The following is a 56,902-nucleotide window of genomic DNA, read 5'->3' on the forward strand; positions in this document are numbered from 1 at the left end:
ATGCAGCATTCCGCCATTGACTGAAGCCACTCAGCATGCGAACACCGGACGTTCAGCAACTCGGATTGTTCTCCTACGTATCGGTCGAGGCACGCGTTCCGCCGGATCATCCCATTCGTCAGTTGCGGGAATTGGTTGACGGAATCTTGGCAAATATGGACGAACTATTCGAGTCGCGTTATGCCAGGATCGGGCGGCCGTCCATTCCGCCGGAACGGTTGCTTCGTGCATCGCTGTTGCAGGTCGTGTACAGCGTACGCAGCGAGCGACTGCTGATGGAACAGCTGGACTACAACCTTCTGTTTCGCTGGTTTGTTGGCCTGAATATCGACGATCGAGTATGGGACCATTCCACCTTCTCGTTCAATCGAGATCGGTTGTTCGATGAAGAGATCGCCCAACGATTTTTCGATCACACCGTGTTGGTGGCGCAGCTCAAACAGCTGGTGAGTAACGAGCACTTTTCGGTGGACGGAACACTGTTGGAGGCTTGGGCCTCTCACAAAAGCTTTCGCCCGAAGGACGGCGACGGTAGCGATGACAGCGGAAACTTTCACGGTCAAAAGCGCAGTAACGAAACACACGAATCTACGACGGATCCCGACGCACGCTTGATGCGCAAAGGTGCTGGCAAGGAAGCCAAGCTGTGCTACCAAGCCAGCACATTGATGGAGAACCGGAACGGTCTGCTGGTGGGAGTTGATGTACGCCATGCGACTGGGACATCCGAGCGAGAAAGCGGCCTGTTGCTGGTCGACGAAATGCTCCTGGGCGCCGGATGCACATTGGGTGCAGACAAAGCCTATGACACTCATGCTTTCGTAGCCGCGTTGAAGGAGCGTGGTATCAAGCCTCACGTTGCCCAGAACAATAGCCACCGTCGAAGTGCAGTTGACGGACGCACCGCATCAAGCAAGGGATACGCGATCAGCCAGCGGGTTCGAAAGAAGATCGAGCAAGGATTTGGTTGGGTCAAGACCATCGGTGAACTTCGAAAGCTGACTCGCGTGGGACTTCCGGCTGTGCGCGCATGGGTTACTTGGACATTCGCCGCCTACAACTTGATCCGCATCGGTGGCATCCAAGGATGGTGGAATCCTTCGCCGACGTAGCTCGCAAGTCCCACACTATCGATCAGCTACTGCACCACGAACGAACACTTGGCCAGCTTGATCTGGGCGGAAATTGGGTTTTCTCAACGGCCTGCTAGTGCTTCGCCTGGCGTTGTCGAGCGACGGCTGGAGGAACCGCCAATGGCCAGGTTGAGGCCACTGGCGGCGGCGCGAGGGCCGGCGTCAGCCGATCTCTTCCACACCCGTGCGCTTGGCCCGGCGGATCAGCCACGCCACGCCGCGCAGGTCGGCGACGCCGACAAGGGCGCGATTGAGATTGGTGTACTTGGATACACCCGCGCCGCGGGCGCGGTGATTGACCGGCACGCTGACCGTCTTCCAGCCCGCGCGCTGCATCAGGGCCGGCAGGTAGCGGTGCATGTGGTTGAAGTAGGGCAGGTCCAGGAAGGCTTCGCGTTCGAACAGTTTGATGCCACAGCCGGTATCAGGCGTGGCATCCCGCAGCATGCGCGAGCGGATCGCATTGGCGAAGCGCGAGGCCCAGCGCTTGCTGCCGGTGTCCTGGCGATTGACGCGCCAGCCGGCGTAGAGCTTGACGTCCGGGCTGCCGGCGTCGCGCTGCGCCATCATTTTCGGAATGTCGGCCGGATCATTCTGGCCGTCGCCGTCGAGCGTGGCGATCCAGGTTCCGCGGGCCGCCTTGACGCCCGTGCGGATGGCCGTGCTCTGTCCACTTTGAGACAAATGGCGCAGCACGCGCAGCTCCGGCACCTGGGCCTTCAGCGCCTGCAGGACGCTCAGCGTGTCGTCCTTGCTGGCGTCATCGACGTAGACGATCTCGAAATCGGCCTTGCCACGCAGCGCCTGGGTGATTTCGTCGATCAGCGGTTTGACATTGTCGCGCTCGTTGAACACCGGCACGACCACGGAAAGCTGGGGCATCGCGGAAACATCCGTCAAAGGCAAGCGCGGATTATCGCGCGATCGGCCCCCGAGTAACTATTGGGCATAAGGTCGAAGGGGCAGCCGTGGCGGCAGGCGTCGTTACGGTGCGCCGGTGGCCAGGGCCGGGCCTCCTTCCATGGTGGTGCGCCAGGATTTCTCGATCTGATCGAATGCGCGGTTGTCCGCCGCCATCATCACCAGGGTGCCGTCGCCGAGGGGCAGCTTGCGGCCGTGCATGCCCGCGCGCTGGAACTCGCCCCGGCCTTCCCGGTGATTGGTCACGTAGAACACGGTGACCTTGGCATCGCCCTCGCGCTGGACCATGTGGACCGTCTTGTAGTCGCCCACCGGGCACGCCGCGACATAGCTGACCGTGGCCGGCAGCGGCCCGGGCACGCTGACGCCGCGGGAACGGAAGCGTTCCATGACAGCGCCGTCCGGCAAGGGCGGGCGCTCGGCGAAGGCCAGGGGCTCGTGCGCGATATGTTCGACCAGGGCATCAGCCAGGGCGGTTCGCGGCGGCAGGGCCAGCCACCCGACCGTTACCGTGGCGAGAAGGCCCGCGGCGGCAACCCCCCAGCCGACCAGCCGACGCTTCCAGGGCTGGTTGTGGCGCGCCTGGGTCGCCTGGGCGAGCAGGATGCGTTCGGACAAACCGGCGGGTATCGGCACATTGAGCGTGCGTCGCAGCTGCAGTTCAAAACCGAGCGTGCGGGCGTGGTGTCCGGCGCAACCGCTGCATTCGCGGCGATGCGCGACCATCTCCAGTGATTCGCGGCGCGGTTCGGCACCGAGCAGGCGGCGGTATTCGAGGCAGTTCATGCGCTGGCCTCGCTCGCATCGCCCGCCAGCAGCGACTTCAGTTTCTGCCGCGCGCGGAAAAGCTGGGTCATCACCGCGGCGGTTCCAAGGCCCAGCTCGCCGGCGATCTCCTCGCAGGAGAACCCGCCCAGGACCTGCAGCAGCAGGGGTTCGCGGTACTTTGGTTCGAGCTTGAGCATGGCCGCGCGTACCACCGAATCCTCGCCGACCTGCTCGGGCCCCAGCAGATCCGGGTCGTCCAGCTCCAGCTCGGTGATATCGGTGGTTTCCAGTTGCTTGCGTTCGTACAGCCGCGCGTGTTCGCGGCGGAGGATCGTGATCAGCCAGGCCTTGGCCGAACCGGTATCGCGCAACGCATCCAGGGAACGCCAGGCGCGCATGAAGGTTTCCTGCGCGAGGTCCTGGGCCAGGGCGGAGTCGCCGCACAGCCAGTGCGCATACCGGTAGAGATCACCGGTATGGGCGCGGACCAGGGCATCGAATTGGCGTTGTCGGCTGCTCACGGCGCTATAGACCCGGGATCCGTCCAGTGTCTTTCACGAAGTGTCGCCGATCCTTCCGGTGGCGGCGACAGGGGATGCGGCAGCCCGCCGGGATTACTTGATCCGGCCCAGAATGCCGTCGAGCTCTTCCAGGCTGTGGTAGCGGATTACCAGCTTGCCGCGCCCGCCGCGGCCGTGGGCGATGGCCACGCGCGCCCCGATGCGCTCGGACAGGTCGCGCTCGAGCGACTCGATGTTCGGATCGCGCGGGGGGCCGGCCAGTTTCGGCTTGAACTTCGGCTCCGTCTGGGCAACACGGGCGGCTTCTTCCAGCTCGCGCACGGACCAGCCGTGCTCGGCTGCCTGTCGCGCCAAGCCGATGGCCAGGGCTTCGGGCAGGGTCAGCAGCGCGCGGGCGTGTCCCATGTCGAGCTTGCGCTGTTCCAGGAACCCCTTGATCTCGGCCGGCAGCTCCATCAGGCGCAGCAGGTTGGAAACGGCGGCGCGCGAGCGGCCGACGGCGTCGGCCACCTGCTGGTGGGTGAGGTCGAACTCGTCAATCAGGCGCTTGAGCGACTGGGCTTCTTCCAGCGGCGTCAGTTCTTCGCGCTGGATGTTCTCGATCAGGGCGATGGCCACGACCGTGCGGTCGTCGACTTCCCGCACCAGGGCGGGAATCTCGGCCAGGCCCGCCAGCTGCGTGGCACGCCAGCGGCGCTCACCGGCGATCAGCTCGAACCGGTCGCCCTCGGCGCGGACCACGATGGGCTCGATTACACCCTGGGCCTTGATCGATGCGGCCAGTTCTTCCAGGCGCTCCGGGTCCATTGCCTGGCGCGGCTGGTACTTGCCGGGAAAAATCCTGCCGACCGGGATCTGGCGCAGTTCGCCCTGGGCTTCCACCGGTTCCGATGACTCGGGTTCCAGGCTGCCCAGCAGCGCATCCAGTCCGCGGCCCAGGCCTCGTTTCTTCGCAGCCGACATCGACGTTCCCTCAGTTCGGATGGGCGGCGGCCGCAGCCCCGCGTTCCAGGCGCAGCATTTCGCCGGCGAGACCCAGGTAGGCGATCGCGCCGCGCGATTCGCGGTCGTAGAGATTGATCGGCTTGCCGTGGCTGGGGGCCTCGGCCAGGCGGATATTGCGCGGGATGATCGAACGCAACACCTTGTCGCCGAAATGCTTGTTCAGCTGCGCCGACACCTCGTTGGCGAGGTTGTTGCGCACGTCGTACATGGTGCGCAGGAGACCGTCGATCTCCAGCCGGGGATTGAGCCGGCGCCGCACGGCGTCGATCGTGTCGCGCAGGCTGGCCAGGCCTTCCAGCGCGAAGTACTCGCATTGCACCGGAATCAGCACGCCATGGGCGGCCGTCAGCGCATTGATGGTGAGCAGATGCAGGGTCGGCGGGCAGTCGATCAGGATGGTGTGGTACTTGTCGCCCAGCTTGGCCAGCTGTTCCTTCAGGCGCGATTCGCGCGCCAGCGCTTCCATCAGCTTGAGCTCGGCGGCGGTCAGGTCAGAGCTTCCGGGCAGGAGGTCGAAACCGGCTTCGGTGGGGACGATGGCGCGTTCGATGGGAACTTCGTCCAGCAGCACTTCGTAGCCATTGGGCTTGGCATGGCGCTTGTCCACGCCGGAGCCCATGGTGGCATTGCCCTGCGGATCGAGGTCGATCAGGAGGATCTTGCGCCGGGTCTCGGCCAGCGCCGCGGCAAGATTGACCGCGGTGGTGGTCTTGCCGACTCCGCCTTTCTGGTTCGTGATGGCAATGATGCGCGTCATGTCAAAACCGGTTGTTGTCACAGTTGTCGAGCACTTCCCTATCCGCAAAACCAATGCCGGCACCGGGCACGTCGGGAGCGACGTCGCCATGCCGGCTTCCCCTGTGGGCGGATCCGGGCGTGCACCGCACCGAACACGACCCCGCGGCGCGGGCCATGCCCACAGCCGGGATGCAGCCGGATCGATCGCCGGGGCGATCCATCCTACCAGCCGGGCGCCTCCGCGCCTCGGCCACCGTTCTCACGAACGGGTTCAGCCCGCGGCCGCCGTGCGGCGCCGCAGTTCCACCAGATGGCGCTCGGCGTCCAGGCCGGGCACCTGCAGTGCATGGATCGTGCGGACCTCGAACGCTGCCGGGATACCGGCCAGTTCTTCCGGATCGACCTTTCCCTTCATCGCCAACCAGGTGCCGTCCGCGGCCAGCAGATGGCCGCCCCAGGTCAGCATGTCCGCCAGCGTCGCGAAGGCCCGCGCCGTGATGCAGTCAAACGTCCCGGGCACCGCTTCGACGCGTGACTCCAGCACGCGTACGTTTTCCAGCTTCAGCGACCGCGCCGCCTCGCGCAGGAAGCGGGTCTTCTTGCCGTTGGAATCCACTACCGTCACCGCACGCTCCGGCGCGACGATCGCCAGGGGAATTCCCGGAAGGCCCGCTCCGCTGCCCAGGTCTGCCAGCGTTGCCCCGCGGACGTGCGGCACGATCGCCAGGGAATCGAGCAGGTGACGCGTCACCATTTCGCCCGGATCGCGCACGGCGGTCAGGTTGTAGGTGGCATTCCAGCGGGACAGTAGCGTCACGTACTCGAGCAAGCGATCCACCACCGCCACCTCGAAAACGAGGCCGAGCGCGGACAGACCGCTGTCGAGCCTGGCGCGCAGGCGGTCGCGTTCGCTCATGGGTAAGGGTCAATCCGCACTTGCAGGGCCGGCAAGTATCCGGGCGGCGCTGCGCAAAATCCAGTCACAGAACGAAAAAGCCCGCCGGAGCGGGCTCTGGAACAGGGGCGGGGCGGCTGTCAGACCAGATGCAGCTGCACCCGGGTCACGACGACACCGCGATCGCGCAGGTTGTCGTTGAGGGCGCGCTTGAGCCGGGCGTTGCGCAGGTCGAAGGACTCGTGGGCCGGTGCATCGACGTCACGCATCGCATTGAGGGCCCGGATGCGGATCAGTTCGTCGGCGCGGTCGATCATCGTGTCGGCGCGCTCGGGGTCGAGCACCTGCCAGTACAGCTGGCCCTTGAGCTGGCGCGGCGTGCCGTCGAGCACGATCTGTTCATTCACCGCCAGCTCGCAACCGGTCAGGGGAATCCGGTGGACCACGCGCTCGACCAGCGGAACGACGACATGGGTACCGGGCTTGAGCGTCCGGGCGTGTCCGTCGAAACGGCGCAAGGTGTAGACCGTGCCTTCCGGAATGCGCTTGACCGAGAGAAAGGCCAGGAGGGCGAGGACACAGAAGAGAGCGAAGATCGTATTCGGCGACATAATTACCTCTTTTTTCAAGAGGTTGAGTGCGATTGCTGAGGTGGGATCCCGGATTTTCGGCCAGTCAAATGATTTGGCCGAGGTTAATTATTCCTTAACGTTCTGAAACTTTCACTGAACGATTTCGCAAACGTCACGGAACCACGTCACATTTCTTGCGAATCCAGGCGTTTGCGGCGCGTTTGAGCAGTGTCTGGCGGCAGAAGCCACGGTGTCGTGACGCGTTCCGCCAATTTCACGCGGTGCTAACCGGCGAACGTAAAAAAGCGCTACATCCGTCTCAGGATGGTGCGGATCAGGCCGTCAGACGGAAGCGCGCGGCCAGCAGGGCTTTCGTCTGCGCGTGCCGGGGCGATGTCAGTACCTCGGCGGCCGGACCACATTCGACCAGTTCGCCCTGGTGCAGCACGCCGACACGGTCGGCGAAACGTGCCGCCAGGTGCAGGTCGTGCGTGATCATCAGCAGGGCCAGCCCGCGCTCGCGCTGCAAGGACTGGAACACCGCAAGGATCTGCTTCTGCACGCTCATATCCAGCGCGCTGGTGGCTTCGTCCAGGACCAGGCAGTGCGGTCGGCAGGCCAGCGCGCGGGCGATGGCCACTCGCTGGCGCTGGCCCCCGGACAAGGCGTGCGGGTGCCGCGTCGCGAGGGCCGGGTCCATCCCCACCGCCTGCAGCAAGGCAGCGACGGTGTCGCTTTCGCCGGACCGCCCGTGCTGCATCATGCGTAGCGGCTCGGCGACGATCGCGCCCACCCGCCAGCGCGGATCGAGCGAGGCGTAGGGGTCCTGGAACACCATCTGGACCTGCTGCCGCATTGCCGTCCAGCCGGGCCGGCCGCCCAGGTCCAGCCGCTGTCCCTGTACCTCGATCACGCCGCGGTCGGCGCGCGTCAACCCGAGCAGGCAGCGCGCGAGCGTCGACTTGCCCGAACCGGATTCGCCCACGATGGCGAGTGTTTCGCCCGCGGCGACGTGGAGGGCGACATCGCGCAGCACCGCGCGCCGCCGGCGCGACAGCAGGCCACCCTCCGGATAGGAGGCACTCAGCTGCTGGATGCGTAGCACGATGGCAGAAGTGGCGGTGACGTGCGATTCCCGCTCCGGTATGCCGCCTTCCAGGAGCGCGCGCGTCTGCGTGGCCGTGGGGGCGGCGAAAACCGACCGCACGGGACCCTGCTCGACGATGCGGCCCTGTGCCATCACCGCCACGCGATCGGCCAGGCCCTGCGCCAGATCGATATCGTGAGTGACGAACAGAAGCGCCAGGCCGAGCTCCCGTCGCAACCGCTGAAGCAGTGCGACGACCTGCGCCTGCACCGTGGCATCCAGGGCACTGGTGGCCTCGTCAGCGATCAGCAGGCGCGGCCGTGCCGCCAGCGCCAGCGCGATCATCACACGTTGCCGCTGGCCGCCCGAGAGTGCGTGCGGATACGCCCGCAGACGATCTGCGGGCCGATCGATACCCACCTGCGCGAGGAGCCCGGCCGCCTGGAGTGCGGCCGCACGCCGGTCGAGTCCCTGGCTGATGCGGATGATCTCCACCAGCTGCGCGCCGACCCGGCGCAGCGGATGCAGGCTGGCCAGCGCGTCCTGCCATACCATCGCCATGCCGTTCCGCCGCGCAGCGAGCCACTCGGGCGAGTCGGCGGCGCGAAGTGGCGTGCCGGCGAACGCGATGTGGCCCGACCAGCGCGCCTGGGGCGGCAGGAGTCCGAGCACCGCCGTGCTGGTAAGGCTCTTGCCTGAACCCGATGCCCCTACCAGGGCCAGGCATTCGCCCGGTGCGAGCGCGATGTCGACCTGATCGACCGCCGGACGCGCCTGCCCCGGCAGGTGGATCGTCAGGCCGCGCACGTCGAGCAGCGCAGTCATCGCAGGCCGCTGCGCGGATCGAGCCGGCGGCGCAGCGCCTCGCCGAGCATCTGGCACGCCAACAGGGTCGTTACCAGTGCGACCGCCGGTGCCATCAGGCACCAGGGCGCGGTATCCATTTCCTGGCTGCCGTCGAACAGCATGGCGCCCCAGCTGGCGCCGGGTTCATCCACGGAGAGGCCCAGAAAGCCCAGGAAGGACTCGATCAGGATCGCATTGGGCACGCCCAGGCTCAGGTAGACCAGCGCCAGGCCCAGCACATTCGGAACGATATGCCGCAGCAGGATCCAGCGGGCTGGCGCGCCCACCAGGCGAGCCGCATCGACGAACGCCAGCTGGCGCAGGCGCGCGGCCTCCGCGCGCACGACGCGTGCCAGGTCCATCCAGACGTAGCCGCCGATCGCCGCCAGCAGGAGCACCAGCGATCGTTCGAACACCGTCAGCAGCAGGATGACGATCAGCAGGAACGGCAGCGCCGCGGCGACGTCGAGCAGGCGCATCAGGACGCGGTCGACCCACCCGCCGAAGTAGCCCGCCACGGCGCCGTAGCCGAGCCCGAGTACCAGGGCCAGCGCACTGGCCACGCCGCCGATCAGGAGCGACACGCGACCGCCGATGCACAGCCGGACAAACACGTCGCGACCGATGGCATCGGTGCCCAGCCAATGGCCGTGGGCGATGCCGGGCGGCACGGAAAGATTTTCCCAGTCGGTGAAATCGGCCGAATACGGCCGCAGCCAGGGCCCCACGACACACAGGACGACCAGCGCCGCCAGCGTGACGGCGCTGGCCACCCCCTCGCGATCCCGCAAGCGGGGTGACACGGCCGCCGGCGTCGCCGGCTCAGTGCCGGTCGCGGTATCCATCACGGCCGGCGCAGGCCGGGCGGTCAGCCATGCGGGAACAGGGCGGCGAAGTCGACGCTGCGCAGCGGCCGCGGTTCGCCCAGGTAGTTGCCCTGGGCGTAGTCCGCACCGGATACACGCAGCGCTTCGAGTGTCGAGAAACTGTCGACGTGCTCGCCGATGACCTTGAGCTTGAGCGACTGCGCCAGCTGCGTGATCGATCCGACCATCTTGCGATCCAGGTCGCTGCCCGGCATGCCCTGGACGAAGCTGCCCTCGACCTTGACGAAGTCCACCGGCAGGTGGCGCAGGTGGGTGAAGCTGGAAAAGCCGGTGCCGAAATCATCGAGCGCGAAGCGGCAGCCGAGCTTTTTCAGCGCGGCGATGAACTTGCGCGCCACGTGCAGGCTGGTCAGTTCCGACGTCTCGGTGATCTCGAATACCAGTTGCCGCGCCGGAACGCCGGAGGTGCGGATCGCCGCTTCCATCAGCTTGAGCGAGTCCGGATCGGCCAGCGTCATGTTCGACAGGTTGATATGGAAGGCGACCGGCGCCTTCACATCGCGCACGCCGGCCAGGTACCGCAGCAGGCGATTCAATACCCACAGATCCAGCTTGGGCATCATGCCGACGCGTTCGGCCAGCGGCACGAAGACGCCGGGCGAGATCAGCTGCCCGTCCTTGCCGACCATGCGGATCAGGATCTCGAACAGGTACTCCTGGCCCTGGGTGCCCGCGCCGTTCACGCGCCAGCCCTGGCGCTGCACCACGGCCGTCTCGCGCTGCGGCAGGGCGGCGATCGGGACGATCGGCTGCACCAGCAGGATGATGCGTTCCTGCTCCATGGCATGGCGCAGGCGTTCGGTCCAGCCGGCCTCGATCTCGCGTGCGATCCGCGCGTCGTGCTCGCCGACGTAGATTTCGGTCTGGTCACGGCCGCGCTGCTTGGCCGTGCGGCAGGCCAGGCGCGAGTGTTCCACCACGTACTCGGCCGACGGTGTTTCGCGGCTGATCACCGCGACGCCGATCGACGCCGTGATCGGCCGCCGCACGCCGCCGGATTCGTACTGGCACTGGTGCAGCAGCTCGCGGAAGCTGTCGGCCAGCGGAAAAAGATTTTCCAGCTGCACGGCGGACAGCATCAGGGCCAGCCGGTCGCCCTCGATACGAGCGAGCACGTCGTGTTCGCGCAGGCGCTTGCCCAGCACGCTGGCGATCTCCACGAGCAGCTTTTCACTCGCGCTGATACCGGCGGAGTCCACGATCGCCGAGAAGCGGTCGAGGTCGATGTAGAGGATGGCCGAATACCCGCCTGCTTCGCGCCGGCGCTGCAGTTCCTGCGCGACCTGGTGGGTGAAGTGGCGGGCATTGACCAGGCCGGTGAGCTTGTCGTGGGTGAGTTCCCAGCGCAGGCTCTCGGCGCTCTTGCGTTCGGAGATATCGCGGAACACCACGACCGAGCCTTCGCGCCGGTTCTGTATTGCCAGCGGCAGTACCGAACATTCGACGGTCATGCCGCTGCGGTCATGGCGCCAGAAGACGGTCTCGTGGCCCTTGAGCGTCTCGCCGTTGGCGTAGGCCTGGGCCAGGCGCGATTCGCTCGCGTCGATGGCGCTGCCGTCCTCGTCGGCGAAATGGATCGCCTCGTGCGCCGGACGGCCGATCAGGAGCTCTTCCTCCCCATGGCCGAGAAGGCGCAGGGCCGTCGGATTGACGAAGGTGATCACGCCGCGCTGGTCCACGCCGTAAACGCCGTCCCCGACGGAGCCGAGGATGCCATCCAGGCGCTGGCGCTCGGCTTCTACCGACTTCTGCATCTGGATCTGGCGCGAAAGGGTTTTCACGCGCGCAAGGAACAGTTCCTTGGCCTCGTTCTTGAACATGCACTCGATCGCGCCGGCATCCAGGCTCTTGACGATGATGTCTTCGCGATAGGTGCCGGTGATCACCGCGATCACGGGCGCGCCCGGCAGCTGGGCGATGCGGCGGCACAGCTCGTCGCCGTTACCGTCCGGCAGGAAGTAGTCGACGATCGCCAGGTCAAAGGCTTCGTTCTGCGCCAGTTCGCTCGCCTCGGCGAGGGTGCCGGCCGTCAGGACCGAGTAGCCCTGGCGCTCGAGCAGCTGCTGGTAGGCCAGCCGTATACTTTGGGAATCATCCACGAACAGGATGCGGATGCCCTGCGACGGCACCTGGGCCGGAGCCGGTGCGGCCGCGGTCAGGCGGGCGGCTTCCGGTACCAGATGTTGCAGGGCGCCGGGGATCTTGCCGAACTGGGTCCACAGCACGGCGGCGGCGCGGCCGCGTCGCTTGATCCAGGTGGCGACCTCCGGATTGTGCTCATGCACCATCAGCAGCACGGGCAACTGCGCCAGCGCCTCGCTGGCGAGCGTGTCCAGGAGGGCGTTGCTCTCGGCCGTAGGACGTGCAGGCAGGCCGGCGATCAGCACGCCGTATTCCTGCTTCATTTCTTTCGAACGCTGCAGGTGATCGACCGCATCGGGGTACGCGGTCAGCTCGCTGCGGGCAGCGAGGCCAGCGGCGGCGAGAGTACGCTTGAGCAGATGGCTCAGCGTCGTGGAACGTTCGACGACCAGAATGCCGGACAAGGTTAGATTTCCTGCTGGGACCGCGCGCGCAGCGCGAACCTCATGTCCGTGCTGCACCCCCGTGGCGGCCGCGCAATTCGACCAGCTCGGCCAAGGCATTTCAAGTGCGCCAGCCTCGCTATTCCGGCCTTATTCCGATAGCCGGGCCAATCGGTGTGTAGTACGGAAAAGGAATCGGAAAACCGTCAGGTCGCGTGCCCGCGCGGCATGCCGTCGCGGCGGCGGTCCGTCTGCCCCGCGATCCGCTACGCTTGTCGGATGGCCGCGTGACGGCCCGAATCGATCCGTGGATCTCAGGAACTCTGCACATGCCCTATCCCGCCATCCGTCCGCGCCGCATGCGCCGCGATGCCTTTTCCCGAGCGCTGATGCGCGAAACCCGCCTGACCAGTGCCGACCTGATCCTGCCGGTGTTCGTCTGCGAGGGCGACAACACGCGCGAGGCGATTGCGTCGATGCCCGGCGTCGAACGGGTCAGTATCGACCTGCTGCTGGGCCTGGCGCGCCAGGCCCACGACCTGGGGATTCCGGCGCTGGCCCTGTTTCCGGTGACGCCGGCTTCCGCCAAGAGCCTGGATGCGGCCGAGGCCTGGAACCCTGACGGCCTGGCCCAGCGGGCGGTCCGGGCACTCAAGCAGGCTCTACCGGAGCTGGGCGTGATCACCGACGTGGCGCTGGACCCCTTCACCACGCACGGCCAGGACGGTCTGATCGACGAGAGCGGCTATGTGGTCAATGACCAGACGGTAGCCGCCCTGGTGAAGCAGGCGCTGTCGCATGCCCAGGCCGGGGCCGACGTCGTCGCGCCTTCGGACATGATGGACGGACGGGTCGGGGCGATCCGGCAGGCCCTGGAGGCCGCCGGCCACGTCCATACGCGGATCCTCGCCTATTCGGCCAAGTACGCTTCCAGCTTCTACGGCCCGTTCCGTGATGCGGTCGGTTCGGCCGGCAACCTGGGCAAGGGCAACAAGTACACCTACCAGATGGATCCGGCTAACAGCGACGAAGCCTTGCGCGAGGTCGCGCTGGACCTGGAGGAAGGCGCCGACATGGTGATGGTCAAGCCCGGCCTTCCCTACCTGGATATCGTGCGACGCGTGAAAGATCGCTTCGGCGCGCCGACTTTCGTGTATCAGGTCAGCGGCGAGTACGCGATGCTCAAGGCGGCCAGCCAGAACGGCTGGATCAGCGAAGAAGCCTGTGTGCTGGAGGCCCTGACCAGCATCAAGCGCGCCGGCGCGGATGCGATCCTCACCTACTATGCCCTGGATGCGGCGCGCTGGCTCAAGCGCTAATGCGCCAAAAGGAGGCGGTGCAGCGCACCGCCTCCGAAAAGTTACCTACTTCTTTATTTCTTGCTTGTGTGATGCGAGCGCAGCCGCCAGGCCCGGGATGCGATCGGCCCCTTCCGGTACGCTGGTGCTGGAACCGGCGAGGTCTGAGCCGACCGGTTCGGCGCGTCCACCCAGGCATTGCGACAGGAAACCTTCGGCAATCGCATTGAAGGCCTTGCGGTTCTCCGGGCGGTTGAACCCATGGCCTTCGTCCGGGAACAGCACGTACGTCACGGGGATGTTCTTCTGCTTCATGGCCTGCACGATCTGGTCCGCCTCGGCCTGCTTGACGCGCGGATCATTGGCACCCTGGCCGATCAGCAGCGGCTTCTTGATCTGGCCGGCCCGCGTGAGCGGCGAGCGCTCGGTCAGGAGCTTTTTGCCCTCCTCGGTGCGCGGGTCGCCCACGCGCTGGGCGATCTGCTCGAAGAAGCTCGCCCAGTACGGCGGGATCGTGCTGAGCAGGGTATTGAGATTGGACGGTCCGACGATGTCGACGCCGCAGGCGAAGGTATCCGGCGTGAAGGTCAGGCCCACCAGCGTGGCGTAGCCACCGTAGCTGCCGCCCATGATCGCGACCTTGTCCTTCTGGGTGACGCCCGACTTCACTGCCCAGTCGACGGCGTCGAGCAGGTCGTCGTGCATGGTTTTGGCCCACTGCCGGTCGCCGGCGGCGATGAAGTTCTTCCCGAAGCCCGTGGAGGAGCGAAAGTTCACGTTGAGCACCGCATAGCCGCGATTGGCCAGCCACTGGGCCCAGGCGCTGTAGCCATAGCTGTCGCGCGACCACGGGCCGCCATGGACGAAGAGCACCATCGGCACCGGTGAATCGGCCTTGCCGTCCGCATTCGGGTCGGCGGCCCTGGGCAGGCTGAGGTAGCTGACCAGAGTCTTGCCGTCGCGTGCGGTGATTTCCTGTGGCCACATGGGCACCAGGGGCTTGCCTTCCAGCGCGGGGCGCGCAGAGAAGAGCTTGGTCAGCGTCCCCTCGCCGCCCTCCTTGCGGTCATAGCGGTAGTACACGGCCGGCACCTCGGCGGCCGAGTACGCCACGATCCAGGTCTTGTCGTCGAGCGTTCGCGAATTGATGCCGAAGGTGCCCTTGCCCAGCTGTCCGAGGCGGGTGATATCCGCCTTGATCGCCGGGTCGACCACCTGCCATTCCTCGCGCAGGTATTCCACGTTCACGGCCTGCGCAAGGCCGGTCTTCGGGTGGCGCAGCAGGTTGCCGGCGTCGGCGCGCTTGTCCTCCAGCAGCAGGGTCTTCTTGCCGCTGGCGGTATCGATCGCGTAGTACGCCGCGGTGTCGCGGCCGCGCGAATCGAGCATGTACTGGATCTTTCCGTCACTGCTGTAGCCGGCGTGGGACGTGGTCATGCCGTCGGCGAAGGGGATGTCCTCGACCTTTTTCCAGCCCTTGCCGTCGGGCGCCAGGACATCAGTGCCACCATCCTTGCGCGAGCGGGTCGCGCCGCGCACGGTGAAATCGTCGTCGGTGCGGTATTCGGCGATCTCCTGCTCGTTCTTGGCGACCAGCTCGCGCTTGCCGCTGGACAGCTCCACCTTGTAAAGGTCATGCCAGGCCGGATCGCGGTCGTTCATGCTGACCAGGACGTGATCCGGATGGCGCGGGCTCACCGCGTTCACGGCGGCCTTGGTCTTCGGGAAGGGCGAGAGGTCCTTGCTCGCGCCGGTCTTGACGTCGGTGGCGAACAGGTGGAAATCCTCGTCGCCACCGGTATCGCGCACATACAGCAGCGTGTCGCTGCGGTAGCTCCAGAAGTAGTCGCGGATGCCGCGGGCCTTGTCGTCCGTGACTGCGCGGCCCTTGGTCGGATCCTCCGACGGTGCCACCCAGATATTGAGTACGCCATCGCGGGGCGCGACCCAGCTCAGGTACTTCCCGTCCGGGCTCATCTGCACGTTGACGCGCTCGGGATTGCCGAACAAGGCCTCGCGGCTGATCAGCTCGACCGCGTCGCCGGATGCCGGCGCCGCCGCCGGTGCGCTCCAGGCGACCGGGGATGAGAGACTGACGAAAAGGGCCGAATACAGCAGGGTGCGCGCACAACGCATGATCCAACTCCATGGCTCAAAGGAGCGCCCATTCCATCGTGGTGCTGCCGTGCCGAACAGGCCCGATCGTCACTGTGCCGAAAGTGCCGGAGCTCGGCGCGGTCATCGCGACGGCGCGCTAAAATGCGCCCACGCCGCCGGAGAACACCCATGACCGATACCCCGCACCGCCACGCCGTCTTCGGCCATCCGATCGCCCATTCGCTGTCGCCGAAGATCCACGCGGCATTCGGTATGCAGACCGGCATTCCGCTGCGCTACGACGCCATTGATGCACCGCCGGAAACCTTCTCCGACCGGCTGTTCGCCTACCGCCAGTCGGGCGGCGGCGGTGCCAATGTCACCCTTCCCCTCAAGGGACAGGCGTACGGACTGTGCGTCGAACATTCGCCCTACGCGGCGCGCACCGGCGTGGTGAACACCCTGGAACCCCTCGATGGCGGCGGCTGGCGCGGCCATAACACCGACGGTCCCGGTCTGGTCACGGATCTGGCGGAACGCCACCACGTGGACCTGCGCGAGCGCGACGTGCTGCTTCTGGGGGCTGGCGGCGCTGCGCAGGGGGTGGCCTATGCCCTGCTCGATGCCGGCATCCACGCCCTGACCATCACCAACCGGCATCCGGAACGCGCCGACGCCCTCGCCGACCGCATCGGCAAGCCGGGCCGGGTGCATGTGCGGTACTGGAAGGACCTGGCGGTGAGCGGATCCTGGGACCTGGTCATCAACGCCACGGCGGCCGGCGTCCAGGGCGAAGGCATCGACCTGCCGTTTGCCATCCTCGCGCCGCGCGCCGTCTGCTACGACCTCTCCTACGGCAAGAACGCGACCACCTTCCTGGCCTGGGCGCAGGCGGCCGGTGCCGCGCGCTGCATGGACGGCCTGGGCATGCTGGTCGAGCAGGCCGCCGAAGCCTTTGCCATCTGGCACGGCAAGCGGCCCGATACGGTCGAGATCTACGATCAGCTGCGCGGGCGCCCGGTCGCCGCATGAGCCATCTGGTTTTCGACCACGCGCGCGATCGCTACGAATGCCGTAGCGGCTGCGGCGCCTGCTGCATTGCCCTGTCCATTTCATCGCCCATCCCCGGCATGCCCGGGGGCAAGCCGGCCGGCGTGCGTTGCGTACAGCTGAGCGATGACAACCTCTGCCGCATCTTCGGGCAGCCCGAGCGCCCGGAGGTGTGTGGGCGGTTAAGGCCGGAGCCGGTGATGTGTGGCGACAGTCAGGCGCACGCCCTGCGGTGGATATCTGAACTGGAAAACCTTACCGCCCCAGGACATATTACCTAACAGAGAAGGCGGCATTAGGCATTTATGTAGAGGCCTTCGGTCTCCGGCACATGCTCGTTAAGCAATACACTATCGATACCGACCACACCATCGGCGTGGGCAAGGACCAGTGTGCATGAACTTCAACGTTAGCATCGTCGATCAGCAGGTACGTGGCCTGGCGGATCGCCTCCGTACCCAACTAGAAGATGAAATGGGCAAGAAACTCGACGACACCGCCGCACGATCAGCGGCGTTCGTCGTGCTTTGCGTCAAGACCCTGCTGGATCTCACGGACATCGAGGCAATTGAATGTCTGACAGAGGGTGGTAACGACTTCGGAGTCGATGCGATTGAAGTCGGCGATACGATTGAAGGTGAGTTTCTTATTACACTGTTCCAATGCAAGTACAGGCATGCAGACCTGGAAGGAAATAGCAACTTCCCTGAAAACGGCGTTGACAAGGCGGTAAAGGCTGTACGTGCATTGTTCAATCCCCAGGCGCCCGTGAATCTGAATCCTCGCCTGCAAGCTCGAATCGAAGAGGTTCGGTCGTTAATAACGGACGGCATTATTCCTAGAGTTAGGTACCTTCTGTGCAACAACGGGTTGCCTTGGAAACGCCCCGAAGCGCAGAACGTGATCGACAGAGAGAACTTTCCCCCGCAGAGCGTACATTTTGAGCACGTCAATCACGACGTCTTGATTAGCATCCTTCAAGCAACGCAGGCGGTGAAGGACACCATTCAATTTTCGGGAAAGGCGGTAGTTGAAGACTTCAATTTCAGTCGAGTATTTGTCGGGAAAGTCGCGGTGGGCGAGTTGGCCCGGCTGATGGACTCGCATGGAGATCGGCTTCTGGAAAGGAACATCCGACGCTACCTGGGGTTGCAAGGCAATCGGGTGAACGAGGCAATTCGCGACACCTTAACCAGTCCGTCGGAAAGGCCGAACTTCTTTTTCTATAATAATGGCATCACATTGATCTGCAGTCGTTTCGACTACAACGCCCTTCAGAATGAGGATTATAAGGTCCGAGTAGAAGGATTGCAGATCATCAATGGCGGACAGACTTGCAAAACTATCCAGTCCACATTGGCGAATCTCGCCACCAGTACAAAAGGACTGGAGTCAGCCTATGCGCTCGTTCGTCTCTACCAAGTTGGCGGGGAAGACGCTAACAACCTAGTACGAACGATCACCTATGCAACCAATAGCCAGAACCCAGTTGACTTGCGCGACTTGCGTTCCAATGACCCGATTCAGAAGCGGCTAGAGCTATCAATGCGGGACCTTGGGTATGAATACCGTCGCCAGCGAAATGTTGGAAGCGCAAAGCCGACCGAAATTACGACCGGCACTGCAGCGGAAGCGATCCTTTCAGTTTGGCGGCAGCGACCGCAGCAGGCAAAGTTTCGCTCGGGTGAACATTTCGGCAAGCTCTATGAAGAGATTTTTAGTGCTGACCTCAATGGTGCCCAAACGGTCGCGGCCGTACTCATATTTCGAATTGCCGAGAACAAGCGCAAGCGACCGCCTGCGGACGCGCCGGAATTCGTGCGCTATGCCTCATGTTTCGCCGCGATGTTGATGGGAGAGTACCTGCTTGCCGATCTCAACGTCGCATTAGCTCAGCTCGATCACCGCAATTTTGATCGGGCAAGGGAGTACATTGATACGCGCGGTGACGAATATTTCCGTCGTGCCATTGATGAGATCGGCAATGCGTTGAAAAAGCTCTATGGCGATAGCGAGGTAAGCCTACAGCGATTGTCCGCGACTTTCAGGCGTGGTGATCTGTTACAAGAACTGCGTCCGATCTCGCTAGAACGATTGCTCTCCTGACCCCGCGGAACCGACGATTTGTGAAGAGCGAATACCCGGTTGCGTAGACGTGCTGCAGTTCCGCCCAGGCGGGGGTACGAACCTGCGCCCCCGCCTCAGCAGCTGGTGCGGCCGCTCAGCGCACCGACACCAGATTGGCCCGCGGCACGAACACGAAGTCGCCGCCCACGTGACCGGCGAAGCGCAGCTGGCCGTACTGCGGTTCCTGCTGTTCGCCGAAGCCGCGCGCGGCTTCCTCGACCTTCGGCGTGATTTCGCGGTACAGCTCGCGGGCCTCGAAGGGCTTGTCGCTGCGGCGACGCAGCGCGTCGATGAATTCGGCGGCGAAGATCGAGTGGTTGCCGCGACCGCCGTCGAGCACTTCGCGGATATTGCCCGAGCTCATCACCTTGCGGCTGGGGATCTGCGAACGCTTGAGCAGCCAGGCGTCGCGCTCCGCACCGGAGGCCGCTTCAAGTTGCTCGGCGACCGAATGCACGAAGACGCCGGAGTAGCACGAATCCGCAACGACGAGAATCTGCTTGGCGCGCATGACGGACAGCAGGTCCGTCACGTCCGCGGACGAGACGAAGTTGGCGACCGAATCCTTCTCGCCATCGACCGGTACCCAGTAGCCCTGGTGATTGCCGCGATCCCACGTACCATGGCCGGAGTAATAGACCAGCAGGTTGTCCTGCTCGGTGAGCTGGCGGCGCAGCTGGGCCAGTGCGCGGAAGATCTGGCCGCGCGTGGCATCCAGCAGCACCGTCGTCTTGAAGCCGTAGCTGTCGCGCAGCAGGTCCGCCACGGCCTGTGCATCCGAGTGCGGCGTGTTGAGCGCGTCCCAGGCAGAGTAGCGTGCGTTGCCGATGACCAGGGCGTAGTAGTTGCCGAAACCGGCCGGATTGGCCGCCACCGGCGTGCCCGCCGGCAGGAGGCTGTCGTTGGCGATCACGAAAGGCAGGCTGGCGCGCTTGTTGGCGCCGTCGACGACGGCCACCTCGACCGGCGTGGTCTTGCCGGCCAGGGCAAGCTCGGTGCGTACCACGCCCTCCGCATCCGGCTTTAACGCCTTGCCGTTGATGGTGACCTCACGGATACCGGACGGCGACCCCACGCGCACCGCGACGGCCTGTGACTTCGCATCGCCGCGCACGCGGATGGTGACAAGGCCCCGCAGGGCAATCGGCTTGGGATCGAGCAGGACGATCTCCAGGTCCTTGGCGGCGCCGGCGACCGGTGCCGGCTGCTCGACCTGGCGCACGGCCGCATCGGCCTGGGCCAGCTTCGTTTCCGCGGCGCTGAGCTGCGCGGCGCTGCTGTCGAGCGACTTCTGCTTGGCGGCGAGCTCTTCCTCGACACGGCGAGCCCGCTCGGCATCGGCATCCGCTCGCGCCTTGGCCAGCTCCGAGCGCAGTGCCGAAGTCTGCTGCGCCAGGGCGCGCTGCTGCTTCTGTAGTTGCTCCCGCTGCGTGGCGGCCTGGGCGCGCGTCTCGGACAGCTGCTGCTTGAGCGCGGCGATCTCCTCGTCGCGCACGGCCATGTCACTGGCAAAGGCCAGCGGCTGATCGAGCTTGGCAGCGCGCCGGTACAGGTCCAGCGCCTGCGCGGCGGTGCCGCCGGCCACCTTGCCGTGTTCGTACAGCATGGCCAGCGCCGTCAACGCCGGGCCGTAGTTCGAATCTGCGGCGCGCTTGTACCACTGGGCCGCCTTCGCCTCGTCGGCGGGACGGCCCAGGCCCTTCTCGTAGATCTGGCCGACGTAGTACTGCGCCTCGGGGTCACCGTCTTCGGCCGGGGGCAGCCAGACGCGCAAGGCAGTTTCGTAGTTGGCCTGGCTGGCCTGGGTGAAGTAGCCGCCGCGGATGGCGCAGTCGTCCGCGCTGGTGCGGATCGCGCGGCTGCGGCCGGTCGTCGCGTGGGCAGTGCCGATATGCAGCACCGCACCGGGCAGCTCGCAGTCGACGATTTCGTAGCTGTCGAGCCGCCCCGTGGGTGCGGTGGCGCACGCACCCAGGAGCATGAAGACCAGTCCGCAGAATAGACGGCGCATAGTTCACCTGTTTAGAAAGGAATCTTTACGCCGATCATGAAGCTGCGGTTCTTGTAACCGCTGCGACCGACGCTCATGTCGAAGCCGGCAAAGCTGGAAATCGGCTGTGCCTTGACCGAGGTCATCCAGTGCACGGCGAAGCGCAGCATCGCGTAGCGCTTGTCGATTTCCTCCAGCGTGACCGGCACGGCCGTATCGCTGTCGGCGATCAGTCGCGCGATGATTTCATCCTGCTGCTCGTTCTCGCCGAAGAATTCCACCGCGATGCTGGGAATCCACACGCCGGATCGGGTGCTGATCGCCATGTCGGCGGTGGCGCCGGCGCTGACGGTCGAACGGCTCACGTCGGTCGGATCGATGGCGATGGCATTGAGGCAGTCGCCGCGTTCGCGCAGGCCGTCGATCGAGGCGCGCGAATACTCGTAGCGCACGAACGGCGTGAACCGCGTCGCCTTGTTCGCCATGGCATAGCCGGCTTCCACCAGCAGCGCGCGGTGACGGCTCTGCGTGTCGCTGCGCAGATCGATGCCGCAGCCGATGCGTTCGCTGTCGAAATCACTGCGGCCAACATTGAGCGCCGTGTTCACGTACAGCTTTTCGGTCGGCAACCACAGGGCGTAGAGCGAACCGCTGTACCCCTTGGCCGACTGCGAACCGCCGCCGTCGAGGTCCGTGCTTGAGCGCATGCCGCCCAGCGCCGCGCCGGCCACGAAGCCCGGCTTGAAGCGATAGTCCGCGCCGACCGTGATGCCGCGGGTGGTCGCATCGAAACCGTTGCGCTTGCCGGTGCGCGAATCCATCGAGCCCAGGTCCACGGCACCGGCGACGAAGAAGCTCGGGCGGACGCCGGTACCGGCGCCGCCGTCGCTGTCGTCGGCGTCATCCTCATCCTCTTCGGACGACTCGGCATTCACTGGCACAGACAGACCGCCCATGGTCAGCGAGACGTCGCTGGAGAAGCCGTGCCCGGTTTCGTTGCGCAAGGTCCGCAGGCGGTTGCCAATCGTGGTGAGCTGCGTGCGCGGCGCATCCAGGGCCTGGCGCACGATCGGGCCCATCATGTTCTCGGCCGGGTCTGCGATGGCACCGATGGTGCTGCTGACCGGCAGGTTGACGCAGATCGTCGGGCGGCTCGCGATGCAGGCCTTGACCGTGGCGTTGATCGCGGTGGGATTGAGCAGCAGGCTCGCATCCGCCTGGCCGGTCGCATCGGTGGCCACGCTGTCGGTGATCGTCCCCGCATCGGCCGGGGTGAGCGAATAGGCGATGGTGGCGCCGCGGACCGGCGCACCGTTGTCGTCGCTCACGCGCACGCCAACGGGCGTGGCTTCCTGCGGCTTGACGGCGATGACCGGTGTGGTTGCCGTCAGCACCAGACCGCCGGCGCGCGCATCGGGGCCGCGCAGCTCGATGTTGAGGAGGTTGGACGGATTATCGACCGCGAACACACTGACCTGGCGGTTGGTGCTCACGCAGCCCGGGACAAAGGCAATCTGCGCCGTGCCGTTGGCATCCGTGGTCACCTCGCCGCCCAGCGGCGAGTCGGGCTCGGTACACGCCGCTACCTTGGGCGTACCGCCGTCGACCGACCAGCGCAGGCGCGCGCCGCGCACCAGGCCGCCGCGCACGTCGCGTGCGCTCACGCCGATCGTTGCACGCGTCCCCGGCTCGAAGCGCAGGTCGTCGGCGGATGTATTCACGCTCAGCTGGGTGGCAACCGTGCGCACGACGACGTTGACCGGCAGGCTGTCCGTAACCGTGCCAAGGTTGTCGATGGCGCGTGCGACAAAGGAATAGTCGCCCGCCGGCAGTGCCTGCAGGTTCACGCCAAAAGGCGCGGTGGTGGACGAACCGACGGCACGGCTGTTGGCAAAATACTCGACGCGCTCGATGGCGCCATCCGAATCGCGCGCCTCCACGGTGAGCGCGATGTTCGCCGGCTCGGCAAATTCCTGCGCGGCGGCCGGCGAGGTCAGGCGCACGGTCGGCGGCTCGTTGAAGGCAGCCTGGCGGATCGTGACGGTGACCGGCGCTGTCTGCGTGACGGCGCCCACGTTGTCGGTGGCGCGTGCGGCAAATGTGTGGTGCCCCGACGTCGAGCGCGGCCAGGTGGCCTGGAATGGGGCCGTTGTCGCGCGGCCGACCACGTTCCCGTCGACGAGGAACTCGACACTTTGAACGGTTCCGTCCGGATCGTTGGCGGTCGCGGTCATCGGCACGGCGCTGGGCGCGGCAATCACGAAATTGGCTGTCGGCGAATCCAGCGTGACGGTGGGCGGAACGTTGACGGCCTGTGCCGTGATCGGGAAGGTGACGGCAGGCGCTGCGACGGGATTGTTCGTCGCTTCGGTCGTATCGTTGAAAAGCACGGTACGGGTGATGCTGAAACGGAATGACGGCGCGATCTGCACGTTGTAGGTGCCCGCTGCCGTAATGTTGATCGCTGCCGTGACGGGCGTAGGCGGCGGATCGCGTGGCGGGATCGTCCCCGGCGGCAACGCCCAGTTGTACGTGGCAGAAGTGACCTGCACATTGGCGCCCGTCTGCACGTCGCAGCTGGCGCTGGCCGTACCCTGCAAGGGCACCGTGCCAGTGAACGGCGACGGGTTGGTTGCGAGGTTGCACTGCACCGAGACGACGCCGATATGCACGACGTATTCGCCGAACGCGGGGCTGCACGAGTCGATCTGGTCATCGGAGCAGAAGCGGATGATCCGGACGCCCGGCGTCGGGCCAAACGTGATCGGCAGCGAGATATTGCCGCCGGGGCCGGGCGTGAGGGTGGTTCCGTTCGGAAAGCTGTCCGTCTGGTCGGGGCTGCTGACCATGGCGAATCGGACCGCGGTATGGCTGGTCGGAAAGTTGCGTGCACCGAATGAGAACGTCGAACCGGTGCGCGCGACCTGCACCCCGCTGTAGGTCGCCGCTTGCTGCGCCCGGGCGGACGGCATCGTGCACAGGAACGACGCGGCGAGCAGGAGCGAAGCAAGACAACGTCGCGCAGCGGACAACATCCGTGTCCGGCAGGGGTGGGTAAAGGTGTTCATCGAAGCTCCTTGGGACCTCGTCGCCGCGGCGGATCGCTGTGGATACCGCCCACTCTTCCATTTATGGACAAATGGCTAAACGTTCCCGTTGCCGCGACGCCCCTGTTTCGTCGCGGCAGCGGTGTCTAGCCGGTGCTGAACTGCACGCGACGGTTGCGTGCGTCTTCCGGGTTGCTCTGATCCAGCGGGTGGCTTTCGCCCTGGCCGCGGGCGCGCAGGCGTTCGGCCGGAATACCATGCTGGTTGACCAGATACTGCTTGACCGTCTGCGCGCGCCGCAGTGACAACGCGGCGTTATACGGCTCTGGTCCGGTCGAGTCGGTGTGACCGTCGATCACGACCACCGTTCCGCCGTCCAGCAACTTCAAACCCTCGGCAATGCTGTCCAGCTGTGCCAATGCCTTGGGTTGCAAGTCCGCCGAGTTGAGCGCGAACGCGACGGCCACGTCCATCGAGCCGCCTTCCTGGGCGGGTTCTTCCTCGACGACGGCCGTTGCAGGTGCAGCCTTGGGTGCCGCCTTCGGCGTGGCTGCCGCAACGGCACGTGGTGCGGCCGCTTCCGGCGCGCTGGCAGTGCCGCTGGGGCCGTCGACCAGACCGACTGGCGCGGGCGCGTCGCCGGCAGGATCGAACGAGATGCCGCGCTTCTTCATCTGCGGCTGGAACTTGGCGCCGCCCAATGCCTTGGCGACATCGATCGGGCGCGGAACTTCATTTTCACCCACGTAGCGGGGCGGTTCGGCGCTGACGCCGGCAGAGGCCGCGGCAAGGCCCACGGTGATGGCGAGTGCGAGCAGAGATTTCACGATTTCCTCCTTTTGGGCTTGGACTCGCTCTGTATCTCGTCGTCGCGCCGAAGGGTTCAACCCAATTGGTCGAGGCCCGGTGGCGCTGGCTGGCACGTGCGAAAACGAGAACGGGTCCGCCTGTCGCCGATCGACACCGTCACGGTTCTGAACGGAACGCGCGAGCAGGACGACAGGCGACATTCCCCAGAACGTCTGCCCGGTACGGAACCGAACGTTGTCGTATCCACAATGCGGGAAAATGGAATTACACAGGTACAACCGCGTCGGACGCCTGGCCGAGGAGGGACGGCAGGAGGTGGCGTATGGGTGCGACGGTCGTGCCCGCCAAATGAACGAGGCCCTCCCCCCGGAAGGCCGCGTCACGCATAGCGTAGCAGATCAGCCTGGCGGCGGAACTGCCGTGACCGGTGTCACGTCCTTGACGACGCGACTCGTGCGTAGCTCATCGGCCGCGGCGATTGCGCGCTGTCGGGCCACGGCGAGGTAGTACTCACCGCCCTCGCCCGGGCCACCCACGACCCACCCGCCGGTGCCGGCGACCAGGACGCGGATCTCCCCTTCGGTAGCGGACGGATCGAACACGATACGCAGGAAGGCCGAGTCGGCCGTAATGCGGGCGCCATCGGCGACCGACGCCACCGGGCCGGCACCGCGGTAGAGCACGGGCGGTCTGGAAGGTGCTTGCAGCAGCAGTGTCGACTGTACCGCTACCACGAGCAGGGCCACGGCGAAGGCCGGGCGCAGCCAGTTGTCCAGGCGCAGCCAGCTCCAGCGGGACTGCGTATCGGCGGCGCGCCGCGCCGGCTTGCCGGCCGGGGCCGTTTCACGGCGAATGCGTTCGAGCGTCTTCTGCAGGGCGATGTCTTCGGGCGCATTCGCCGCCGTGCGGCGCTGCTCGCTGGCGACATGACGCCAGAAATCCAGGGCGCTTTGTTCTTCCGGATGCTCCGAGAGGTAGCGTTCCACGCTGGCCCGCTCGGCGTCGCTCAACGTCCCGTTGATGTACCACGGAAGCAGCGACTGGATGTGGTCACGCATGGCTGGTCACTCCTTGCGCCACGTCGCTATCTTCTCGTCGCAATAGCAGCCGCAGGCAGTTCTGAATACTCTTACGCGCATGGAAAAGCCGCGTCTTGACGGTGTTTTCCGGGCATCCCTGCAGCGTGGCGACCTCGCCGAGGGCCAATCCCTCGTAGAACACCAGGTGCATGCATTCGCGGTGCTTGGCGGACAGCTTCTCCATGCAGGTGCGAACGCCGGTTTCACGCTGCTCGTTGGCGATCCGCTCGAAGGCCGATTCCGCCTCGCAGCTGATCGTTTCCTCGACCTCCGGTGTGAGCGATTCCATTTCGTGGGCATTGGCACGCAGCCGGTTCAAAATGCGATAGCGTGCGATGCCGAGTACCCACGTGGACAGTTTCGACGTACCGTTGAAACGTCCCGGGTTCTTCCACACCTCGAACATCGTGTCGGCGACGACCTCCTCAGCCGCCTCCGGGCTGTGCAGGTGTCTCATCGCGAAAGCGAAGATCCGGCGTCCCAGGGCCCGATGCAGGGTTGCAAACGCATCCTGGTCACCCAAGCCGACACGCTTGAGCAAGTACAAGGCTGTCGTATTGTCGAGGTCCATGACACGCTCCGACCGAATAAGCGGCTGATATTAGCGCTGACGGTCGGGAATGCCCAAGCGACAAAATCCTGTGAACGACTAATCCAAACAATTCGCGACACGTCTGCAAGGCGATTCATACAAAGTGCGTGCCGTGCTTGACTTGTCACCAATCCCTTGTTCTTGCGTGTGGATTCGTGCGGCGGCGGGTCAATCCAAACCCGTCGCCGCGGGTACTGCGATGCGCTATTGAATCAGGCACGTCGCGTTGCGAAGGTCATACAGGCGCATGGGTTGCTTCTGCGGATCGGTGAGCTCGACCGAGCGATACGCTTCGGCCGAGGCCGGATCGACTTCGCGTTCGACGATGAGCTTGCCTTCCTGCCAGCAGCGCAGTTTCTGCTGCTTGTGCGCCTGCTTGCGCGAGATCCGGTCGATCTCGTCAAGCTCGCCGAGATCCTGCGGTGCGGGCTGCATGTCGGTGGCGGTCGGGGCTGGCGCCGGCGCTGTAGCGGTTGTCTCGACCGCGGCCATTGCCGTCATGCCGATCGATCCGCCGATGAGCAGTGCCACCAGGGCCAGTCCGTGCCGCAGGCATCGCCGGCTGTGGGGGAGAGCGTGCGTCATGATCAGTTCTCGCGCTTCTCGGCGACCAGGGACTTGCCGGTGCCTTTGAATTCAATCGTGGTGGAAACGAAATCCGGCGCGACCGTGGCGAACACCTTGCGCACGCTGGCCAGGTTAGGCACCGCGGTGATCGGCGTCAGGTCTGCGCCACCGAGCGAACTGCCGAGGTTGCGGTCGACGTTCTTCTGGCTGGCGAAACACTGCAGCGACTGGGGCGTGGATGTATGTGCCTTGATCTCGAACTGCCCCGGCGGCGGCAGTGCAATGGCCTGGCCGGCAGCGATGCGGGACTGCTTCTGCCAGCGATTGGGATAGACACGGGCGACGGTGCCAGCCTCGTCCTGCAGGAAGCAGTAGACATTGGAATCAAGACTGGCGGCAACCTGGAAGCCGACCACATCCGGCTTGGACGGGTTGGGTGGAGCCAGGTTCAGGGAAAGTTTCCATTGTGGATGACGGGCCTCCTCGATCTTGGCCAGAATCTGGTTCTGATCCGCGTCGAAATGGGCGCGCATCAGCTCCAGCGAGAACGAGCCGGTGTAGGTCAGGCCCAGCGCCTGGAAGTATTCGCGCAGCGCGGTCTTGAAGGCTTCCGGATCAGTCGGCTTGCCGTCGTCGGCCAGCAGCCCCATGGCTGTCAGGTGACGAATGTAGAAGGCAAGCTTCTCGCCGCCCGTCATGCTTTCGTTCCAGTCTTCGATCTCGGCGGCGACGTCGGCCTGTGTCGAGGGCACGCCCAGGCACTTCCAGTAAGGCACTTTGTTGAGCTTGCCCATCAGCTCGATGGCGGAGAGCTCGACCAGATTGCGTACGGCGACTGTCTTGCCGTCGGATTTGGAAAAGCTCGTCATGTAGTTGATGCCGAGCTTGGAAACAGCGGCTTCGCCGTCCACGCCCGTTCCTTCCTGCAGGATGGCGGCGCTATTGCGCGCGTTGACGCCCGGAACGATCGAGAAATCCTGCGAGCGGACGACTGTCAGGTCGAGCGCGAGCATGTTGATCGAGGTGCTCTTGGAGCCGCCGAAACCGAGGAAGTTCTTGCTGGCGATGCCCAGCGTCACGCCGGCGTCCGCCGTCTTCTTGGCGATGTTGTCGTCGAACTGCGTGATCGAGCCGCGCACGGTGTAGGTCGGAATCAACTCGGGCTGGAACGCGGCCAGCGAATTGGACTGGACCATGTACGAGCTCAGGTTCTTCATGTCCTCACCAAAGGCCATGGTGCGGATGGCGCGACTGCGCCGCGTCATCTGCGACATGGCCGAGATGAACATTTCCGTCGTGCCCGCGGGCACCTTCTGCGTCTTGTCGTTCAAGTCCTCCACCAGGATGGAGGCCTGAGCGCCATAGGTGGCCAGCAGGCCATCCATGCAGCGCAGTGGTTCGTCGAAGCTGGTCACCACCCGGTTGACCGGCAGCGTGGTTTCCTTGGTCCGCTGCTTGTACTCATCGACGACTGCGGTACGCGTATCGGCCATCTTACAGCCGGTTATCGCGCAGGCTTGCAAGGCAATTACACACAAAAGGGCGCCGCGTGACATGGCAGATCTCACTTATTGCAGAGTTGGACAATATTCCCGGTCACGACGGTGGTGACTTTGCGCGGCGTCGGGCCGCGGCGGGTCTCGGTATTTCCGACGTTCATGTCGCCGCACTCGCCGGACTGGCTGTTGGAACGGCGCTGACCCTGCTTCTTGAGCTTGTCGTCTTCGTAAAGACGCATCTTGGACATTTCCTTGACGACGCTGGCACGTGTGCCTTCGTCAAGATCCTTGATGCCGGAGGCAACACTTCCCGCGTGGGCAAGGTGTGGGACGATGAACGCGATGAGGATGAAGATCGATCTCATGGCATGTCCTCGAGTTGTTGGCCGGTGCGGGGATGCGCACGACATCCCCGCAGCGACCCGGCACTTACTCGGCGTTGCCGACGTTCAGATCCTGCTCGGCCTTGGAACCCATCACGGCGGCGTTGGTCGTGATGATGTTCTTGGCGGTGACGTTGGACTCGCCGCCGTTCTTCGCATTGCCGATCTTCACGTTCTGCTTGGCGGTCGAACCCATCACGGCGGCGTTGGTCTGCACGAGATTGTCGAACTTCACGTTCGACTTGCCGCCGTCGGAAGCGTTGCCGATCTCGGTCGTCTGCTCGGCCTTGGAGCCCATCACGGCCGCGTTCGTCACGATGACGTTCTTGGCGTTGACCTTGGCCTGGCCGCCGTCCTTCGCATTGCCGATGTCGATCTTCTGCTTGGCCGTCGAGCCCATCACGGCGGCGTTGGTCGTGATGATGTTGTCGACCTTGACGTCCGACTTGCTCTTCTGCGCGAAAGCGGCCGGCGAGATCAGCAGCGAGAACAGCGCAGCGGCGATAAACTTGGAATTCATGACTCTCTCTCCAGATGAAATAGTTGTGTTTTCAGGGGAAACCGACGGACCGAACGTCCGTTCGATGCGTCGGTCGTGACGCGTAGGGCGTGGGACGATGACCGCATCGACCACCTCTATCGCAGCGGGGGAGAGGTAGGTTCAAAATTTTTTTCGGGAGTTTTCGAGCGGACGAATAGCCCGCCCCGATGAGCGCGAAAGGCGCGCCGGAGCTGGCTCTGGGACGGGTGGCCCGGTATCCGGGAAGCCAGGGCCCTGGCGTCTGGTCCGCCCGGGCGGCAGCCGACCGTTTCGCGCTACAGGTTTTGGTAGTTTGTGCCGAGTGCAGCGATGCGCAGAACCGCGGGCGCACAACCGTCTTTCTGTAGGTTGGCGCTGAGCGCAGCGATGCCCAACATCTGCCAGGCGCGTCGCGTGGGAACGTGCGCGTTCGCTACGCTTCCTGTAGCCCGGGTTAACCCGCAGGGTTCACCCGGGGTTGGGCTACCTCGACGCAGGAACAGCATCGCTCCGGTTTGCGGGCCAGGAGCGGCAACCGCGAAGACTCACGGATCCCGGCTGAGCCCCGATGCCTTCAGCGCCGACTCGTACGCCGCCCAGTTCTCCGCCTGCTTCGTACCCAGCGCGTGCAGGACCGACCAGGAAAAGATGCCCGTCTGGTGTCCGTCATCAAAGCGCAGCAGCACGGCATAGTTGCCCACCGGGTCGATCGCATCGATATTGACGTTGCGCTTGCCGGCGACCAGCACGCGCTGATCGGGGCTGTGACCCTGCACCTCCGCGCTGGGAGAATGGGTGCGCAGGTACTCGCAGGGCAGCCGGAACACCTCGCCCGTGTCGAAGGCCACTTCGAGCACATGCGAGGCGCGGTGCAGGGTGATCCCTGTCGGGCGGGCCGTCATGGGGTTGCGGCCTCAGCGGGCCGGATCGGTGCGGATAACGCGCGGCTCGGTCGGGCCGCCGGGCTCGCCGGCGACGCGGTAGAGCGTACGCATATACGCCGTACCAAAGCCGATCGAGCCGATCTCGCCGTATTCATATTCGCCCGTATCCGGATACCACCGGGCGTTCGGGTCGATCTCGCGTAACGTCAGCGCCTCGGAGCCCACGCCCTCCAGCTTGCCGATATAGCTGGCCTCGCCGGTTTCCTCATCGAGCATGTTGACAGCGATGACCGGCGCCAGGGCGGCGGCGGCGCGGGCGATCGTGCCCCAGTCGTCCAGGCGGAACTCGCTCGGCGGCACCAGTACCTCGCCGTTGATCGCCAGTGCCTTTTCAACGAACTCGCGCGAGGGATCTTCCTCGGCGTGGCTGACGTCCGCGAGGGCGACCACGAGGTAGCCGTCAAAATGCATCGAGTCGGACACTTCCGCGATCAGCGCGTACTCGGCGGAAACGTCGACGATGAAGCCGTGAACCCAGCCCGGATCAATGCCTTCGCGCTTGACCCGGACTGGAATGCGGCCTTCCTGGGCCTCGCGCAGGTAGGCGCGGGGGCCGCGGGCTTTGAATTGGACGATATTGCTCATGGTGGCATTGTACCCGAAGGGGTGGGTCCGAACGGTGCGCCCGCGACCGTTGGTCGCGGTTTTCCTTTGTTGACAACACGTTAGGGGCGTCGTTCGGATTGTCGTCCGCTGGCGGGCCCGGCAATGACCAGTGCCGCCGGCGGACTTCGGAGGTTGCGCCGGCCCGGGTTACAAGATGTAGCGGGAAAGGTCCTCGTCTTTGACCAGCTCGCCCAGGTGCTGGTCGACATAGGCGGCGTCGATCACATAGCCGGTGCCGCTCCGGTCGGGCGCCTCGTAGGAAATATGGTCGAGCAGCCGTTCGAGCACCGTATGCAGGCGGCGGGCGCCGATGTTCTCGGTGCGTTCGTTGACGTGGAAGGCAATGCTGGCCAGGCGCTCGACCCCCGATTCGGCAAATTCCAGCGTCACGCCCTCCGTGGCCAGCAGCGCCACATACTGCTTGGTCAGCGCGTTGTGTGGCTCGCGCAGGATGCGCACGAAGTCGTCGCTGGTCAGTGCGTTGAGCTCCACGCGGATCGGAAAGCGGCCCTGGAGCTCGGGAATCAGGTCGGATGGCTTGGCGAGCGAGAACGCCCCGGAGGCGATAAAGAGGATGTGATCGGTCTTGATCACCCCGTACTTGGTCGAAACCGTGGAGCCCTCGACCAGCGGCAGGAGGTCGCGCTGCACGCCTTCGCGACTGACGCCCGCGCCATGCCATTCGCCGCGCTGCGCCACCTTGTCGATTTCGTCGATGAAGACGATCCCGTTCTGCTCGCAGTTGCGCAGGGCTTCGGCCTTCAGTTCCTCTTCGTTGAGCAGGTTGCCGGCCTCTTCTTCGATCAGTACCGGCCAGGCGGCTTTGATCGTGAGCTTGCGTTTCTGCGTGCGGTTGCCGGCCAGCGACTGGAACATGCCGCGCAACTGCTGGCTCATCTCTTCCATGCCGGGCGGCGTGGCGATCTCGACGCCAATGTTGACGTTGGTTTCCAGCTCGATCTCGCGGTCATCCAGCTTGCCTTCGCGCAGCTGGCGGCGAAGCTTCTGGCGCGTTTCCGAATCGGCATCGCTGGCCGGGGTATCCCAGCCCGACGCGCGCCGGGGCAGAAGGGCGTCCAGGATGCGCTGCTCGGCGCGATCCTCGGCCGTGGTGCGCACCCGCGCCTTGGCGTGTTCGCGCGTCATTTTGAAGGCCATGTCTGCCAGATCGCGGACGATCGACTCTACATCTTTGCCCACGTAGCCCACTTCGGTGAACTTGGTCGCCTCCACCTTGATGAACGGGGCGTTTGCAAGGCTGGCCAGGCGCCGGGCGATCTCGGTCTTGCCGACGCCGGTGGGGCCGATCATCAGGATGTTCTTCGGGGTCACCTCGTCGCGCAGCGGGCTGTCGAGCTGCATGCGGCGCCAGCGGTTGCGCAGCGCGATGGCGACGGCGCGCTTGGCGGCCTGCTGGCCGACGATATAGCGGTCCAGTTCGTTGACGATTTCGCGGGGAGTCAGTTCGGACATGAGTTTTTCACGGCATAGAGAAGGTCAGAAGGCCGAAGCGGCCGCCCGCATCGTCAGAGGGCCTCGATCGAGATCTGATGATTGGTGTAAATGCAGATATCGCCGGCGATCTTCAGGGAACGTTCGACAATTTCGCGGGCCCCGAGGTCGGTATTCTCAATCAGTGCCTTGGCTGCCGCATGGGCGAACGGGCCGCCGGAGCCGATAGCGATCAGGCCGCCTTCGGGTTCAAGGACATCGCCGTTGCCGGAGATGAGCAGGGAGGTTTCACGGTTGGCGACCGCCAGCATGGCCTCCAGCCGGCCCAGACGCCGGTCGGTACGCCACTCCTTGGCCAGTTCCACGGCGGCGCGGGCCAACTGGTTCCCATGCTTGGCGAGCTTGTCCTCGAACAGCTCGAACAGGGTAAAGGCATCTGCGGTGGCGCCAGCGAAACCGGCCAGCACGTCGCCTTTGCCGAGCCGGCGCAACTTGCGCGCGTTGGCCTTGACGACCGTGTTGCCGAGGGTGACCTGTCCGTCGCCGCCGATGACGATCTGGTCGTTGCGGCGTACGGATACGATGGTCGTTGCGTGAAAACTCTCCGCCATGGTGCCTCCTGGATCGAAGGATCCGAGGTGGGGACGCACCGGGCCGTCTCAAGGGGCGGTGCGACCGCATCGGGCGCGCGGCCAGGGGGCAAAAAAGAGCCCCCTCGCCAGGAGGGGGCTATGCGACAGCGACTTGCGGTGGGCGTGGACCTTCCACCCGGGCCCGCGTCGTTCCTACGGTATCGGCTGCATGCCCGGTCAGTCGGGCACGGGCAGGTGATGCGTCAGAACGGCAGGCTGAACCGGCGTTCCTTCTTCGCCCCCGGCAGCTTGGCCAGCAGGCGGTCGGTGCCGTCCCAGAGCTTTTCGCGGGCCGTGAGGCTGGCGATCGCCGCCTTGCGGACAGTCTCGGCCAGGTGCGGCTCGCGCGTCAGCGCGCGACTGATGATCGCCTCGGCGGCCGGGCCGTGGGCGTCGCCGTCCAGTTCGATGTGGCGATCAAGGTAGTACACGAACGAAGGCGCGGCCGCGCGATCCAGGCCCCAGCTGTCGAGCAGGCGCTGGAACATGCCGGGGATGACGTTCTCGCGGCCATAGAAGAAGTTGGCCATCACCACCAGCGTGCGCTCGCCGATCGCCACTTTCAGGGTATGGCTGACAAAATCGATCACGCAATTGGGTGCGCCGACCCGGCCCAGCGCGTTCTCCACCGGCACGCGCTCACGCACGAGCGAAAGAAACTGCTCGAACGGGCGGGTATCGGCGCCGACCTCACGCATGGCGTGCAGGTACAGGTCCATGTGGCTGATCGGGTGTCCGTCCGGACCGGTATCGGTTTCTTCGCCCAGGATGATCTCGTTGATCAGGTGCGCCGCCTCGATATCCGCCGGTGGCATCCAGGGCAGGTCGACGCAGGTCAGGTCGCGCTGCAGGCGCTTGGCCAGCGACATGAAGTCCCACACGGCATAGATATGCACCTGCATGAAGGCACGCAGCGACTCCACGTCGCGAATGCGGGAGAAGACCGGATGTGTGTGCAGAGAATCGCGCAGCTGGCGGACTTCGGCGTTGAACACTTGATCGAGAATGGCGGACACGGATCTCTCCTGTTGTCTTAGTTAAGCAAGGCACTGCCGGATCCCTGCGTCCCGCCTTGCGGTGTACTACCTACGGTGTCTGCGACACCGCCCCCACCAAAGCCCCGTTGACCGGGGAACAGGCGCCGGAGGATTTCCGGCGCGGCCGCACCTGCTCGTGCCTACGGGAAGGCGCGAGGTCGGGGCGGGTATTGCGATTGATCTGGTGCGCAGCCCCCTGTAGGGCCTTTCAGCTCGCCTGGTAGAGCGGGTAAAGGCTCTCCTCCTCGCGTTCGATCCGTTGGACCAGGAGTGCGCCCACGCTGCGGTAATCAGCCAGGAAGGCTTCGCGTGCGCGCTGGTCGAAGGTACCACTCTGGTATTTCTTTACAAAGTCTATAACGCCGCGCGCGATGGAATTCATCTCGCGACGAAAGTCGCGGATCAACCCGAGGTTCTCGCTGTCGTCGCGCAAGGTGTATTCAACATAATTGTAGAAGCGCACATTTTCCGCCAGAAGGTGTGCTTCCAGCCGCGACTTGAAGCCGATCAGCTGGGCGGGGATATCGCTCCAGCGATTGAGTTCGGTCAGCCGCCCGATGTTCTGGAAGAGCTGTACCAGGTCCTGGTGGTCGCCTTTGAGCTGGCCGACCAGTGCGCTGTCGTATCGAGGTGCCTGGACGACGCCGGGCACGAGCGGGGGCGGTGCAACAGTCGGGCGCGAATCAAAGCCGAACACCCTGCGCAGAAGGCCGATCATAAGAACCTCAACCTGTAAATCTGCACATCTGCCGAGTGCGATGTGCCCCTGTGAAACCGAGCCTATCGACACGTTGCCCAATTACAACCTGTCATAGTTTCCAGTATGCAACATATACACGATTTTTGAGAACCGCATCACGAATTGGAGCCATTCGCACCCAGATGGTGCGGTGCAATGCGGATCGGACGGGCTGGAAGAACGCGCAAAGTGCGCGGATTTGCGCACGGTGGAAAAACAAAACGCGCCTTGCGGCGCGTTCTGTCAGAGCGGGCTGTACAACGGATCAGCTGGGCATGTACAGGGGGTAGAGATTGCCTTCCTCGCGCTGGATGCGCTGCACCAGCAGGCCGCCCACCGCGCGGTAGTCGGCCAGGAAGCTCTGGCGGGCCAGCTCGCTGTTGATGCCGGCCTGGTACTTCTTCACGAAATCGATCACGCCGCGGGCGATGGTGTTCATTTCGCGCCGGAAGTCGCGAATCAGGGCGAGGTTTTCCGAGTCGTCGCGAAGCGTGAACTCCACGTAGTTGTAGAAGCGCACGTTTTCGGTGAGCAGGTGGGCCTCCAGGCGTGTCTTGAACGCGACAAGCTTGCTGGGAATCTCGCCGAAGCGGCCGTGCTCGAAACCGCGGCCGATCTGCTCGAACAGTTCCACCAGCTCGTGGTGGTCGTGCTTGAGCGAGCTGACAAGGCCGGAATCGTAGATCGGGGCGCGGGGCGGGCCGGCAGGCGTGGTGCCCAGGCGTGCAGGTGCGGTGGCAGGCGGCGTGGCGGGCTTGGCATCCTTTCCGATGATTCGTCGAAACAGGTCTAACATGGGATCCTCCGTAGGGGTAAGAGGGCTGCCGGAGATCGGGATGCCGTGCGTCCGCGCACGCGCGAGTCGCCAGAATCCGTGCAAATCGTCGCGTGACGGAAGAGCCACCTTACTCTCTTTTTGGACAGTTGAACAATCGCCCCCTTTTATGCTTGGCTGTAGCCCATTTGGATACAAATAGCGTAAGTGGCGGATTTCACACCGAAAACAGCCGGGCGCGGCAACACGCCACAGGCTGACGACGCGCCGCCGTCTGCGGCACAATCCACCCGTATGTCTACAGCAACGCTACCGCTTGTCGGCGGCCGGTCCCGCGCCCTACCCGCCGGCACGACCCTGCTCGCCTGGCGCAATCTGGCGCACGACCGCGCGCGCTTCGTGGTCACCCTGGTCGGCGTGCTCTTCGCCGTGCTCCTGATGGGGGTGGAACTGGGTCTTCTGGTCGGGTTCGCCCGCACCACTTCCGGCCTCGTCGACCACACCCGCGCAGATCTGTGGATCACCCCGGCCGGAACCACCAACGTGGACATCGCCGGGCGGCTTTCGGAACGCCGGCGCTACGAAGCGCTCGCCGTTCCGGGCGTGGCCGCCGTCGACATGCTGATGGCGCAGTTCGCCTTCTGGCGCAAACCCGACGGCGGCAATGAGAGCGTCAGCATGGTCGGGTTCAACCTGGCGACCGGCCATGGTGCGCCGTGGAATATGGCCGAAGGCCGCATCGAGGACCTGCAGCAGGACGACGCCGTCATCATCGACCGGCTGTATGCCGCCAAGCTGGGCATCGGCCACCTGGGCCAGACGGTGGAGATCAACAACCAGCGCGCACGCGTGGTCGGTTTCACTGCCGGAATACGTACGTTCACGCAGAGCCCCTACGTCTTTACCACCCACCGCAACGCCCAGCGCTTCACCTTCCTCAAACCCGACGAGACGACCTACCTGCTCGTGACCCTGCAGCCGGGCGCGGACCGGGAAACCGTGAGGCAAGCGCTGAAGGATCGCCTGGGCAAGGTCGACGTATGGCCCTCCGAGGGATTTGCCCGGCAGGCCCAGACCTACTGGCTGATTACCACCGGCGCCGGCTCGGCGCTGCTGATGGCCGCGCTCCTGGGGCTGGTGGTCGGTATCGTGATCGTCGGCCAGACCCTGTACGCCACGACCGTCGACCGCCTGCCCGAATACGCCACGCTGCGCGCCATGGGGGCGCCCAACCGCTACCTCTACGCGGTGATCCTCAAGCAGGCGGCGATCAGTGCGGCGCTGGGCTTCGGCGCGGGCATGGTGATGGTGGCCGGTGTCGTGTGGCTCAGCCGCGAAAGCAGCGTGGCCGTGGCGATGCCCGCCTGGCTGGTCGGCGTGCTGGCGGTACTCACCCTCCTGATGTGCGCGCTGGGGGCGTTGATCTCGATCCGGCGGATTGTCCGCATCGACCCCAGCTCGGTGTTCCAATGAGCAGCGCCGTTCCCATCCGGCTCGACGATGTCGGTGTCACGTACGGCAGCGGTCCCACCGCCTTCCAGGCCCTGCGCGGCATCAGCCTGACCATCCGCGCCGGCGAGATGACCCTCTTGCTGGGGCCCAGCGGATCGGGCAAGACCACCCTGCTGCAGGTGATGGGCTGCCTGCTGCGGGCTTCCCGCGGGCAGGTCGAATTGTTCGGCCGTCCCCTGGCCGGCACCGACGCCGAAGGCCTTGCCGCCTTGCGGCTGGCCCACGTCGGCTTCGTGTTCCAGCACTACAACCTGTTCCCGACCTTGAAAGCCTGGGAAAACGTGGCGATCGCGCTGGATATCAAGGCCGTGCCCTTGGCCGAGCAACGCGACCAGGCGATGGGCCTGCTCGACCGCATGGGGCTGGCCGATCGTGCCGGGCATTACCCCAGCGAGCTGTCGGGCGGCCAGAAGCAGCGCGTCGCGATTGCGCGGGCCATGGCCGGCAAGCCATCCATGATCCTCGCCGACGAACCGACCGCGGCACTGGACGGCAAGACCGGCCAGGGTGTCGCCGGCACCCTGCACGACCTGGCGCATCGCGACGGCGTGGCCGTCGTGGTCGTCAGCCATGACCCGCGCGTGGAACCCTTCGGCGATCGGGTATTGCACCTGGAAGACGGCCAGCTGATCGACGATCGGCGGCGCGAAAGGAGTTCGACGTGAAGCCTGTGTTCCGAATCCTCCCGTGGGCGGCGCTGTGCCTGGCTGTACTGAGTGCCTGCGGCAAGCCTCCTTCGGCGCGGGCACCGGCCGTCAGTGACACCATCGCGGCAGGGGGCCTGGTCGAACCGGCCGGTGAAGAGCGCGTCATCATTCCGCAACTCTCTGGCCGGTTGTCGCGCGTCTTCATCACCGAAGGCGATCGCGTCACCGCCGGCCAGCTGATCGCCGAGATCGAGAACAGCGAATTCCGCGCCGCGCTGGATACCGCCAGCGCGAACCTGGCACTGCGGGAAGCGGAACTGGCCAAGCTGGAGGCCGGCGCGCGGACCGAAGAACTCGCCGCGGCCGAGGCCTCGCGCCAGGAAGCGGCGGCGGCCGAGCAACAGGCCGTTGCCGAGCGTGACCGGCGCGAAGCGATGGCGGCGCAGAAACTGATTGCGGCCGAAGCGCTGCAGCAGGCGCGCGCCCAGGCGCAGGTGGCCACGGCGCGGCGCGCCCGCGCGGACGCCGAGCTGGCGTTGTTGCGCGCTGGCGCGCGCAAGGAAGACATCGCCGCCGCCCGCAGCGCGGTCAGTGCGGCCAGCGCGGAACGTGATCGCGCCAAGGCCCTGTACGACAAATCCCAGATCCATTCGCCGATCGACGGCCAGGTCCTCAAGCGCGACCTGCGCGAGGGCGAAACGGTCGTGGCGCTTTCTCCCCTGCCACTGGCGCGCATCGGCGACCTTTCGCGTCTGTTCGTGCGGGCCGATGTGGATGAACTGGACATCGGCCGCATCCGCGAAGGCCAGAAAGCCGCCATTACCAGCGACGCCTTCCCCGGCCAATCGTTCGCGGGCGAAGTGGTGCGCGTCAGCCGCCGCATGGGCCGGCGCAACTCCATCTCCGGCGATCCGGCCGAGAAGCAGGACGCCAAGATCCTCGAGGCGCTGATCTCCCTCGACGGCACGCCGCCCCTGCCCGTCGGCCTGCGCGTGGACGTGCGGATCGCGGCGCCGAAGAGCTAGCCGCGGTCACGCAGCCGGTTCGTCCCCGGTTCCCAGACTGTGCCGAGTGGATCGAACTCGGTCGATACGCGTTCCTGTGCGCGGATGCCGAAGCCGCACACGGCGATCGGGCTGACGACCAGCGGATCCATGCCGAATGCTGCTTCGATCTCGACCTCGTTGATTGCGCCGGTGATGAAGGCACCCAGGCCCAGATCCGTGGCAGAGAGGTACAGCGTCTGCGACAGGTGGCCGACGTCGAGGGTGACGACGCGGTAGGCTTTGGCGTGGTTGCGGTATTTCCAGAAATTGCGCGGAAATCGCGACGCCATGACGACCAGGACGTGCGCATCGGCGAAGTAGCGCTGAGCAGCGACGCAGCGCAACGCGAGGTCGTCCAGCGCGAGCTCCGATGCGAGTGGCTCGAGCGAATGCCCGCCGGAATGGTAGTGATAAAGGCCAGGAGAAACGCCTTCCACCCGGCTCACGAGCAAGTAGGCCTCGGTCGGGTGGAGACCGCCGCCGGACGGACTGGTCCGCTTGATGACCGTGTTGTCCTTCTGGATATCAAGGGTCGCCTGTGCGGAGAAGACCCGTCGCAGCATCGTCGAGAACACAGTGAGCGGAAGAACGGAAGCCACATCGAAATTCCGGCACGTCACCCGACGTGCCAGCAGTTCGTCAAAAGACGTGGAAATACCTTCCGGCAGCGACTGTCGCAGTGGTTCATCCACGTGCGCCAACACGTGGGGCGGCGGTGGACCGAGCCGCTCCGCCAGTTCGGTCATTGTGGAGTAACCGGCGCCGCGCGCCTCATCGCCGGAACGCACGCCGGACCATCGGAAAGAGTAGTGACTCACGGCAGCGAGCGGTCGCCAGTGCGCGGAGCGGAGCGCCTCGTCGCGTTCGCGAAACACCGGCGCCTGGTCCGAATCGGCGATAAGAAGACCCTTCTCCAGCAGCGCATCAACCAGCGCATCACCGAAACGCCCGCACACCTCGGCGCGCGGAATCCAGTTTGTCGCCGACACCTGCGCCAGCAGCGCGACCTCGTTCGTCGTCACCGGCACCTCATTTTCCAGATGAGGCGCGAGCGCCAGCAACGTCAACGTGCTGGCCAATCCATCGCCGCCACTCGCCAGCGATTCGAGATCGAACACGACTTCTTCGCGAGGGTCAAAAAGTACCACGCTACAGCGCCGCAACTGCATGGAAGTCATTCAATAGCCATCGTGCGGCAACGCTAGCAAACTTTCCGGCACCTTGTCGTTCACGGCGCGCAGGCACGCGTCAGAGGTGGTCGTGTCACGTCCGTGCGAGGCGATGTCTTGTGACGCCTATCTGCTACAGATAAGCTCGCGGCGGGCCTGCCGCCAAGTTCCTGCTCGCGCTTGGTGCCGCACGATGTCACGCATATTCAGCGAGTATCTGCCAAACGAAAGGGGAAACGTCATGGCATCACTGTCGCGAGATCAGGTCGACCAGCTGTTGAACAAATTGTCTACCGACGATGCTTTTCGCGAACTCCTGACCAACGACCCTGCGGCCGCACTCCGTTCAATCGGTGCACCGGTGGAACTTGCCGCGTGTTTTGCGAAGACCAAGGGGCTCGCGTCAAAGGAAACGATCCGGCGCAGTGCCGAGACGTTGCAAGGGCAATTGACGGGCAAGCTGCAATTCAACGTTCACGGCCTGGCCTTGGACTGAAGCGCCTTCTCCACGGCGCTGACCCGGGCGTCAACGCCAGTCACGCCACTCGGATCAGACCACGCGCGGCGGAATGCCTTGAGGTATTCCGCCGCCTTGGGGTGGTTTTCGCCCGCAATGCTGATCTCGGCGGCACGAAGCAACGCCAGGTTCGCGTCGGCCACATTGAAGAGCTGCAGCACCTGGTCTCCGACGGATTCGGCAAAAGCACGTCCGCGGTGGTTGGCAAGCCAGTCCGCCTGTTCGAGCGCCGCTGCCACGTTTCCGGTGTCGGCGTAGGATTCCATCAGCACCCGGTGAGCCTGGTACAGCTCCGTACCGTCGGATGATTCACGCAGGGATTGGATCGCCTCGTCACTCTTTGCGGAAGCACGTGCCACTTCCGCGGAAAGTACACGACGCAGCCGGATGAGAGCGGGTTGCTGGGCAAGGTCGCTGTGGGCAGCGGCAAGCGCGTCTGACTGGCGTGCGAGAGAAAGCTGGCCCAACCTCGCTGCAACATAGCCGACCAGCACGACATCAAACAGCGCGTTTTCGCGATCATTGGATTCGGCGCTTTCAAAACGGGTGGATGCAGCACGTGACGCAGCGCGGACGACTTCGTCGACCGCCACGTCAGCGCCGCCGAGCGCATCGAGCGCGAGCGTGGATGTCGCAATGGCACGCACCTGCGAGGGATCTGTGCCGAACTGCGCCACGAGGCTCTTCAACGTTGCGCGAGCCGCGACCCAATCGCCCCTGTCGACAGCGCCGGCGATGACGCTGAGTTGACTCCGGGCATCGGTCCGGTCTATCCCGGATGGGCGCTCGCCCTTGAGTATGGCGGCGGCCTTCGCGTAGTTGCGTCGCGAAAACTCGAAGTCCGCATAGGCGGTCAGCGAGCCGCCGATGCCAAGCTTGCGCGCTCGTTCGAAGTACTCCTCTGCTGCGGAAGGCTCATCGAGCCCGACGTACAGCGCGCCGACCAGGAAGTTGGCCGACGCGCGAAACGGGTTGTGCTCAGTAGCTGCCGCTTTGGCATAGGGCAAGCTGGACTTGAAATCGTTCGCCAGGCTGAAATTGAACAGGGCGTAGTTGTAGTTTCCGGCGGGATAGTCGGGATACAGCGTCGCCAGCAACTTCCACTTGGCCAGGAACGCCGACGAACCGGCCAAGCGCGCCTGAAACGCATCGAGCACCAGCGATTCGCGGGGCGGCAGGCGGTCGCGCAGTTCCGCGGCCAGGCGCACATGCTCGCGGAAGCCGGATTCGTCCCCGGTTGAAAGGTGGATTCGCGCCAGTCCGATTCGCGCCAGCGCAAACCGGGAATCGAGCTTGAGGGCTTGCTCGTACAGCGCCGAAGCCTCGTCAAACTTGCCCGACGCCTGCGCCTTCTCGCCCAAGGCATAGGCTCGAAGCGCGTCGATGTTCTCGGTAGATACCTTTGGTAATGGCATGCTGTGTGACTCGATGGCAGCCAGCGTCTCACCGAGACGGCCACGCAGACGTTTGTTCAACGTATCGAGCGCCTGCACGACCGAATCTGCGTCCCCTTCGACGGTTTCCACATAGACCGTAGCCTCGGTGGTCGGGTCGATGACTTCAGCGCTGACACGGATCTTGCCGCCGATTTCCGCCACTGTCGGCACTATCAGCGCACGCGCGTTCTCGCGCAACGCAATCTGCGAGCCGGTTCGCCGGTCGATCCGCGTGCTGGACGGCGACTTCATCCGTGACAGTGAATCGCGCAGCTGGAGGTCCGGCACGATATTGACGTACTTCGACTGCTCAAGGCCGATGCGCAAGGCAGAACGCAGGGAATCCTCGAAATTCCGCTGCGTCGTGTAATTCTGCAGATCCCCGATCACCACCCAGTCGCGCTCGATGAACGCAATGGCCGGCTGCGGTCGGAACACGAACCAGAGCACGCTGGCCACCAGCACCAGGGCGACCGCCGCTTCGACAAACATCGTTGCGGGCCGGCGCCACCAGGGCACTTCGCGCCAGGCCTTGCCGGAATAGGGCGGCAGCGAAAGCGGCGCGATGCCGGCCTCCCCGACTTCGTAAACGACCAGCGGTTCGGGCACACCCTTGAAGCGGAACCGGCCATGGTGCATCCAGCGGGTGCGGTCCGCGTGGACGCCCAGTTCCTCGTGCGCCCGTTGCGCCAGGGCGGCGGCAACGCCGGAGACGAGGATCTGCCCGGGCAGGGCCAGTGACGCCAGGCGCGCCGTCACCGGCTTCACCAGGCCTTCGACTTCCACCGGCTTGGCGCCCTGCAGCACGTCGTCCGTATCGTTCTGCCACACCATCACGTCGCCGACGTGTATTCCCACGCGGGCCTTGAGGGAAACCTTTTCGGCCTCGCCCAATTGAATGAGCGAACGCTGGTACGCCACCGCAAAGGCGACGGCATGGATGGGCCGCTCGAACAGCACCAGGAAGCCGTCGGTCTTGTCGATTTCCTGGCCGCCGAAGCGGTGCAGCAGGTCGCGCGCCAGGCGGTCGTGCTTGCGCATCAGGGCGGCGGCGGCATGATCGCCGAGTCGCTCGATCAGTCCGGTGGAATCGACCAGGTCGCACAGGGCAAGGGTGCGCAACAGCGGCGTGGCCGGCTCGACCGGCGACGACACGACAGGCAGTTCGACAGCACTCATACCGGCCCCCGGTCCACCGTGCCGCGGGAACCAGGCTCCCGGGCGGGCACGGCCATGTGGATTTTGCGCCTCGAACTGCCCCGGCGCCATTGGTGCCGGGGCCCTCGCCCGCGCTGTTCACCGGAGGCAGACGCCTCCCGTGCTCAGGCAGGAACGACGGCGGGGCACCAAACCGTATACAGCGCAAAAAAGCGCCCTCGACGATCAGGCGATGACGCGGTAATTGTCGCCACCTTCACCTTTGATCATATACAGGGCGCAATCCGAATCGCTGTACCAGGCCGACCAGTCGGCGTGCTCATGGCACAGGCTGCCGCCGACGCTGACGCTCACGCGAAGGCCGTCGGACGGGCCGGGAAAGCAAAGTGAGCGAACGCCGCTGGCGATCTGGGCCGCGCGGTCGCGAAGGGTTTCAGCGTCGGGCACCTGGGCCAGCAGCGCGAACTCGTCGCCGCCCAGGCGACAGGCCAGGTCGCAGGGCATGGCCGCATTGCCCACTTCGGCAGCCACGGCGCGCAGTGTCTGGTCGCCCGCCAGGTGGCCGAAATGGTCGTTGATCTGCTTGAAGCGGTCGATGTCGATCAGCAGCAGACCCAGCTTCATGGTGCTGTCGCGACGTATGCGCAGCTCTTCCAGGTAGTGATAGAGGCCGCGACGGTTGCACAGGCCCGTCAGCTCGTCGGTGCGGACCAGGCGCTCGGCGGTGGAAAGCTGGGTCTGGGTCTGGCGCAGCGAGTCGAGGGTGACCAGGAGGTCTTCGTTGCGGCGCTTGAGGCTCTGGATCAGCTGCTGCTCGCTGGCCACCAGGTAGGAGAACGAGCGGCGCATGAAATGGGCCAGGAGGGCCGCCTCGGTTTCCAGCAGGCGTTCGAAGGCGGCGTGTTCGATAACGTAGAGGGAGCTGGCCTCGGCCGCGACCGCATTGGCCACGCGGGCATGGTTGCCGATGAACAGGGCCAGTTCGCCGAAGAATTCCCGCGGGCCGATCAGCTTGTCGGGCATTCCGTCGCCGAATTCGAGCTGGATGGTGCCCGACTCGATCACGAACATGGCCCGCCCGAGCTCACCCTTGCGGAAGATCATTTCCCGTGGAATCAGTTCGCGACGGCGCCCGGCCGTGGCAAACACGGCCAGTTCGGCATCGGAAAGCTGACGTGGCAGGGCGACGGGCCGATTCATCGTGTAGCCCAGACCCTGCGCAGCGGACTCCGCCAGTGAAGCTCCAGGACTCACGGTGGCCACGTGATTTCCCCCCAGGCCGCGGACCTTGAGCCTGCATCTTACCGCATGGTCCCGCGGGCGCTATAGCGCGCCGGGCCGGCGTTTCCACCGATGTCACCACTTGTTACGGCGGCATCGTCGATCCGCTACGGCCGCTGCGCGAAGGTCCATACGCTACGTTATGGACGGTGTGGGATCCTCCAAAAGTACGGCCGGACCCGGTAACGGAGACCGGGCCCGGCGCACTTCCTCCTCCCCAGGAGCTGGTGCCGCGGTCAGGCGGCGTGACGCGTGCCGTGGAACTGTTCTTCCTCGGTGGAACCTTTGAGCGCGGTCGTCGACGACTGGCCGTTCTGGATCGCCTGGGTCACCGCATCGAAATACCCCGTACCTACCTCGCGCTGGTGCTTGACCGCCGTGAAGCCCTTGTCGGCGGCGGCGAATTCGGCTTCCTGCAGCTCGACGAAGGCGCTCATCTGGCTGCGGACGTAGCCGTGCGCAAGATTGAACATGGAATAGTTGAGTGAGTGGAAACCGGCCAGCGTGATGAACTGGAATTTGTAGCCGTAGCTTGCAATTTCTTTCTGGAACTTTGCAATAGTTGCATCGTCCAGATTCTTCTTCCAGTTGAAGCTCGGGCTGCAGTTGTAGGCCAGGAGCTTGCCCGGGAACTTCGCATGGATGGCCTCGGCGAAACGGCGGGCGAATTCCAGGTCAGGCTTGCCGGTTTCGCACCACACCAGGTCCGCGTAGGGCGCGTAGGCCAGGCCGCGGCTGATCGCCTGGTCGATGCCGGGTTTGGTGCGATAGAAGCCTTCCACGGTGCGTTCGCCGGTGCAGAAGGGCTTGTCGTTGTCGTCGACGTCGGAGGTCAACAGGTCCGCCGCTTCCGCATCGGTGCGGGCGATGAGGATGGTCGGCACGCCCGAGACGTCGGCTGCCAGGCGCGCGGCATTGAGCTTCTCGATCGCTTCGCGCGTGGGAACCAGTACCTTGCCGCCCATGTGGCCGCACTTCTTCACGCTGGCCAGCTGGTCCTCGAAATGCACGCCGGCCGCGCCAGCCTCGATCATGCCCTTCATCAGTTCAAAGGCGTTGAGCACGCCGCCGAACCCGGCTTCGGCATCCGCCACGATCGGTTGCAGCCAGTCGATGTCGTCCTTGCCCTCGGCGTGGTGCAACTGGTCGGCGCGCAGCAGGGTGTTATTGATGCGCTTGACCACCTGCGGTACCGAGTTGGCGGGGTACAGGGACTGATCCGGATACATCTCGCCGGCGATGTTGGCGTCCGCGGCAACCTGCCAACCGGAAAGATAAATGGCCTTCAGCCCCGCCTTGACCTGCTGCATCGCCTGGTTGCCGGTGAGCGCGCCCAGTGCATTGACGAAGGGCTCGCGCTGCAGGTGATTCCAGAACTTCTCCGCGCCCAGGCGGGCAAGGGAATGCTCGATATGCACCGTGCCGCGCAGGCGCACGACATCGGCGGCGCTGTAGTTGCGCGTCACGCCGGCCCAGCGGGGGTTTGTCTGCCAGTCGTGCTGGAGTTGTTCGGCGGTCGGTAGGACAGATTTCATGGACGCATTCCTCGAATTGTCGGTCGTGCCTGTGCGGTCCGGGCTCACGGGAGCAGTGCGTACGCGGGCAGGGTGAGAAAGTCCGCCAAGGTCTTGGCGTGGGTGAGCTCGGCCAGCATCCAGGCGGCCTGGGGAATGCGCTCCTGGCCCGGCAGGCCGGATTTGGGCAGGCGTTCTCCGATGGTCTGGATGGCGTGATCGAACAGGGTGAAGTCCAGCGGTGTGCCGTCTTCGAGGGTCAGACCCTCGTGGTGCAGCCACTGCCAGAGCTGGGCGCGCGAGATTTCCGCAGTGGCCGCATCCTCCATCAGGTGGTGGATGGGCACGCAGCCCAGGCCATCGAGCCAGGCGGCCAGGTAGCGCACGCAGACGTCGATGTTGTTCTCGAAGCCGGCGCGGGTGATCGTGCCGGCCGGCGCGGTGATCAGATCGTCACGGGTGACGTGCACGTCGTCGCGTCGCTGGTGCAGCTGGTTGGGCGTGGGCATCGCCGCGTCGAACTCGGCCAGCGCCACGGGAATCAGGCCCGGATGCGCCACCCAGGTGCCGTCATGGCCGGCGCGGGCTTCGCGCTGCTTGTCGGCGCGGACGCGCGCCAGCGCCTTTTCGTTGGCCTGCGGATCGCCGGAGATCGGAATCTGCGCCGCCATGCCGCCCATGGCGAACGCGCCGCGGCGATGGCAGGTCTTGATCAGGAGTTCCGAGTAGGCTTTCAGGAACGGAACCGTCATGCCCACCTGTCCCCGCTCGGGCAGGATGTGCGTGCGGTGCGCACGGAACGTTTTCAGATAGGAAAAAATATAGTCCCAGCGGCCGCAGTTCAGGCCGACGATGCGCGTGCGCAGCGCATGCAGGATTTCATCCATCTCGAACACGGCCGGCAGCGTCTCGATCAGCACCGTGGCCTTCATGCAGCCGGCCGGCAGGCCCAGTTCCGATTCGGCAAACGCCATCACCTCGTCCCACAGTTCGGCTTCGCGATGGCTTTCCAGCTTGGGCAGGTAGAAGTAGGGGCCGCGATCGCGCTCCTGCAACGCGCGGGCGTTGTGGTAGGCGAACAGGCCGAAATCGAACAGGGCGCCGGCCATTTCCTCGCCGCCGACGCGGGCGTGCTTTTCCGGCAGGTGCCAGCCGCGCGGCCGCACGACCAGTACGGCGCATTCGGGTTTGAGCCGGTACTCACGGCCGTCCGCTGCGCGGTATTCGATGGTGCCGGCGACAGCGTCACGCAGGTTGACCTGCCCGTCGATGAGGTTTTCCCAGGTCGGCGCGGACGAATCCTCGAAGTCCGCCATGAACACCCGCGCGCCGGAATTGAGCGCGTTGATGATCATCTTGCGGTCGACCGGGCCGGTGATCTCGATGCGCCGGTCCTGCAGGGCGGCGGGAATCGGTGCCACGGTCCAGTCCGATTCGCGGATCGCGCGGGTGTGCGCGAGGAAATCCGGCAGCTCGCCCGCATCAAAGCGGGCCTGGCGGGCCACCCGGGCCTCCAGGAGGGCGCGGCGCCGGGCGTCGAAGCGCCGGTGCAGCGCAGCAAGGAAGGCCAGGGCCGGCGGCGTGAGGATCTGCTCGTAACCGGGTTTAAGAACGGCGCGGATCTCCATTGCGCCAAGCGGAAATTCATCCATCGGAACGGCCATCTGCAACTCCGGAAACGCTCGCTGAATACGACCAAGCCTATGCGTGCAGCGCAGCATTTGACAAAGCAAACGTTTCAATGCATCTATTTAACAACGTTAAATCAGCGCCAAGTGGTTGAAACCGAAGCCATGTCGAACGAGCGTTTGAAATCCGAAGGTGCTGCGCGCAGTAAGAAAGTGCAGGGTGCGGGTACACGGACGCGGCGCAAAACCAAAGCGCGTGCCGAGGCGGCCGAAACGACCCCGCGCTTCTACTACAAAGGCAATCGGCTCAAGCAGTTGCGCGCGTTCTGCCATGTGGTGAAGTTCGGCACACTGGCGCGCGCGGGTGAAGCGCTGTTCCTGTCGCAGCCATCGATCAGCCTGCAGCTGTCGGCGCTGGAAAAGGAACTTGGCGTGCGCCTGCTCGAGCGCGCGCGTCCCCGTTTCGTGCTGACCCGCCAGGGGCAGATGCTCTACGAGCTGGCCCGGCCGCTGGTGGAGGGGCTGGAAAGCCTGGACCAGCAGTTCCGCAGCCAGCTCCAGGGCCTGGACGCCGGCGAGGTCACCATCGCCGCCGGCTCCTCCACGATCCAGTACCTGCTGCCGAGCCTGGTGCAGGCGTTCCGCGAGCAGCATCCGCATGTGCGGCTGCAGTTGTTCAACGTCACGGGCAAGGACGGACTGGCCCTGCTGCGCCAGGACCAGGTCGACTTCGCCGTCGGCTCCATGCTCGACGTGCCGCACGACCTGAGCTACGAGCCCGTGCAGTGGTTCGATCCGATGCTGATCCTGCCGCGGGAACATCCCCTGGCCGGCAAGCCGGAGATTCACCTGGAGGACTTGTCCCCCTATGGTCTGATCCTCCCGCCACAGCGCCTCACGACGTACCGCCTGGTCGACCTGGTCTTCCAGCAGCGCCGCGTGCCGTACCGCGTGGCGATCGAGGTCGGTGGCTGGGAAGTGATCAAGCAGTACGTCGCGATGGGCCTGGGCATCTCGATCGTCACGGGCATCTGCATTACCGGCGACGACCGCCAGAAACTCGAGGTCCGCAACCTGCGCCAGTACTTTCCACAACGCAGCTATGGCGTCGTGATGCGCAAAGGCAAATACCTCTCCACCCAGGCGCGCGCTTTCATCGACCTGATCCGGCCGGGCCTGTTCGGACGCGGTGGCTACGACGAAGTCGGCCATTCGGAACGATGACCGCATGATGGCGACGCCACACCCGATGACTTCCGCCACTTTCGGCACAGGTTGAACGCTGCCGCCTGCCCTAGCCTGCCCGGATCCCCGAGATGGAGGCAGGCCGATGCGATTCCGAATCCTGATAGCAACCCTGGCCTTCGCGATGGCCGTCCCATTGGCCGACGCCGCAACCACCGAGAACACCGAGGTCTGGCTGGTCGGCAATCTGGCTGGCAAGCAGGTGGCCACCTACGAGGACGACGGCAGCGTCCGCGTGCATTTCGAATACAACGACCGCGGACGCGGACCGTCCACGGACAGCGTCTTCCGGCTGGCTGGTGATGGCACCACCCGCAGCGTCGAGAACCGCGGCGTGGACTATTTCAAGGCAGCGGTGGAAGAGCGCTACAACCGCGAGGGCGACAAGGTCACGTGGAAAAACGCGTCCGAGGACCAGGCGCGCACCGCGGCTGGGCCAGCGTTCTACCTGAGCCTGCAGGGCGCGCCCGAGGAACTGGTGCTGCTCGGACGGGCCCTGCTCGCCGCGCCCGGCCAGCGCATGGCCCTGTTGCCCGATGGCGAGGCGCGGATCGAAAAGCTGTCTGACCTGAAAGTAAAGACCAGGCAAGGACGCAAGACGCTCTCGTTGTATGCGCTCCATGGGCTCGATCTCACGCCGAACTATTTCTGGCTCGATGACCAGCAGCGCTTCTTTGCCAGCTACTCCCCCTGGTTTTCGATGGTGCGCGAGGGTAATGCGGCCATCCTGCCGCAGCTGGGCAAGGCGCAGGATGCCGAAGAGAAACGTGTCGCAACGCAGCGGGCAAAGTCGCTGACGACGCACCTGACGCACCCGCTCGCCATCCGTGGCGCGCGCGTGTTCGACCCGCCATCGGGCACGGTGCAGGAAAACCAGGTCGTGCTGGTGGAAAAGGGCCGGATCAGCGCTGTCGGGGACGCGGAGACGGTGAAGGTACCCGCGGACGCGCAATGGATGGATGCCGGGAACCGGTTCCTGATGCCGGGCCTGTGGGATATGCATGTCCACGAGTCCGGCGCGGCGCAGCCCGTACTCGACATCGCTGGCGGCGTCACCACTGTGCGCGACCTGGCAAACGAAGGAACGAGCCTGGCCGCTCGTATCGGTGCGATCGAGGCCGGGATGGACATCGGCCCCCGCATCATCAAGGCCGGCATCATCGACGGCCGTGGCCCGTTCGCCGGGCCGACCAAGGTGCTGGCCGACACCGCCGACGAGGCCAGGGCACACATTGCCGAATACGCCCGGACGGGCTATGAGCAGGTAAAAATATACAGTTCCCTCAAGACGGAGCTGGTTCCGTCCATCATCGAGGCCGCCCATGCGGCCGGATTGCGCGTCAGCGGGCATGTCCCCGCCTATATGACCGCCCGCCAGTTCGTCGAGGCCGGTGCGGACGAAATCCAGCACATCAACATGCTGATGCTCAATTTCCTGTTCGACAAAGTGCAGGACACGCGCACGCCGGCCCGCTTCTCCGCCATCGGCGAGTTTGGCGCGGCCATCGACCTTGGCGCGCCCGAGGTGCGCAGTTTCGTCCAGCTGCTGCGCGACCGCGGCACGGTGGTCGACCCGACCGTCAGCACCTTCGAGGACATGTTCCTCAGTCGTCCCGGCTTCCCCGGGCCGGGTAGCGCGGCCATCGTCAACCGGCTTCCCGCGACGCTGCAGCGCGGCGTTCGTTCCGGTGCCGGCGGCCTGCCGATCAAGCCGGGGCAGGAAGGCGCCTATCGCGATGGCTTCCAGCGCATGATCGACTTCGTCGGCGTCCTCCATCGCAGCGGCGTGCGCCTGGTGGCCGGTACCGACGGCACCGCTGGCCTTGCCCTGGCGCGCGAACTGGAACTGTACGTCGCCGCGGGCATCCCGCCGAAAGACGTGCTGAGGATCGCCACCTACGACGCCGCCGCCGTGATGAAGCGCAACAAGGACTACGGTCGCGTCGCGCCCGGCTATGTCGCCGACCTGATTCTCGTGGATGGCGATCCGACCGTCGTGATGGGGGATATCCGCAAGGTACGCACGGTGATCCGCGGCGATCGCTGGTTCGACAGCGGCAAGCTCTTCGAGTCGGTGGGGGTCAAGGCGGCGCCGTGAGCAACCTGTGGCTTCCGCTTTTGTAGGTTGGCGCTGAGCGCAGCGATGCCCAACATCGCCGGGCGCATTGGTGTGTTTGGGAGCCGAAGAGCCAGAGCGTCGCGAGTGCCGCCGCGGGCAGCCTGGCTCGCTTCCTTCGGCCAGCCGACTACAGAAGATGCGCGGCTATGCATTCCGTAGCCCGGGTTAACCCGCAGGGTTCACCCGGGGTGAACCTGCGTCGACGTCGGAAATACGCCGCGTCGTGTGGGCAACGCTGATTGGACGACAATTCGCGGTTCACCCCGCGTGCGCTGCGCTTACCCGGGCCACAAAATTGAAAGCGCCCTATTCGCAGGCTGGGTAGAGCGTACGCTCCGAGCCGGGCTTCGCTGCGCTCTGCCCAGCCTACGTTTCCTCATCATTTCGTCGCCGCTTTGCGCGCGGATGCGCGGCGTCGTACACGCGGGCGAGGTGCTGGAAGTCCAGGTGGGTGTAGATCTGCGTGGTGGCGATGTCGGCGTGGCCGAGCAGTTCCTGCACGGCGCGCAGGTCGCCGGAGGATTCGAGCAGGTGGCTGGCGAACGAATGGCGCAGCAGATGCGGGTAGACACGCTTCCAGATGCCTTGGCTCTGCGCCCAGCGCTTGAGCCGGCGGCGCACGGTTTCCGGTGCGATCGGACGGCCGTTGCGACCGGGGAAGACCGGGTCGTCGGGTTGCGGGCCTGCCTGTTCACGCAGGGCCAGCAGCGCTTCGCGCGCCTTGCTGCCGACGGGCACGACGCGTGTCTTTGCGCCCTTGCCGAACAGGCGCACCGTGCCGTCGGAAAAATCGATCGCCTGCCAGCGCAGGCCAGTCAGCTCGGCCAGGCGCAGGCCGCTGGAGTAGAACAGCTCCAGCATGGCGCGATCCTGCACGGCTTCGGCGCCGTCGGCGGGAATTTCCACGAGGCTGCTCGCCTCGTCGACATCCAGCACCTGGGGCAGCTTGCGGCGCAGTTTCGGTGCGCGTACGTCCAGGGCCGGATCCTTCGCCAGCATGCCTTCGCGCAACAACCAGCGAAAAAAGCTGCGGCAGGCCGAGAGCAGGTGGTGCAGGCTCCCCGGCTCGCGGCCGCGCCGGTGTTCGCGTGCAACGAGTCCGCGCAGCTGCTCGGCATGCAGTTCCGACCACGCCCGCAGGCCAAGCTTCTCGGCATGCTGGCGCAAGGTCTCCAGTTCGCGCTGGTAGTTCACCAGCGTGCCGGTGGCGTAGCGCTTCTCGACGCGAAGGTAATCGATAAAGGCGGCGACCGGGGCGCCGAGAGCGCCGGATCCGTCGCCGGCGCCCGGAGTGGTCACGCGAGCGGATACCGGACGACGGAGGCGGTGATCGCCTCGGCGATGAGCTTGAGGAAGACCGTCCCCATGCCCGGATGGAAGCGGTCCATGTCGTCGCTGCCGATAGCGAGCATGCCCAGGTTGTTCACCGGCATGAGCACGGTCGACTTCACCTCATCGGCGCGCTGGCCGAACAGGGCTTCGACTTTCTCCGGTTGCAGGCGGCCGCACAGCGTTTCGTTGCGCTGCAGGAACTCGGCGAAGGCGGGCATCGCGCGGGGGCCGTCGGGTTGCACGATCAGCCATTCGGCCTTGGGCAGCGAATCGGCACGACCGAACAGCACGATGCGCACCAGCTGGGTGTCGAAATCCTCGGTCAGGCCCGCGACCACGCGCGCGAGGCTGTCGTACAGCGAGGTGGCGCGCATCAGCGACAGGGTCAGCGTATGCACGCGGATCATCAGCTGCTCGTTTTCGTGCGCGATATCGATCAGCTCGTGCAGACGGCGGTTGAGCTCGCGGTTCTTGTCGCGCAGCACGTCCAGCTGATAGCTCGCCAGCGACGCCGCCGGCCCCTGGTCGCGCGGCAGGCGCAGACCGAGGGCCAGATCCGGAAATTCGTTGAGGAACTCGGGGTGACGGCGCAGGTAGCTGGCTACCTCCATTGCTGTCAGGCCGTCGCGCAGACTCAGGTCGCTCATGGATAGTAGTTCCCGTCGAAAACGAAAGCGGCCGGCCCGGTCATCCACACGGAATGGCCCGGTCCGGCCCAGGATATCTGCAGCTCGCCGCCGGGCAGGTGCACGGCCACCTGGTGGTCGATCTTGCCGCGCCGATGCAGCACGGCCACGGCTGCGCAGGCGCCGCTGCCGCAGGCCAGTGTCTCGCCCACGCCGCGCTCGAACACGCGCAGCCGGATCTCGCGCGGCGACACAATATGCACAAATCCCACATTGCACTGGCGCGGGAAGCGCGGGTGGTTCTGCAGCACCGGTCCCCAGTCTGCCACGTCGGCCTCGGTGACATCGGGGACTTCGATCACGGCATGCGGATTTCCCATCGACACCGCGCCGAAGCTCAAGGTGGCGCCTGCGGCCTCGACGGCGTAGCTGTCGGCCACTTCCGGAAAGTCCAGCGGAATCTGCGCCGGTTCGAACCGCGGTTCGCCCATGTCGATGCGGACGTTGCCATCGTCCAGGATCTCCGCGGCGACCGGCCCCGACGGGCTCTCCAGCCAGGTCTGGCCGGCGCCCAGGGCGCCGGCGCGGTGCAGCCAGGCGGCGACACACCGCGCGCCGTTGCCACACTGGCGGGCCTGGCTGCCATCGGCGTTGTAGATGCCGTAGCGCCAGGCGCAGCGGGGATCGGTCGCCGGCTCGATGGTCAGCAGCTGGTCAAAACCCACGCCGAAATGGCGGTCGCCGAGACGGCCGATGGCAGCCGCATCCAGGCCGAGTGGACGATCGCGGCAATCGATGACGACGAAGTCGTTGCCGATGCCGTGCATCTTGGTGAAGGGGATTCCTGCGTGCACGCAGGCTTCACCGAGTGGCAGGCGCGAACGACGCAGGCGTCGGTTCCGGCTTGACCAGATCGCCCTTGTTGCCGCAGGCGGCAACCAGGAGGACGACGAGCGCCAGCGACAACCGGGCAATACAACGCATGGGCAACCTTGTGCGAGCCGATAGACAATGCGCAGTATAGCCAGAGGTCGATCGGACGCGTCGCGGCCGCGTTTGCCGTGTCGCGTGGCACAGCGGTCATCACGCCGAGCAAGGAGCCCCCATGATGCCCGACATTCCCGCCCTGATTCCGGCCATTGCGGCCGCGCTATTCGGCCTGGCGAGCCTGCTGCAGGCCTTCGCCGTGCGGCGGCGCTGGCGCGACCGGCGACGGCTGTCGGCCTGCCATCGGGGCGCATGGCTGCTGGCCTTCCTGCTGATCACCCTGCTCTCGGCTGGATTGAGCACCTCGCTGCGCGGCTACCAGCGGCTGGTGGCCGAGGCGCCGGTAGCGGACATCCAGGTGCGAGCGGTGGCACCCAACACCTGGGCCCTGCGCGTGGATCTTGCCGACGGCACCCACGAAACCGTACAGCTCTCCGGCGACGACTGGCAGCTGGACGCGCGTGTCATCAAGTGGACGCCGCGGGCGGTCACCCTGGGCGCCGAGCCGCTCTACCGCGTGGAACGCATCAGTGGCCGCTGGCGCAACGCGGCGGTGGCACAGACCCAGCCGCCCAGCATCGTCGACCTGGCTGGCGACAACGTGCTGGACCTGTGGCAGGTCAAGCGCCGCTTCCCGGCCTGGCTGCCATTCGTGGACGCTGATTTCGGCAGCGCCACGTACATGCCCCTGATCGATGGCGCCCGCTACCGCGTGTCGCTCGCGGCGGCCGGTGGCCTGGTCGCGCGGCCGGCGGACCCGGCGACCGCGGAACTGATCAAGGCCAGCGGCTGGTAATCACTTGCGCTTGTTGCGCAGCGACGCCATGCCGGGGCCGTGGCCGTCGAGGGCGTGTTCGTCCTCGCCGTGGCAGTTCTTCACGTCGGTCACGGTGTAGATCGCATCCGGGTCGAGCTCGTGCACCAGGCGCAACAGTTCCGGCATGCGCCGGCGCCGGTCGACGACGTAGAGCACCTGCACCGTCGCCGCGCCGCGGTGGCGTCCGGCCAGCTCCACCACGGAGTAACCGCGCGCCGTGAGCGCCTCGGCCAGGTTGCAGGCGTCGCAGTAGGAAATGATGCGCACCAGCTCGCGCCCCACGCCCAGCCGCCGTTCGATCGTGATGCCGACGAAGTTGCCCGTCGCGTAGCCGGCCGCATAGGCGATGACGAGGTATACATTGTCAAGATGGCCGATCACCTTGCTGGCTGCCAGCACCCAGATGAAGGCCTCGCAGAAGCCGATCACCGCGGCCAGCAGGCGGTAGCCGCGAAAGCCGACCAGGATGCGGATGGTGCCGAAGGTGACGTCCGCGATGCGCGCGAAGAAGATGCCGATGGCCAGGAGGCCCGGGTAGGTGTTGATCAGGTCTGCCAGTTGGGCCACGGTCAGCGCGCCGCCTTGCCAAGAGTTTCCGGGTTCTCGAACTGCACGCCGATCCAGACGAAACGGTGCGTGGTATCGCGCTTGAGGATCTCCACCAGCCGGTCGATCTCCACGGCACAGGGCGTGCACCAGCTGCCCCAGTGCTCGATCAGGTAGAAGTCCGCCGGCGGCAGGCTGGCCGCATCCAGCGGCACGCCCGGCGCGGTTTCCAGGTCTTTCACCGCCCGCGCGAAATCGTCACCGCCCTTGAGTGGCTTGCCGCCCGCCAGCGCGGCCTCGAGCCGGCCCGTGACGTCGGGGCTCCAGCCAATGGTGTAGAGCACCTTCTCGCGCCGGGCATTGAACACGAACATCCGCGGCAGGCGCACCCCGTGGGTTGCGGCGATCTTGCGGATTGCCTTCTGTGGCATCGTCGTCTGCACCAGGGTGACATGCGCTGGCAGGTCGGTCGGCAGGGCGGTCGGAGTGGGCTCGGCGGACGCGGCCGGCAGGTGCGCGCCGGCGATGAGGACGCCAAGCAGTGCGGGCAGGACGAATTTCATTCGGAGGCTCCCGTCAACAATTTTTCATACTGCCAGGCGTCCGACCCGTCGTCGTAGTAGCCCGGCTTCTCGGCGATACGCCGGTAGCCCGACGACTCGTACAAGCGGATCGCCGCCGCATTGTCGGTGCGCACTTCCAGCCGCAGGCGATCATGACCGCGGCGCAGGGCATCGGACTCGACCGTCTGCAGCAATCGCCGTCCGACACCTTCCCCTCTCGCGCTGGCAGCCGTGGCCAGGGAGTACAGTCGCGCCGGCTGGCCGCCGCGGCGAAAAAACAGGACCGCGGCACCCAGCAGCGCGCCACTGCGCTCGGCGACCCAGATGGCGGCCGTCGGGCTGCGCAGATGACGCCGGAACTGCGCGCGACTCATCCGGTCGTAGGCGAACGTCTGCTGCTCCAGGTCGACGAGGGCGGCGGTATCCGCGGGCGTCGCGGCGCGCAGCTGGAAGGGGGTGGGATGTGGCACGCGCGAAGCCTAGCAGGAGCCTTGTACCGGCGGCAGGCAATACGTCGCGCTCTGCGCACCGGTCACCGCCCGGATGTGCGGAATGGAACACGTTGCGCCTGAATCCCGCCCGGCTGCACGACAAAAGACCCGTGTACGTGTTGCCGCCCTATGTCAAACTCGCGACCGGCTCGCCCGCCCCGATTCCCCGACCCATGCCTGACACAGATATTCCGGTTGCCTTGTTCCTGCATGGACGCGCCAGGCGCCCATGAGTCGTCTCGTCATCGTCGTCGAAAAAGCGTCCGACTGGGGTTCCTACTACCCCTCCGACAATGTGGTCACCGCGACGGACTACCTGCGCGAGCCGCTCGGCCAGGAAGAAGAACGCACCCAGGTGATCAACCTGTGCCGCAGCTACAAATACCTGGGCACCGGTTACTACGTGTCACTGCTGGCCGAGGCGCGCGGACACAAGGTGATTCCGTCGGTACGCACGATCAACGACCTGCGGCGACGCTCGCTCTACGGCCTGGATATCGACGACCTCAACCAGAAGGTCGCGCGTTTCCTGCCGGAAGAAGGCCGTGACACGACCGACTTCGGTATCCTTGTATATTTTGGCGAAACCAGCTACGGCCCCTTGCAGGACCTCGCGCGCCAGGTGTTCGAATCGTTCCCCTGCCCGATCCTGCGCATCGAGTTCGAGCGCGAGAAAGTCTGGCAGATCGCCGCGATCAAGCCCGCCGGCCTGCATACGCTGGATGACCCGCAGGAAGATGCCTTCGCCGACGCGCTGGACAAGTTCTCCAAGAAGCTCTGGCGCAAGCCACGCGCGCGCAAGAAATACCGTTACGACATCGCCCTGCTGCACGATCCCAACGAGGCGATGCCGCCGTCGAACAAAAAGGCGCTGCGGTCCTTCATCGAGGCTGGCAAGGGCCTGGGGATCGAAGTCGATCCGATCACGCGCAACGACTACACGCGCCTGGCCGAATACGACGGCCTCTTCATCCGCGAGACAACGGCGCTGGACAACCACACCTACCGTTTCGCCAACAAGGCGGAAAAGGAAGGCATGGTGGTGATCGACGATCCCACGTCGATCCTGCGCTGCACGAACAAGATCTACCTGCACGACCTGCTGCGTTCGCGCAAGCTGCCCACG

The 56,902-nt window shown here is 65.4% G+C and carries 52 protein-coding genes (1 of these 52 cut by a window edge); 13 read left to right on the forward strand and 39 right to left on the reverse strand.

From position 1 onward, the window contains the following. Positions 1-35 precede the first annotated feature (35 nt). Positions 36-1,112, forward strand: coding sequence for an IS5 family transposase (locus N4264_RS02160; RefSeq protein WP_261692907.1), 1,077 nt, complete (start codon positions 36-38; stop codon positions 1,110-1,112). A 183-nt stretch (positions 1,113-1,295) separates the two neighbouring features. On the opposite strand, the gene N4264_RS02165 is transcribed toward N4264_RS02160, so the two are convergent. From N4264_RS02165 to N4264_RS02210, 10 genes are all read right to left on the reverse strand, one after another. Beyond that, positions 1,296-2,015, reverse strand: coding sequence for a glycosyltransferase family 2 protein (locus N4264_RS02165; protein ID WP_261695439.1), 720 nt, complete (start codon positions 2,013-2,015; stop codon positions 1,296-1,298). Positions 2,016-2,117: 102 nt separating this feature from the next. Beyond that, on the reverse strand, positions 2,118-2,840 hold the full coding sequence (locus tag N4264_RS02170) for a DUF3379 family protein (protein ID WP_261695440.1): 723 nt from the start codon (positions 2,838-2,840) through the stop codon (positions 2,118-2,120). Next, the gene (locus tag N4264_RS02175; protein WP_261697559.1) at positions 2,837-3,370 is read right to left on the reverse strand and encodes a sigma-70 family RNA polymerase sigma factor; all 534 of its coding nucleotides are present in this window, start codon (positions 3,368-3,370) and stop codon (positions 2,837-2,839) included. Before N4264_RS02175 ends, N4264_RS02170 begins: the two co-directional genes overlap by 4 nt. Positions 3,371-3,436: 66 nt before the next feature. After that, positions 3,437-4,306, reverse strand: a complete 870-nt coding sequence (locus tag N4264_RS02180; RefSeq protein WP_261695441.1) for a ParB/RepB/Spo0J family partition protein — start codon at positions 4,304-4,306, stop codon at positions 3,437-3,439. Positions 4,307-4,316: 10 nt separating this feature from the next. Continuing rightward, positions 4,317-5,105 carry a ParA family protein gene (locus N4264_RS02185; RefSeq protein WP_261695442.1) on the reverse strand — a complete coding sequence of 263 codons (789 nt, stop codon included), beginning with the start codon at positions 5,103-5,105 and terminating at the stop codon, positions 4,317-4,319. Between the two features lie 252 nt (positions 5,106-5,357). Beyond that, positions 5,358-6,002 (reverse strand): 16S rRNA (guanine(527)-N(7))-methyltransferase RsmG, encoded by a 645-nt coding sequence (rsmG, locus tag N4264_RS02190; RefSeq protein WP_261695443.1) that lies wholly within the window; start codon positions 6,000-6,002, stop codon positions 5,358-5,360. 119 nt (positions 6,003-6,121) lie between these two features. Further along, a complete protein-coding gene (locus N4264_RS02195) occupies positions 6,122-6,592 on the reverse strand; it encodes an SPFH domain-containing protein (protein WP_261695444.1) in 471 nt (156 codons plus the stop codon). 295 nt (positions 6,593-6,887) lie between these two features. Then, positions 6,888-8,465 (reverse strand): nickel ABC transporter ATP-binding protein NikE, encoded by a 1,578-nt coding sequence (nikE, locus tag N4264_RS02200; RefSeq protein ID WP_261695445.1) that lies wholly within the window; start codon positions 8,463-8,465, stop codon positions 6,888-6,890. Next, complete coding sequence (locus N4264_RS02205; RefSeq protein ID WP_261695446.1) at positions 8,462-9,331, reverse strand: ABC transporter permease; 870 nt, start codon at positions 9,329-9,331, stop codon at positions 8,462-8,464. The genes nikE and N4264_RS02205 overlap by 4 nt, the downstream gene beginning before the upstream one ends. A gap of 23 nt (positions 9,332-9,354) precedes the next feature. After that, positions 9,355-11,919 (reverse strand): EAL domain-containing protein, encoded by a 2,565-nt coding sequence (locus tag N4264_RS02210; protein WP_261695447.1) that lies wholly within the window; start codon positions 11,917-11,919, stop codon positions 9,355-9,357. A gap of 308 nt (positions 11,920-12,227) precedes the next feature. Here N4264_RS02210 and hemB point away from each other — a divergent pair, with 308 nt between their 5' ends. Continuing rightward, positions 12,228-13,217, forward strand: coding sequence for a porphobilinogen synthase (gene hemB / locus N4264_RS02215; RefSeq protein ID WP_261695448.1), 990 nt, complete (start codon positions 12,228-12,230; stop codon positions 13,215-13,217). A gap of 45 nt (positions 13,218-13,262) precedes the next feature. Here the strand turns inward: hemB and N4264_RS02220 are convergent, their stop codons facing one another. Beyond that, entirely contained in the window at positions 13,263-15,332 is a 2,070-nt protein-coding gene (locus N4264_RS02220) for a S9 family peptidase (RefSeq protein ID WP_261695449.1), read from the reverse strand. 150 nt (positions 15,333-15,482) lie between these two features. Between N4264_RS02220 and aroE the strand changes: the two genes are divergently transcribed. The 3 genes from aroE (at position 15,483) to N4264_RS02235 (ending at position 18,449) form a co-directional block, all read left to right on the forward strand. Beyond that, complete coding sequence (gene aroE, locus N4264_RS02225; protein WP_261695450.1) at positions 15,483-16,325, forward strand: shikimate dehydrogenase; 843 nt, start codon at positions 15,483-15,485, stop codon at positions 16,323-16,325. Further along, positions 16,322-16,624 carry a YkgJ family cysteine cluster protein gene (locus tag N4264_RS02230; RefSeq protein ID WP_261695451.1) on the forward strand — a complete coding sequence of 101 codons (303 nt, stop codon included), beginning with the start codon at positions 16,322-16,324 and terminating at the stop codon, positions 16,622-16,624. Before aroE ends, N4264_RS02230 begins: the two co-directional genes overlap by 4 nt. 115 nt (positions 16,625-16,739) lie before the next feature. Beyond that, entirely contained in the window at positions 16,740-18,449 is a 1,710-nt protein-coding gene (locus N4264_RS02235; RefSeq protein ID WP_261695452.1) for an AIPR family protein, read from the forward strand. A gap of 115 nt (positions 18,450-18,564) precedes the next feature. On the opposite strand, the gene N4264_RS02240 is transcribed toward N4264_RS02235, so the two are convergent. The 16 genes from N4264_RS02240 to N4264_RS02315 form a co-directional block, all read right to left on the reverse strand. Continuing rightward, positions 18,565-20,481, reverse strand: coding sequence for a caspase family protein (locus N4264_RS02240; protein WP_261695453.1), 1,917 nt, complete (start codon positions 20,479-20,481; stop codon positions 18,565-18,567). Between the two features lie 11 nt (positions 20,482-20,492). Next, positions 20,493-23,528: an autotransporter domain-containing protein gene (locus N4264_RS02245; protein WP_261695454.1), complete on the reverse strand. Its 3,036-nt coding sequence runs from the start codon at positions 23,526-23,528 to the stop codon at positions 20,493-20,495. A 125-nt stretch (positions 23,529-23,653) separates the two neighbouring features. Next, positions 23,654-24,334 (reverse strand): OmpA family protein, encoded by a 681-nt coding sequence (locus N4264_RS02250; RefSeq protein WP_261695455.1) that lies wholly within the window; start codon positions 24,332-24,334, stop codon positions 23,654-23,656. 381 nt (positions 24,335-24,715) lie between these two features. Next, entirely contained in the window at positions 24,716-25,375 is a 660-nt protein-coding gene (locus N4264_RS02255; RefSeq protein ID WP_261695456.1) for a hypothetical protein, read from the reverse strand. Next, entirely contained in the window at positions 25,368-25,967 is a 600-nt protein-coding gene (locus N4264_RS02260; RefSeq protein WP_261695457.1) for an RNA polymerase sigma factor, read from the reverse strand. The genes N4264_RS02255 and N4264_RS02260 overlap by 8 nt, the downstream gene beginning before the upstream one ends. Before the next feature lie 225 nt (positions 25,968-26,192). Further along, a complete protein-coding gene (locus N4264_RS02265; protein WP_261695458.1) occupies positions 26,193-26,573 on the reverse strand; it encodes a hypothetical protein in 381 nt (126 codons plus the stop codon). 2 nt (positions 26,574-26,575) lie between these two features. Beyond that, positions 26,576-28,048: a DUF4384 domain-containing protein gene (locus N4264_RS02270; RefSeq protein WP_261695459.1), complete on the reverse strand. Its 1,473-nt coding sequence runs from the start codon at positions 28,046-28,048 to the stop codon at positions 26,576-26,578. Between the two features lie 71 nt (positions 28,049-28,119). Next, the gene (locus N4264_RS02275; RefSeq protein WP_261695460.1) at positions 28,120-28,419 is read right to left on the reverse strand and encodes a hypothetical protein; all 300 of its coding nucleotides are present in this window, start codon (positions 28,417-28,419) and stop codon (positions 28,120-28,122) included. Positions 28,420-28,483: 64 nt separating this feature from the next. After that, positions 28,484-28,957, reverse strand: a complete 474-nt coding sequence (locus N4264_RS02280; RefSeq protein ID WP_261695461.1) for a hypothetical protein — start codon at positions 28,955-28,957, stop codon at positions 28,484-28,486. A 545-nt stretch (positions 28,958-29,502) separates the two neighbouring features. Beyond that, a complete protein-coding gene (locus N4264_RS02285; RefSeq protein ID WP_261695462.1) occupies positions 29,503-29,859 on the reverse strand; it encodes a gamma-butyrobetaine hydroxylase family protein in 357 nt (118 codons plus the stop codon). A 12-nt stretch (positions 29,860-29,871) separates the two neighbouring features. Continuing rightward, positions 29,872-30,486 (reverse strand): hypothetical protein, encoded by a 615-nt coding sequence (locus N4264_RS02290; RefSeq protein WP_261695463.1) that lies wholly within the window; start codon positions 30,484-30,486, stop codon positions 29,872-29,874. 168 nt (positions 30,487-30,654) lie between these two features. Continuing rightward, positions 30,655-31,980: an ATP-dependent protease ATPase subunit HslU gene (gene hslU, locus N4264_RS02295; protein WP_261695464.1), complete on the reverse strand. Its 1,326-nt coding sequence runs from the start codon at positions 31,978-31,980 to the stop codon at positions 30,655-30,657. Positions 31,981-32,033: 53 nt separating this feature from the next. Beyond that, positions 32,034-32,570 carry an ATP-dependent protease subunit HslV gene (hslV, locus tag N4264_RS02300; protein ID WP_261695465.1) on the reverse strand — a complete coding sequence of 179 codons (537 nt, stop codon included), beginning with the start codon at positions 32,568-32,570 and terminating at the stop codon, positions 32,034-32,036. A 224-nt stretch (positions 32,571-32,794) separates the two neighbouring features. Continuing rightward, complete coding sequence (locus tag N4264_RS02305) at positions 32,795-33,607, reverse strand: DUF3050 domain-containing protein (protein WP_261695466.1); 813 nt, start codon at positions 33,605-33,607, stop codon at positions 32,795-32,797. A 229-nt stretch (positions 33,608-33,836) separates the two neighbouring features. After that, complete coding sequence (locus N4264_RS02310; RefSeq protein WP_261695467.1) at positions 33,837-34,346, reverse strand: hemerythrin domain-containing protein; 510 nt, start codon at positions 34,344-34,346, stop codon at positions 33,837-33,839. A gap of 286 nt (positions 34,347-34,632) precedes the next feature. Beyond that, complete coding sequence (locus N4264_RS02315; RefSeq protein ID WP_261695468.1) at positions 34,633-35,163, reverse strand: hemerythrin domain-containing protein; 531 nt, start codon at positions 35,161-35,163, stop codon at positions 34,633-34,635. A 273-nt stretch (positions 35,164-35,436) separates the two neighbouring features. Here N4264_RS02315 and N4264_RS02320 point away from each other — a divergent pair, with 273 nt between their 5' ends. The 3 genes from N4264_RS02320 to N4264_RS02330 are packed head-to-tail and all read left to right on the forward strand — an operon-like array spanning position 35,437 to position 38,326. Beyond that, positions 35,437-36,615, forward strand: coding sequence for an ABC transporter permease (locus N4264_RS02320; RefSeq protein ID WP_261695469.1), 1,179 nt, complete (start codon positions 35,437-35,439; stop codon positions 36,613-36,615). Further along, a complete protein-coding gene (locus N4264_RS02325; protein WP_261695470.1) occupies positions 36,612-37,319 on the forward strand; it encodes an ABC transporter ATP-binding protein in 708 nt (235 codons plus the stop codon). Before N4264_RS02320 ends, N4264_RS02325 begins: the two co-directional genes overlap by 4 nt. Continuing rightward, positions 37,316-38,326 (forward strand): HlyD family secretion protein, encoded by a 1,011-nt coding sequence (locus N4264_RS02330; RefSeq protein WP_261695471.1) that lies wholly within the window; start codon positions 37,316-37,318, stop codon positions 38,324-38,326. The genes N4264_RS02325 and N4264_RS02330 overlap by 4 nt, the downstream gene beginning before the upstream one ends. Here the strand turns inward: N4264_RS02330 and N4264_RS02335 are convergent. Beyond that, entirely contained in the window at positions 38,323-39,525 is a 1,203-nt protein-coding gene (locus tag N4264_RS02335; RefSeq protein WP_261695472.1) for a putative peptide maturation dehydrogenase, read from the reverse strand. The genes N4264_RS02330 and N4264_RS02335 overlap by 4 nt on opposite strands. Positions 39,526-39,757: 232 nt before the next feature. Between N4264_RS02335 and N4264_RS02340 the strand changes: the two genes are divergently transcribed. Further along, positions 39,758-40,012, forward strand: a complete 255-nt coding sequence (locus N4264_RS02340; protein ID WP_261695473.1) for an NHLP-related RiPP peptide — start codon at positions 39,758-39,760, stop codon at positions 40,010-40,012. On the opposite strand, the gene N4264_RS02345 is transcribed toward N4264_RS02340, so the two are convergent. The 4 genes from N4264_RS02345 to aceB all read right to left on the reverse strand — a co-directional run bounded on the left by N4264_RS02345 (position 39,991) and on the right by aceB (position 47,086). Continuing rightward, complete coding sequence (locus tag N4264_RS02345) at positions 39,991-42,648, reverse strand: putative peptide modification system cyclase (protein WP_261695474.1); 2,658 nt, start codon at positions 42,646-42,648, stop codon at positions 39,991-39,993. The two genes, N4264_RS02340 and N4264_RS02345, sit on opposite strands and share 22 nt — an antisense overlap. A gap of 204 nt (positions 42,649-42,852) precedes the next feature. Further along, entirely contained in the window at positions 42,853-43,827 is a 975-nt protein-coding gene (locus N4264_RS02350; RefSeq protein WP_261695475.1) for a GGDEF domain-containing protein, read from the reverse strand. Between the two features lie 317 nt (positions 43,828-44,144). Beyond that, a complete protein-coding gene (aceA, locus tag N4264_RS02355) occupies positions 44,145-45,443 on the reverse strand; it encodes an isocitrate lyase (RefSeq protein WP_261695476.1) in 1,299 nt (432 codons plus the stop codon). Positions 45,444-45,487: 44 nt separating this feature from the next. Further along, positions 45,488-47,086 carry a malate synthase A gene (gene aceB / locus N4264_RS02360; protein ID WP_261695477.1) on the reverse strand — a complete coding sequence of 533 codons (1,599 nt, stop codon included), beginning with the start codon at positions 47,084-47,086 and terminating at the stop codon, positions 45,488-45,490. Positions 47,087-47,125: 39 nt separating this feature from the next. On the opposite strand from aceB, the gene N4264_RS02365 reads away from it, so the two are divergent. Both N4264_RS02365 and N4264_RS02370 read left to right on the forward strand, forming a co-directional pair. After that, positions 47,126-48,274 (forward strand): LysR family transcriptional regulator, encoded by a 1,149-nt coding sequence (locus N4264_RS02365; protein ID WP_261695478.1) that lies wholly within the window; start codon positions 47,126-47,128, stop codon positions 48,272-48,274. Positions 48,275-48,380: 106 nt separating this feature from the next. Beyond that, entirely contained in the window at positions 48,381-50,393 is a 2,013-nt protein-coding gene (locus N4264_RS02370) for an amidohydrolase family protein (RefSeq protein ID WP_261695479.1), read from the forward strand. Between the two features lie 387 nt (positions 50,394-50,780). Here N4264_RS02370 and N4264_RS02375 read toward each other — a convergent pair whose 3' ends face one another. From N4264_RS02375 to lptM, 4 genes are read right to left on the reverse strand one after another with little or no spacing between them, the layout of a single operon-like run. Next, positions 50,781-51,713: a tyrosine recombinase XerC gene (locus tag N4264_RS02375; protein WP_261695480.1), complete on the reverse strand. Its 933-nt coding sequence runs from the start codon at positions 51,711-51,713 to the stop codon at positions 50,781-50,783. Further along, positions 51,710-52,393, reverse strand: coding sequence for a DUF484 family protein (locus N4264_RS02380; RefSeq protein ID WP_261695481.1), 684 nt, complete (start codon positions 52,391-52,393; stop codon positions 51,710-51,712). The genes N4264_RS02375 and N4264_RS02380 overlap by 4 nt, the downstream gene beginning before the upstream one ends. Next, positions 52,390-53,199: a diaminopimelate epimerase gene (gene dapF / locus N4264_RS02385; RefSeq protein ID WP_261697560.1), complete on the reverse strand. Its 810-nt coding sequence runs from the start codon at positions 53,197-53,199 to the stop codon at positions 52,390-52,392. The genes N4264_RS02380 and dapF overlap by 4 nt, the downstream gene beginning before the upstream one ends. Positions 53,200-53,233: 34 nt before the next feature. After that, positions 53,234-53,356 carry an LPS translocon maturation chaperone LptM gene (gene lptM, locus N4264_RS02390; RefSeq protein ID WP_261695482.1) on the reverse strand — a complete coding sequence of 41 codons (123 nt, stop codon included), beginning with the start codon at positions 53,354-53,356 and terminating at the stop codon, positions 53,234-53,236. A gap of 121 nt (positions 53,357-53,477) precedes the next feature. Here lptM and N4264_RS02395 point away from each other — a divergent pair, with 121 nt between their 5' ends. Then, positions 53,478-54,155: a hypothetical protein gene (locus tag N4264_RS02395; protein ID WP_261695483.1), complete on the forward strand. Its 678-nt coding sequence runs from the start codon at positions 53,478-53,480 to the stop codon at positions 54,153-54,155. Here the strand turns inward: N4264_RS02395 and N4264_RS02400 are convergent, their stop codons facing one another. Genes N4264_RS02400 through N4264_RS02410 form a run of 3 tightly spaced genes read right to left on the reverse strand, consistent with a single transcriptional unit; the run spans position 54,156 to position 55,755 of the window. Then, positions 54,156-54,743 (reverse strand): DUF2179 domain-containing protein, encoded by a 588-nt coding sequence (locus N4264_RS02400; protein WP_261695484.1) that lies wholly within the window; start codon positions 54,741-54,743, stop codon positions 54,156-54,158. Between the two features lie 2 nt (positions 54,744-54,745). Continuing rightward, positions 54,746-55,285 carry a thioredoxin domain-containing protein gene (locus N4264_RS02405; RefSeq protein WP_261695485.1) on the reverse strand — a complete coding sequence of 180 codons (540 nt, stop codon included), beginning with the start codon at positions 55,283-55,285 and terminating at the stop codon, positions 54,746-54,748. Further along, positions 55,282-55,755, reverse strand: coding sequence for a GNAT family N-acetyltransferase (locus N4264_RS02410; protein WP_261695486.1), 474 nt, complete (start codon positions 55,753-55,755; stop codon positions 55,282-55,284). Before N4264_RS02410 ends, N4264_RS02405 begins: the two co-directional genes overlap by 4 nt. 250 nt (positions 55,756-56,005) lie before the next feature. Here N4264_RS02410 and N4264_RS02415 point away from each other — a divergent pair, with 250 nt between their 5' ends. Continuing rightward, positions 56,006-56,902: the 5' portion of a RimK family ATP-grasp domain-containing protein gene (locus N4264_RS02415; RefSeq protein WP_261695487.1), read on the forward strand. 588 nt of this gene lie beyond the right edge of the window; the window shows 897 of its 1,485 coding nt (coding positions 1-897); its start codon is at positions 56,006-56,008; its stop codon lies beyond the right edge, outside the window.

Origin of the sequence: Tahibacter amnicola, from assembly GCF_025398735.1 — a bacterium.
GTDB lineage: Bacteria > Pseudomonadota > Gammaproteobacteria > Xanthomonadales > Rhodanobacteraceae > Tahibacter > Tahibacter amnicola.

Bases quoted from the DNA above. Each gene is read 5' to 3' on its own strand.
- aceB (WP_261695477.1), bottom strand. From the start codon at position 47,086: ATGGCCGTTCCGATGGATGAATTTCCGCTTGGCGCAATGGAGATCCGC.
- N4264_RS02170 (WP_261695440.1), bottom strand. From the start codon at position 2,840: ATGAACTGCCTCGAATACCGCCGCCTGCTCGGTGCCGAACCGCGCCGC.
- N4264_RS02380 (WP_261695481.1), bottom strand. From the start codon at position 52,393: ATGAGCGACCTGAGTCTGCGCGACGGCCTGACAGCAATGGAGGTAGCC.
- N4264_RS02220 (WP_261695449.1), bottom strand. From the start codon at position 15,332: ATGCGTTGTGCGCGCACCCTGCTGTATTCGGCCCTTTTCGTCAGTCTC.
- N4264_RS02340 (WP_261695473.1), top strand. From the start codon at position 39,758: ATGGCATCACTGTCGCGAGATCAGGTCGACCAGCTGTTGAACAAATTG.
- N4264_RS02325 (WP_261695470.1), top strand. From the start codon at position 36,612: ATGAGCAGCGCCGTTCCCATCCGGCTCGACGATGTCGGTGTCACGTAC.
- N4264_RS02265 (WP_261695458.1), bottom strand. From the start codon at position 26,573: ATGACGCACGCTCTCCCCCACAGCCGGCGATGCCTGCGGCACGGACTG.
- N4264_RS02185 (WP_261695442.1), bottom strand. From the start codon at position 5,105: ATGACGCGCATCATTGCCATCACGAACCAGAAAGGCGGAGTCGGCAAG.
- N4264_RS02310 (WP_261695467.1), bottom strand. From the start codon at position 34,346: ATGATCGGCCTTCTGCGCAGGGTGTTCGGCTTTGATTCGCGCCCGACT.
- N4264_RS02245 (WP_261695454.1), bottom strand. From the start codon at position 23,528: ATGAACACCTTTACCCACCCCTGCCGGACACGGATGTTGTCCGCTGCG.
- N4264_RS02205 (WP_261695446.1), bottom strand. From the start codon at position 9,331: ATGGATACCGCGACCGGCACTGAGCCGGCGACGCCGGCGGCCGTGTCA.
- hslV (WP_261695465.1), bottom strand. From the start codon at position 32,570: ATGGCGGAGAGTTTTCACGCAACGACCATCGTATCCGTACGCCGCAAC.
- N4264_RS02370 (WP_261695479.1), top strand. From the start codon at position 48,381: ATGCGATTCCGAATCCTGATAGCAACCCTGGCCTTCGCGATGGCCGTC.
- N4264_RS02320 (WP_261695469.1), top strand. From the start codon at position 35,437: ATGTCTACAGCAACGCTACCGCTTGTCGGCGGCCGGTCCCGCGCCCTA.
- N4264_RS02290 (WP_261695463.1), bottom strand. From the start codon at position 30,486: ATGAGCAATATCGTCCAATTCAAAGCCCGCGGCCCCCGCGCCTACCTG.
- N4264_RS02260 (WP_261695457.1), bottom strand. From the start codon at position 25,967: ATGGACCTCGACAATACGACAGCCTTGTACTTGCTCAAGCGTGTCGGC.
- N4264_RS02255 (WP_261695456.1), bottom strand. From the start codon at position 25,375: ATGCGTGACCACATCCAGTCGCTGCTTCCGTGGTACATCAACGGGACG.
- N4264_RS02335 (WP_261695472.1), bottom strand. From the start codon at position 39,525: ATGACTTCCATGCAGTTGCGGCGCTGTAGCGTGGTACTTTTTGACCCT.
- N4264_RS02180 (WP_261695441.1), bottom strand. From the start codon at position 4,306: ATGTCGGCTGCGAAGAAACGAGGCCTGGGCCGCGGACTGGATGCGCTG.
- N4264_RS02285 (WP_261695462.1), bottom strand. From the start codon at position 29,859: ATGACGGCCCGCCCGACAGGGATCACCCTGCACCGCGCCTCGCATGTG.
- aceA (WP_261695476.1), bottom strand. From the start codon at position 45,443: ATGAAATCTGTCCTACCGACCGCCGAACAACTCCAGCACGACTGGCAG.
- N4264_RS02270 (WP_261695459.1), bottom strand. From the start codon at position 28,048: ATGGCCGATACGCGTACCGCAGTCGTCGATGAGTACAAGCAGCGGACC.
- hemB (WP_261695448.1), top strand. From the start codon at position 12,228: ATGCCCTATCCCGCCATCCGTCCGCGCCGCATGCGCCGCGATGCCTTT.
- N4264_RS02395 (WP_261695483.1), top strand. From the start codon at position 53,478: ATGATGCCCGACATTCCCGCCCTGATTCCGGCCATTGCGGCCGCGCTA.
- aroE (WP_261695450.1), top strand. From the start codon at position 15,483: ATGACCGATACCCCGCACCGCCACGCCGTCTTCGGCCATCCGATCGCC.
- N4264_RS02365 (WP_261695478.1), top strand. From the start codon at position 47,126: ATGCGTGCAGCGCAGCATTTGACAAAGCAAACGTTTCAATGCATCTAT.
- nikE (WP_261695445.1), bottom strand. From the start codon at position 8,465: ATGACTGCGCTGCTCGACGTGCGCGGCCTGACGATCCACCTGCCGGGG.
- N4264_RS02405 (WP_261695485.1), bottom strand. From the start codon at position 55,285: ATGAAATTCGTCCTGCCCGCACTGCTTGGCGTCCTCATCGCCGGCGCG.
- N4264_RS02315 (WP_261695468.1), bottom strand. From the start codon at position 35,163: ATGTTAGACCTGTTTCGACGAATCATCGGAAAGGATGCCAAGCCCGCC.
- N4264_RS02230 (WP_261695451.1), top strand. From the start codon at position 16,322: ATGAGCCATCTGGTTTTCGACCACGCGCGCGATCGCTACGAATGCCGT.
- dapF (WP_261697560.1), bottom strand. From the start codon at position 53,199: ATGCACGGCATCGGCAACGACTTCGTCGTCATCGATTGCCGCGATCGT.
- N4264_RS02240 (WP_261695453.1), bottom strand. From the start codon at position 20,481: ATGCGCCGTCTATTCTGCGGACTGGTCTTCATGCTCCTGGGTGCGTGC.
- N4264_RS02275 (WP_261695460.1), bottom strand. From the start codon at position 28,419: ATGAGATCGATCTTCATCCTCATCGCGTTCATCGTCCCACACCTTGCC.
- N4264_RS02350 (WP_261695475.1), bottom strand. From the start codon at position 43,827: ATGAATCGGCCCGTCGCCCTGCCACGTCAGCTTTCCGATGCCGAACTG.
- N4264_RS02165 (WP_261695439.1), bottom strand. From the start codon at position 2,015: ATGCCCCAGCTTTCCGTGGTCGTGCCGGTGTTCAACGAGCGCGACAAT.
- N4264_RS02235 (WP_261695452.1), top strand. From the start codon at position 16,740: ATGAACTTCAACGTTAGCATCGTCGATCAGCAGGTACGTGGCCTGGCG.
- N4264_RS02280 (WP_261695461.1), bottom strand. From the start codon at position 28,957: ATGAATTCCAAGTTTATCGCCGCTGCGCTGTTCTCGCTGCTGATCTCG.
- hslU (WP_261695464.1), bottom strand. From the start codon at position 31,980: ATGTCCGAACTGACTCCCCGCGAAATCGTCAACGAACTGGACCGCTAT.
- lptM (WP_261695482.1), bottom strand. From the start codon at position 53,356: ATGCGTTGTATTGCCCGGTTGTCGCTGGCGCTCGTCGTCCTCCTGGTT.
- N4264_RS02160 (WP_261692907.1), top strand. From the start codon at position 36: ATGCGAACACCGGACGTTCAGCAACTCGGATTGTTCTCCTACGTATCG.
- rsmG (WP_261695443.1), bottom strand. From the start codon at position 6,002: ATGAGCGAACGCGACCGCCTGCGCGCCAGGCTCGACAGCGGTCTGTCC.
- N4264_RS02195 (WP_261695444.1), bottom strand. From the start codon at position 6,592: ATGTCGCCGAATACGATCTTCGCTCTCTTCTGTGTCCTCGCCCTCCTG.
- N4264_RS02345 (WP_261695474.1), bottom strand. From the start codon at position 42,648: ATGAGTGCTGTCGAACTGCCTGTCGTGTCGTCGCCGGTCGAGCCGGCC.